The 57,671-nt window shown below is 60.6% G+C and carries 49 protein-coding genes and 1 tRNA gene (1 of these 50 running past the window's edge); 31 read left to right on the plus strand and 19 right to left on the minus strand.

Annotated elements, in window-relative coordinates; genetic code table 11:
* Window positions 1–223 precede the first annotated feature (223 nt).
* Both DWW03_RS16565 and DWW03_RS06050 read right to left on the minus strand, forming a co-directional pair.
* Complete coding sequence (locus tag DWW03_RS16565; RefSeq protein WP_153811584.1) at window positions 224–619, minus strand: hypothetical protein; 396 nt, start codon at window positions 617–619, stop codon at window positions 224–226.
* A 687-nt stretch (window positions 620–1,306) separates the two neighbouring features.
* Window positions 1,307–1,858 carry a hypothetical protein gene (locus tag DWW03_RS06050; protein ID WP_015545750.1) on the minus strand — a complete coding sequence of 184 codons (552 nt, stop codon included), beginning with the start codon at window positions 1,856–1,858 and terminating at the stop codon, window positions 1,307–1,309.
* 166 nt (window positions 1,859–2,024) lie between these two features.
* On the opposite strand from DWW03_RS06050, the gene DWW03_RS06055 reads away from it, so the two are divergent.
* On the plus strand, window positions 2,025–2,606 hold the full coding sequence (locus DWW03_RS06055) for a hypothetical protein (RefSeq protein WP_015545751.1): 582 nt from the start codon (window positions 2,025–2,027) through the stop codon (window positions 2,604–2,606).
* Window positions 2,546–2,719 (plus strand): LytTR family DNA-binding domain-containing protein, encoded by a 174-nt coding sequence (locus DWW03_RS17050; protein ID WP_083810157.1) that lies wholly within the window; start codon window positions 2,546–2,548, stop codon window positions 2,717–2,719. Before DWW03_RS06055 ends, DWW03_RS17050 begins: the two co-directional genes overlap by 61 nt.
* Window positions 2,720–2,915: 196 nt before the next feature.
* Here DWW03_RS17050 and DWW03_RS06065 read toward each other — a convergent pair whose 3' ends face one another.
* From DWW03_RS06065 to DWW03_RS06090, 6 genes are all read right to left on the minus strand, one after another.
* On the minus strand, window positions 2,916–4,232 hold the full coding sequence (locus DWW03_RS06065; protein ID WP_022061147.1) for an acetyl-CoA hydrolase/transferase family protein: 1,317 nt from the start codon (window positions 4,230–4,232) through the stop codon (window positions 2,916–2,918).
* A 39-nt stretch (window positions 4,233–4,271) separates the two neighbouring features.
* The gene (infB, locus tag DWW03_RS06070; RefSeq protein WP_118406497.1) at window positions 4,272–7,250 is read right to left on the minus strand and encodes a translation initiation factor IF-2; all 2,979 of its coding nucleotides are present in this window, start codon (window positions 7,248–7,250) and stop codon (window positions 4,272–4,274) included.
* Between the two features lie 34 nt (window positions 7,251–7,284).
* On the minus strand, window positions 7,285–8,514 hold the full coding sequence (nusA, locus tag DWW03_RS06075) for a transcription termination factor NusA (RefSeq protein WP_015545753.1): 1,230 nt from the start codon (window positions 8,512–8,514) through the stop codon (window positions 7,285–7,287).
* A gap of 26 nt (window positions 8,515–8,540) precedes the next feature.
* Window positions 8,541–9,008 (minus strand): ribosome assembly cofactor RimP, encoded by a 468-nt coding sequence (gene rimP, locus DWW03_RS06080; protein ID WP_015545754.1) that lies wholly within the window; start codon window positions 9,006–9,008, stop codon window positions 8,541–8,543.
* A 128-nt stretch (window positions 9,009–9,136) separates the two neighbouring features.
* Window positions 9,137–9,931: an acyl-ACP--UDP-N-acetylglucosamine O-acyltransferase gene (lpxA, locus tag DWW03_RS06085; RefSeq protein ID WP_015545755.1), complete on the minus strand. Its 795-nt coding sequence runs from the start codon at window positions 9,929–9,931 to the stop codon at window positions 9,137–9,139.
* Window positions 9,932–9,936: 5 nt separating this feature from the next.
* On the minus strand, window positions 9,937–11,328 hold the full coding sequence (locus DWW03_RS06090; RefSeq protein ID WP_015545756.1) for a bifunctional UDP-3-O-[3-hydroxymyristoyl] N-acetylglucosamine deacetylase/3-hydroxyacyl-ACP dehydratase: 1,392 nt from the start codon (window positions 11,326–11,328) through the stop codon (window positions 9,937–9,939).
* Between the two features lie 86 nt (window positions 11,329–11,414).
* Between DWW03_RS06090 and DWW03_RS06095 the strand changes: the two genes are divergently transcribed.
* The 10 genes from DWW03_RS06095 (at window position 11,415) to DWW03_RS06140 (ending at window position 21,870) form a co-directional block, all read left to right on the plus strand.
* Window positions 11,415–12,218 (plus strand): TonB family protein, encoded by an 804-nt coding sequence (locus DWW03_RS06095; protein WP_015545757.1) that lies wholly within the window; start codon window positions 11,415–11,417, stop codon window positions 12,216–12,218.
* Between the two features lie 257 nt (window positions 12,219–12,475).
* Window positions 12,476–12,871, plus strand: a complete 396-nt coding sequence (locus DWW03_RS06100) for a hypothetical protein (RefSeq protein ID WP_022061108.1) — start codon at window positions 12,476–12,478, stop codon at window positions 12,869–12,871.
* Between the two features lie 70 nt (window positions 12,872–12,941).
* Window positions 12,942–13,463, plus strand: coding sequence for a hypothetical protein (locus DWW03_RS06105; RefSeq protein WP_229028765.1), 522 nt, complete (start codon window positions 12,942–12,944; stop codon window positions 13,461–13,463).
* Between the two features lie 71 nt (window positions 13,464–13,534).
* Entirely contained in the window at window positions 13,535–15,031 is a 1,497-nt protein-coding gene (locus DWW03_RS06110; RefSeq protein ID WP_022061106.1) for a potassium/proton antiporter, read from the plus strand.
* 350 nt (window positions 15,032–15,381) lie between these two features.
* A complete protein-coding gene (locus DWW03_RS06115) occupies window positions 15,382–17,034 on the plus strand; it encodes a DUF6377 domain-containing protein (protein WP_118406537.1) in 1,653 nt (550 codons plus the stop codon).
* A 222-nt stretch (window positions 17,035–17,256) separates the two neighbouring features.
* Window positions 17,257–18,330, plus strand: a complete 1,074-nt coding sequence (locus DWW03_RS06120) for a Gfo/Idh/MocA family protein (protein WP_118406498.1) — start codon at window positions 17,257–17,259, stop codon at window positions 18,328–18,330.
* 30 nt (window positions 18,331–18,360) lie between these two features.
* Window positions 18,361–18,525, plus strand: coding sequence for a twin-arginine translocase TatA/TatE family subunit (locus DWW03_RS06125; RefSeq protein ID WP_015545763.1), 165 nt, complete (start codon window positions 18,361–18,363; stop codon window positions 18,523–18,525).
* Between the two features lie 33 nt (window positions 18,526–18,558).
* Complete coding sequence (locus DWW03_RS06130) at window positions 18,559–20,031, plus strand: Gfo/Idh/MocA family protein (RefSeq protein WP_171024694.1); 1,473 nt, start codon at window positions 18,559–18,561, stop codon at window positions 20,029–20,031.
* Window positions 20,032–20,073: 42 nt separating this feature from the next.
* On the plus strand, window positions 20,074–20,949 hold the full coding sequence (locus DWW03_RS06135) for a DUF1080 domain-containing protein (protein WP_015545765.1): 876 nt from the start codon (window positions 20,074–20,076) through the stop codon (window positions 20,947–20,949).
* 12 nt (window positions 20,950–20,961) lie between these two features.
* Window positions 20,962–21,870, plus strand: a complete 909-nt coding sequence (locus DWW03_RS06140; protein ID WP_022061103.1) for a sugar phosphate isomerase/epimerase family protein — start codon at window positions 20,962–20,964, stop codon at window positions 21,868–21,870.
* Window positions 21,871–22,100: 230 nt separating this feature from the next.
* On the opposite strand, the gene DWW03_RS06145 is transcribed toward DWW03_RS06140, so the two are convergent.
* The 4 genes from DWW03_RS06145 to DWW03_RS06165 form a co-directional block, all read right to left on the minus strand.
* A tRNA-Ala gene (locus tag DWW03_RS06145) sits at window positions 22,101–22,177 on the minus strand.
* Between the two features lie 532 nt (window positions 22,178–22,709).
* Window positions 22,710–23,741, minus strand: coding sequence for a 2-oxoacid:ferredoxin oxidoreductase subunit beta (locus tag DWW03_RS06155; protein WP_022061532.1), 1,032 nt, complete (start codon window positions 23,739–23,741; stop codon window positions 22,710–22,712).
* A 2-nt stretch (window positions 23,742–23,743) separates the two neighbouring features.
* A complete protein-coding gene (locus DWW03_RS06160) occupies window positions 23,744–25,588 on the minus strand; it encodes a 2-oxoacid:acceptor oxidoreductase subunit alpha (RefSeq protein WP_022061533.1) in 1,845 nt (614 codons plus the stop codon).
* Window positions 25,589–25,696: 108 nt separating this feature from the next.
* Complete coding sequence (locus DWW03_RS06165; RefSeq protein ID WP_118406500.1) at window positions 25,697–25,933, minus strand: hypothetical protein; 237 nt, start codon at window positions 25,931–25,933, stop codon at window positions 25,697–25,699.
* A 61-nt stretch (window positions 25,934–25,994) separates the two neighbouring features.
* Here DWW03_RS06165 and DWW03_RS06170 point away from each other — a divergent pair, with 61 nt between their 5' ends.
* Entirely contained in the window at window positions 25,995–27,608 is a 1,614-nt protein-coding gene (locus DWW03_RS06170; protein ID WP_015545769.1) for an ABC-F family ATP-binding cassette domain-containing protein, read from the plus strand.
* Window positions 27,609–27,691: 83 nt separating this feature from the next.
* Here DWW03_RS06170 and DWW03_RS06175 read toward each other — a convergent pair whose 3' ends face one another.
* The 3 genes from DWW03_RS06175 to DWW03_RS06185 form a co-directional block, all read right to left on the minus strand.
* On the minus strand, window positions 27,692–28,486 hold the full coding sequence (locus DWW03_RS06175) for a gluconate 5-dehydrogenase (RefSeq protein ID WP_015545770.1): 795 nt from the start codon (window positions 28,484–28,486) through the stop codon (window positions 27,692–27,694).
* A gap of 30 nt (window positions 28,487–28,516) precedes the next feature.
* The gene (gene kduI, locus DWW03_RS06180; RefSeq protein WP_022061534.1) at window positions 28,517–29,359 is read right to left on the minus strand and encodes a 5-dehydro-4-deoxy-D-glucuronate isomerase; all 843 of its coding nucleotides are present in this window, start codon (window positions 29,357–29,359) and stop codon (window positions 28,517–28,519) included.
* Between the two features lie 199 nt (window positions 29,360–29,558).
* Window positions 29,559–30,230: an XRE family transcriptional regulator gene (locus DWW03_RS06185; protein WP_015545772.1), complete on the minus strand. Its 672-nt coding sequence runs from the start codon at window positions 30,228–30,230 to the stop codon at window positions 29,559–29,561.
* A 141-nt stretch (window positions 30,231–30,371) separates the two neighbouring features.
* On the opposite strand from DWW03_RS06185, the gene DWW03_RS06190 reads away from it, so the two are divergent.
* The 3 genes from DWW03_RS06190 to DWW03_RS06200 all read left to right on the plus strand — a co-directional run bounded on the left by DWW03_RS06190 (window position 30,372) and on the right by DWW03_RS06200 (window position 33,589).
* On the plus strand, window positions 30,372–30,659 hold the full coding sequence (locus DWW03_RS06190) for a hypothetical protein (RefSeq protein WP_022061535.1): 288 nt from the start codon (window positions 30,372–30,374) through the stop codon (window positions 30,657–30,659).
* Window positions 30,660–30,776: 117 nt separating this feature from the next.
* Entirely contained in the window at window positions 30,777–32,366 is a 1,590-nt protein-coding gene (gene terL, locus DWW03_RS06195) for a phage terminase large subunit (RefSeq protein ID WP_259301980.1), read from the plus strand.
* Between the two features lie 107 nt (window positions 32,367–32,473).
* A complete protein-coding gene (locus DWW03_RS06200) occupies window positions 32,474–33,589 on the plus strand; it encodes an NAD(P)H-dependent flavin oxidoreductase (RefSeq protein ID WP_118406501.1) in 1,116 nt (371 codons plus the stop codon).
* A gap of 77 nt (window positions 33,590–33,666) precedes the next feature.
* On the opposite strand, the gene DWW03_RS06205 is transcribed toward DWW03_RS06200, so the two are convergent.
* Both DWW03_RS06205 and tsaD read right to left on the minus strand, forming a co-directional pair.
* A complete protein-coding gene (locus DWW03_RS06205; protein WP_147344291.1) occupies window positions 33,667–34,557 on the minus strand; it encodes a BACON domain-containing protein in 891 nt (296 codons plus the stop codon).
* Window positions 34,558–34,584: 27 nt separating this feature from the next.
* Window positions 34,585–35,607, minus strand: a complete 1,023-nt coding sequence (tsaD, locus tag DWW03_RS06210; RefSeq protein ID WP_015545777.1) for a tRNA (adenosine(37)-N6)-threonylcarbamoyltransferase complex transferase subunit TsaD — start codon at window positions 35,605–35,607, stop codon at window positions 34,585–34,587.
* Window positions 35,608–35,668: 61 nt separating this feature from the next.
* On the opposite strand from tsaD, the gene DWW03_RS06215 reads away from it, so the two are divergent.
* The 7 genes from DWW03_RS06215 (at window position 35,669) to tpx (ending at window position 44,919) form a co-directional block, all read left to right on the plus strand.
* Window positions 35,669–40,264 carry a translocation/assembly module TamB domain-containing protein gene (locus DWW03_RS06215; RefSeq protein ID WP_022061886.1) on the plus strand — a complete coding sequence of 1,532 codons (4,596 nt, stop codon included), beginning with the start codon at window positions 35,669–35,671 and terminating at the stop codon, window positions 40,262–40,264.
* 229 nt (window positions 40,265–40,493) lie between these two features.
* Complete coding sequence (locus tag DWW03_RS06220) at window positions 40,494–41,168, plus strand: MotA/TolQ/ExbB proton channel family protein (protein WP_022061887.1); 675 nt, start codon at window positions 40,494–40,496, stop codon at window positions 41,166–41,168.
* Between the two features lie 6 nt (window positions 41,169–41,174).
* Entirely contained in the window at window positions 41,175–41,582 is a 408-nt protein-coding gene (locus DWW03_RS06225) for an ExbD/TolR family protein (RefSeq protein WP_015545779.1), read from the plus strand.
* Window positions 41,583–41,686: 104 nt separating this feature from the next.
* Window positions 41,687–42,382: an energy transducer TonB gene (locus DWW03_RS06230; RefSeq protein ID WP_022061888.1), complete on the plus strand. Its 696-nt coding sequence runs from the start codon at window positions 41,687–41,689 to the stop codon at window positions 42,380–42,382.
* Between the two features lie 10 nt (window positions 42,383–42,392).
* Window positions 42,393–42,833, plus strand: coding sequence for a DUF1573 domain-containing protein (locus DWW03_RS06235; RefSeq protein WP_022061889.1), 441 nt, complete (start codon window positions 42,393–42,395; stop codon window positions 42,831–42,833).
* Window positions 42,834–42,990: 157 nt separating this feature from the next.
* Window positions 42,991–44,301 (plus strand): amidohydrolase, encoded by a 1,311-nt coding sequence (locus DWW03_RS06240; protein ID WP_118406502.1) that lies wholly within the window; start codon window positions 42,991–42,993, stop codon window positions 44,299–44,301.
* 108 nt (window positions 44,302–44,409) lie between these two features.
* The gene (gene tpx, locus DWW03_RS06245; protein ID WP_015545783.1) at window positions 44,410–44,919 is read left to right on the plus strand and encodes a thiol peroxidase; all 510 of its coding nucleotides are present in this window, start codon (window positions 44,410–44,412) and stop codon (window positions 44,917–44,919) included.
* Between the two features lie 70 nt (window positions 44,920–44,989).
* Here the strand turns inward: tpx and DWW03_RS06250 are convergent, their stop codons facing one another.
* Together DWW03_RS06250 and DWW03_RS06255 are read right to left on the minus strand one after the other, a co-directional pair.
* Window positions 44,990–45,601, minus strand: coding sequence for a hypothetical protein (locus tag DWW03_RS06250; RefSeq protein ID WP_022061891.1), 612 nt, complete (start codon window positions 45,599–45,601; stop codon window positions 44,990–44,992).
* Window positions 45,602–45,666: 65 nt separating this feature from the next.
* Window positions 45,667–47,703, minus strand: coding sequence for an alpha-amylase family glycosyl hydrolase (locus DWW03_RS06255; RefSeq protein ID WP_022061892.1), 2,037 nt, complete (start codon window positions 47,701–47,703; stop codon window positions 45,667–45,669).
* A gap of 182 nt (window positions 47,704–47,885) precedes the next feature.
* Between DWW03_RS06255 and DWW03_RS06260 the strand changes: the two genes are divergently transcribed.
* The 8 genes from DWW03_RS06260 to DWW03_RS06295 all read left to right on the plus strand — a co-directional run.
* On the plus strand, window positions 47,886–49,385 hold the full coding sequence (locus tag DWW03_RS06260; RefSeq protein WP_022061893.1) for a peptide MFS transporter: 1,500 nt from the start codon (window positions 47,886–47,888) through the stop codon (window positions 49,383–49,385).
* A 286-nt stretch (window positions 49,386–49,671) separates the two neighbouring features.
* Window positions 49,672–50,307 carry a TetR/AcrR family transcriptional regulator gene (locus DWW03_RS06265; protein WP_118406540.1) on the plus strand — a complete coding sequence of 212 codons (636 nt, stop codon included), beginning with the start codon at window positions 49,672–49,674 and terminating at the stop codon, window positions 50,305–50,307.
* 88 nt (window positions 50,308–50,395) lie between these two features.
* Window positions 50,396–51,718: a TolC family protein gene (locus DWW03_RS06270; RefSeq protein ID WP_171024692.1), complete on the plus strand. Its 1,323-nt coding sequence runs from the start codon at window positions 50,396–50,398 to the stop codon at window positions 51,716–51,718.
* A 19-nt stretch (window positions 51,719–51,737) separates the two neighbouring features.
* Entirely contained in the window at window positions 51,738–52,751 is a 1,014-nt protein-coding gene (locus DWW03_RS06275) for an efflux RND transporter periplasmic adaptor subunit (protein WP_015545787.1), read from the plus strand.
* 15 nt (window positions 52,752–52,766) lie between these two features.
* Window positions 52,767–55,907, plus strand: a complete 3,141-nt coding sequence (locus DWW03_RS06280) for an efflux RND transporter permease subunit (RefSeq protein WP_118406503.1) — start codon at window positions 52,767–52,769, stop codon at window positions 55,905–55,907.
* 33 nt (window positions 55,908–55,940) lie between these two features.
* Window positions 55,941–56,234 (plus strand): PG0541 family transporter-associated protein, encoded by a 294-nt coding sequence (locus DWW03_RS06285; RefSeq protein ID WP_118406504.1) that lies wholly within the window; start codon window positions 55,941–55,943, stop codon window positions 56,232–56,234.
* A gap of 256 nt (window positions 56,235–56,490) precedes the next feature.
* Complete coding sequence (locus DWW03_RS06290) at window positions 56,491–57,270, plus strand: MBL fold metallo-hydrolase (RefSeq protein ID WP_118406505.1); 780 nt, start codon at window positions 56,491–56,493, stop codon at window positions 57,268–57,270.
* Window positions 57,271–57,390: 120 nt separating this feature from the next.
* On the plus strand, window positions 57,391–57,671 hold the 5' portion of the coding sequence (locus DWW03_RS06295; RefSeq protein ID WP_118406541.1) for an SDR family oxidoreductase. It continues 535 nt past the right edge of the window; only the first 281 of its 816 coding nucleotides appear in the window; it begins with the start codon at window positions 57,391–57,393; its stop codon lies off the right edge, out of view.

Consider the following 57,671-nt stretch of genomic DNA (forward strand, 5'->3'; position numbering starts at 1 on the left):
TTTCCCGTTCTGCGAGGTATTCGTCGAGCGTGATCGGAGACGGGCGTTTGTGGCCGGTGCGAAGCTGAAGCTCACGGCCAAGACTTTCCTGGCCGCGGAGCGACGCATTCCAGGACTCGGGAACGGGGTGTTGCAGGGCATTCTATTTCAGGCGTGCATCTACCTCAAACGCATGTTCGCCGCGCTGGATGAAGGGGTAGCCGAACGGCTTTTCGGGACATCGTTAAGCTTCGTTCGAAAAATACCGCCATGTGCGCCACCGGCTGTGCAGGCCGCAATGCGGGCAGTAGAGTTTGTAAAGTCCTTTGCTGTACTTGCGCACGTGCAGGTTGCGCGTGTGGCATTGCGGGCAGCGCGAGGTGGTGAGCCGCTGCTCGTAATACTGGAAAATCACGAGGTTGAACAGGCTCAATAGGATGCAGGCGCATCCGACAGCCCCTGTGTCGCCGAGAAAGAGCGGGACGAGGCAGCCGATCAGGACGGAGATCATCACGACGAGACCGATGCCCTGTATCGCTTCGTTGGGGAGCTGGCGTATGCGCCACATCGGACGCGTAACGAGGATGCCCGCTACGGCAGGCAGGAAACTGATCGGGAGGAGCAGGAGATAGGCTTTCATGGGTGGGTATGTACGCCTGTCCCGCAGCGCATGGAATTAAGTTCGGATTCGGAAGGTGAAATAAAAAACGTGGGACAAAACTCTGATTTGCTTTCTGAGGCTCTGGAATAACCTGGCAACCAAATACAGAATGAAGCCCACGCTGGAAACGTGAGCGTCAAACTTCATTCCTTGGTTGCTCTTTAAATTTTCCAGATTTTCAGAAAGCAAGGTTAAAGCTAACGCTTTTTATATGTGCGCACCGCCGCTTTTCGTGCGGAACCGGCGCTTTTTAGTCGTGTTACTGCAACTTTGTGTGTTATTTCATTGGCGGTTTCGTATTAGTTAACGCACAAATATACGGAAATAAGCGTAAAAGCGGAAAAAACGGGTTGAATAAAATAACCGGTTTGTTTTTCAGGTCTGTGAATCCGCTCTGTTCGTGATTCTCCCATCGAGCGGAAAGGAGACAAGAAGAGGCGTCGCGCGAAAGAATCACTACCGATCCGTTGTCTTTTTCAGATGGGTGAATGCCGCGGGAAATGGTTCCGATAACACCTTTCGATTCGCAGCTACAGGGAGGTTTCGTTTTCCAAAGAATACCGTGCCGAAGGCGGTCATTTCTTGTTCGGCCGAAGCGGTGTCGCCTCCGATTATCCGCTCATAATCGGAACGGTTCCTGATTACCGGATAAGAGGCGATTTAAGTTCAGATTCTCGGTTTCACGGCAATGCGCAGGAGAAGCGAGATGCAATAGACGATCATGCCGTATGTCGGTGCGATTACGGTTACCCTCACTCCGCTGAAAAGTATTGCCAACTTGCTTTCGGATGATATGCCTGCGAGTTGACCGCTGCCGATAATCTCCGAAATGTCGTATAATCCGGTCATGAAATAGATCCAGCCCAGCATCAGTGCAGCCAAACCGGCTTCCTTTACCCAGCGGGGAGCTTTCCAGGCTGCGAACAGCATGGCGATCAGGCAAATAGTGATCATTGACATCCAAATGTAGCCACCTTCCATATAGAGATCGGCTATGGATTTCGGGGGAGGTGAATAGCTGTCTGCGGTAGTCGTTTCTCCTGTTTCCGCATTCGTTACGGTCATTTCGCCGGTTTTTATCATACCGGCTGGCGGCTGGTTTTTGTCAGCCGATTCAGTTGCTGCGCAGGAAGACTGGACACTGATCTGGTCTTGGGCAAAGGCTCCGGATGCAGCGAAGAGCAGTCCGGCAAGCAGAAGTTTGGTGAAGGTTTGCATGGGGCTTTGTTTTAAGTTAGATAATGAGTTGGCAGGAATTCCTTTTGCAAAGATAGACGCAAATGTGGTGACGATGCAAATTCAAATCCCCTGTTCCAGATGTCAAATCGGCCGGAACTCTCTGATTTGTTTCTGTGGATGGCGATTTTTATTAACTTTGTATTAAATGAAACACCTTGCGACTTTTCTCTATTGGCTGGCTGCCGTCTTTGCGCTGGCGCTTATTCTGGTGAGTTTCGATTACCGGTTCGGCCGGGCGTTGTTTCTTGCCACGTCTTTACTGCCGGGAATGTTCTGTGCGAAATTTTTCCTGCCGATGGCTCTTCGGGCAGAACGGCGCCGGGTTTTGGCTGTTATTTGTGTGGTTGCAAGCACTCTGATCATCGAATGGATGTCGCTTCTCCTTGCCAGTTTCCACACTACTCCGTCTGAGAATTTGATGCGAGCTCCTTTTCCCGGGTTATTTTCGAATCCCGTTTTTATTTTGATTCTGCTGGTGGCGATTGTCGTCCCGGGGGAGTTGCTGTCTCATTATCTGAAAAAGAAACTTTCAGAGGAGAGATATGTGACGTTTATTTCCGATCGCCGTAAGGTTGTGCTGCCGATCGAGGCGATTCTCTATGTGGAGTCTAACGATAAAGAAGTTCTTCTCCATACGCAGGAAGGTCTTACCGGACGCGGACCTGTATTTCGCAATGGGCTGAGCGGCTCGACGATCGGTTCGTCCGTATTCATCGGGCCTATCTGATCAATATTGGGCATGTGAGCTCCTGGACGCCGACGCAAGTAACCGTCCAGGATCGGGTATTGGACATATCGCGAACTTACAGGGGATCGGTTGCAGCCCGTTTTGTCGGGTAAAACGGTAAGTCGAAACTGTTCGGACCTCGCAAGCCCTTCCTTGCCGATCAGTCGTGCGCAGCCCGTTGCCGAGGTGCGTCCGGCTTGTATGTAGGCAGTCCGTCCGTCGGGATCAAGGGGCGGTTGGCCGGAAGATGCAAAAAACGGCGTTCATGCGAACGCCGTTTCTTGTTGCTGTTTCCGAGGTGCGGAAACGCTATTTCATATATCCCTTGATGTAGTGGTGATGCGATCCCCAGCGCTCGAAAGCGGCCCGGTCCAGCTCCTCCTGCGCCGAAGGATGCGCGATGGAGATCAGCAGGCGTGCACGCTCCTGCAAGGTCTTGCCGTAGAGGTCCACGGCTCCGAACTCGGTCACGAACCAGTGGATGTGGTTGCGGGTCGTCACCACGCCGGCGCCGTCCAACAGCGTCGGGCAGATTTTCGACACGCCCTTGTTGGTGATCGAAGGCATGGCGATGATCGCCTTGCCGCCCTTCGAGAGCGATGCGCCGTAGACGAAGTCGATCTGTCCGCCGACGCCCGACCAGAATTTCGTGCCCAGCGAGTCGGCGCACACCTGGCCCGTCAGGTCGACTTGCAGGGCCGAGTTGATGGCCACGAAGCGGTCGTTCTGCGAGATGATGTAGGGGTCGTTCGTGTATCCGACATCCATCATCAGCACGCCCGGGTTGTCGTCGATGAAGTCGTAAACGGCTTTCGAACCCATCAGGAAGGTCGAGACCATCTTGCCGGGGTCGGTTTTTTTGGCTTCGCCGTTGATCACGCCCTTCTCCACCAGAGGCAGCACGCCGTCGGCGAACATTTCGGTGTGGATGCCGAGGTTCTTATGGCCGCCCAGCTGGCTGAGAACCGCATTCGGAATGGCCCCGATGCCCATCTGGAGCGTTGCGCCGTCCTCGATCAGCGCGGCGCAGTGCTTGCCGATGGCCGTCTCGACCTCGTTCGGCTCGGAGAATTTCGCTTCGATCAGCGGGGTGTCGTCCTGCACGAAGAAGTCGATCTTCGAGGAGTGGATCATGGCCTGACCGAAGGCGCGCGGAACGTATTTGTTCACCACGGCGATCACATAATCGGCGCACTCCACGGCCGCCAGCGTGGCGTCGACGGAGGTTCCGAGCGATACGAAGCCGTGTTTGTCGGGCGGGCAGACCTGGATCATCGCCACGTTGCACGGAACGGCTCCGCAGCGGTACAGACGCTGTGTCTCGCTCAAGAAAATCGGAATGTAATCGGCATAGCCGCTCTGGGTTACCTTGCGGACGTTCGCACCCACGAAGAAGGAGTCGAGCTGGAATACGCCTTCGAATTTCGGATCGGCGTAGGGAGCGGGACCCTCCGTGTGCAGGTGATGGACGTGCACGTCCTTCAGTTCTCCGGCCTCGCCGCGTTTGCACATGGCGTTGATCAGGCACTGGGGAGCCGATGCCACCGAGCTGAGGTGGACATGGTCGCCCGATTTGATGACCTTGACGGCCTCTTCCGCAGTCGTAAAATGGATTGGGTTAGTCATTACTGCCAAAAAATTGTAAGTAGTTGTTAGTTTTATGGGTTACTTGCGTTTCACTTCCACCTGTTCGTATCCCTCGACGATGTCGCCGACGCGGATGTCGTTGAACGACTCGATGTTCAGACCGCAGTCCTGTCCGACCACGACCTCCTTGACGTCGTCCTTGAAACGTTTGAGCGAGCCGAGTTTGCCGGTGTAGATCACGATGCCGTCGCGGATGACGCGGATCGGGGTCGAGCGTTGCAGCTTGCCTTCGCGGACCATACATCCGGCGACGGTTCCGACCTTGGTGATCTTGAAGATTTCGAGCACTTCGACCGAAGCGACGATCTCCTCCTTCATCACCGGTTCGAGCATGCCCTCGATGGCGTCCTTGATGTCGTTGATGGCGTCGTAGATGATCGAGTAGAGGCGGATTTCGATCTCCTCCTTCTCGGCCAGCCTGCGGGCCGAAGCCGACGGACGCACCTGGAAGCCGACGATGATGGCGTTCGAGGCGGCGGCCAGCAGCACGTCGGACTCCGAAATCTGTCCTACGGCGGCGTGGATGACGTTGACCTGCACGGTCTCCTTCGAGAGCTTGATCAGCGATCCGGACATGGCCTCGACCGATCCGTCCACGTCGCCCTTGACGATGATGTTCAGCTCCTTGAACGAGCCGATGGCGATGCGGCGGCCGATCTCGTCGAGCGTCACGTGCTTCTGGGTCATAATGCCCTGCATGCGGGCCAGCTGTTCGCGTTTGTTGGCGATTTCGCGTGCCGAGCGGTCGTCGTCCATGACGTTGAACGTGTCGCCGGCCTGCGGCGCGCCGTTCAGTCCGAGCACCTGCACGGGCGTCGAGGGACCTGCCGCTTCGACCTTCTTGCCGTTCTCGTTGAACATGGCCTTCACGCGGCCGGTGTAGGTTCCCGAGAGGATCACGTCGCCGACGCGGAGCGTGCCGCTCTGCACCAGGATCGTCGACACGTAGCCGCGGCCCTTGTCGAGCGTCGACTCGATGACCGTTCCCTGCGCCTTTTTGTTGGGGTTGGCTTTCAGGTCGAGCATCTCGGCCTCCAGCAGCACCTTTTCGAGCAGCTTGTCGAGGTTCAGGCCCTTCTTGGCCGAAACCTCCTGGTCCTGGTATTTGCCGCCCCACGACTCCACGAGGTAGTTCATCTGCGAGAGCTGCTCCTTGATGTGGTCGGGGTTGGCGTTGGGTTTGTCGATCTTGTTGATGGCGAAAACCATCGGCACGCCTGCGGCCTGCGCGTGGTTGATCGCCTCGACGGTCTGCGGCATGACGCTGTCGTCGGCCGCGACGATGATGATGGCCACGTCCGTCACGGCGGCTCCGCGGGCGCGCATGGCCGTGAAGGCCTCGTGGCCCGGGGTGTCGAGGAAGGTGATCTTCTGCCCGTTCAGCACCACGCTGTAAGCGCCGATGTGCTGGGTGATGCCGCCGGCCTCGCCCTCGATGACGTTGGTTTTGCGGATGTTGTCCAGCAGCGAGGTCTTACCGTGGTCGACGTGTCCCATGACCGTTACGATCGGCGGACGCGGGACGAGGTCTTCCTCGCGGTCCTCGCTGTCGTCGGCGATGGCCTCCTGAATCTCCACCGAGACGAATTCGGTCTTGTAGCCGAACTCCTCGGCGACCACCACGAGCGCCTCGGCGTCGAGACGCTGGTTGATCGACACCATCAGACCCAGGTTCATGCAGGCCATGATGACCTCCGTCGGCGCGACGTTCATCATCGTGGCCAGCTCGCTGACGGTCACGAACTCCGTGACCTTGAGCGTCGAACGCTCCATTTCCTCGCGTTCGAACTCCTCGTTCATGCGCTCGGCGACGGCCTCGCGCTTGTCCTTGCGGTATTTCGAGCTTTTGCTCTTGGACCCCTTGGCCGTCAGACGCGCCAGGGTGTCCTTTACCTGCTTCGAAACCTCTTCGTCGCTCACTTCCGGGCGCACGATCGGTTTGGGGGCGTTCTTGCCCTTGTTGCGGCGTCCTTCGCCCGGACGGGGCTGGTTCTGACCTCCGCCGCGGTTCTGGCCCTGTCCTCCCGAACGGTTGCCGTTGTTGTTCTGACCGCCCTGGCCCTGACGGTTGCCGCCGCCCTGTGCATTGCCCTTCGGGGCTTTGCTGACGTCGACTTTCTCCTTCTGGAGGCGTTTGCGCTTATGCTTGCCGCCTGCGACGAAGCCCGACACGTCCATCGTGCCGAGCACCTGCGGACCGGTGAGGGTCACCGTCTCGGGGCGGAAGATGTTGTCCTTCGGGGCCTCGGGCTTCGGCTCCGCCGCGGGGGCGGGGGCCGGAGCCGCTTGTGCCGCGGGCGCTGCCGGGGCCGGAGCGGGTTTGGGTGCGGGAGTCTCTGCGGCTTTGGGCTGCGGAGCCGGGGCGGGCGTTTCCCTCTTCGGGGCCTCCTGCACGGGGGCTGCGGCCTTCGCGGGGGCCGGCGTTGCGGCCGCTGCGGGTTTCGGCGTTTCGGCCGGCTTCGGCTGGGGAGCCGGAGCGGGTGCGGGAGCCGGTTTCACGGCCTCCGGAGCCGGTTTCACGGCCTCCGGAGCTTTCGGGGCCTCCTCCGCTTTCGCGGCGGGAGCCGCCGGCTGGGGTGCGGGTTTCACGGCCTCGGGTGCGGGCTTGGGCTGGGGAGCCGGAGCCGCCTTGGGCTTGGGCGAGAGGTCGATCTTGCCGAGGAACTTCGGCTGCTGAATCTCGTCCTTGACGCTGATGACGTTGCTTTTGATGACAACCTCCTTCTCTTCCTCGCGCTCCTGCTTCCTGGCTTCTTCGAGGGTTACGGTCGTCTGCTTCAGGGAGATGCGTTCGCGGATCGAATCACGTGCGCTGGCGGCGCTGCGGTTCGCCCCGAACTCCTTCTCCAGAACGGCGTAAGTCTCGGCATCGACCAGCGTGTTGGGCGATCCGTCGCTCTTGATGCCCTTCTTCTGCAGGAAGTCGGTGACGGTGTTCAGCCCCACCTTGAACTCCTTTGCAACCTGAATGAGCCTTAATTTTCTTTCATTACCCATATCTTGTCTCTTTTCCTTTCTTGTCTTGCTTTGATTATTCGAATTCGGCCTTCAGGATCTCCACGACCTTCTGCGCCTGCTCCAGTTCAAGGTCGGCGCGTGCGGCGATCTCCTCGACGGGGAGTTCCAGCACGCTCTTGGCGGTGTCGCATCCGGCGGCTTTCAGGGCGTCGATCACCCATCCGTCGATCTCGTCGGCGAACTCCGTGAGGGCCACGTCCTCCTCCTCGACCTCGCGGTAAACGTCGATGTCATAGCCGGTGAGCATTTTCGAGAGGCGGATGTTGAGACCTCCCTTGCCGATGGCCAGCGACACCTGGTCGGGCTTGAGGTAGACCGAAGCGGTCATCTTCTCCTCGTCGATGGTGATCGACGACACCTTTGCGGGATTGAGCGAACGTTGGATCATCAGCGTCGGGTTTGCCGTGTAGTTCACCACGTCGATGTTCTCGTTGCGCAGCTCCTTGACGATCGAGTAGATGCGCGAACCCTTCATGCCGACGCAGGCGCCCACCGGGTCGATGCGCTCGTCGTAGGACTCCACGGCGACCTTGGCGCGCTCGCCGGGGATGCGGACGATCTTCTTGATGGTGATCAGACCGTCGAAAATCTCGGGAACCTCCTGCTCGAACAGCCGTTCGAGGAACTGGTTGGCCGTACGCGAGAGGATGATGCGCGGCTGGTTGTTGTTCATCTCGACCGACTTGACGATGGCCTTGATCGTGTCGCCCTTGCGGTAGAAGTCGTTGGGGATCTGCTCGGCCTTCGGGAGGATCAGCTCGTTCTCCTCGTCGTCGAGGATCAGCACCTCCTTTTTCCACACCTGGTAGACCTCGCCCGTGACGATGTCGCCGACCTTCTCCGAGTATTTTTCGTAGAGGCTGGCCTTCTCCAGATCGAGGATGCGCGAGGCGAGGTTCTGGCGCAGCGACAGCACGGCGCGACGGCCGAACGAGGAGAGTTTGATCTCGTCGGCGTATTCGTCTCCAATCTCGTAGGTGGGGTCGATGGCCTTGACCTCCGAGACGGAAATCTGTGCGTTGGGGTCTTCGACGGCGTCGTCCTCGACGACCGTGCGGTTGCGCCAGATTTCGAGGTCGCCTTTCTCGGGGTTGATGATGACGTCGAAATTCTCGTCCGTTTCATACTGTTTTTGCAGCGCGTGGCGGAAGACGTCCTCCAGCACGCCGATCATCGTCGACTTGTCGATGTTCTTCAGCTCTTTGAATTCGGCAAAGTTGCTGATGAGATTGAGATTGTCCATTGTGTGCTTTATCTGATTTTTAATTGTTACTTGAAATCCAGCCACTCCTTCGTGTACTTGATCTGATCGAAGGGGTAGCTGCGCGTGACTTTCACCAACTGTTTCTTCTTTTTGCCCTCGACGGCCTGCTTCTCCTCGTAGGAGAGGGTGATGCCTTCGTCGGTGACCTCCTCCAGCTTGGCCAGTATCTTCACGCCGCTGGTGAGCAGCACCTCGGCCGATTTGCCGGCGAGTTTGCGGTACTGGCGCAGGCTTTTCAGCTCCGAGCCGATGCCGGCCGACATGACCGTCAGCGAAAAATCCTCCTCGTCGCGGTCGAACTGCGCTTCGACGGCGCGGCTCAACTCCGCGCAGGCGTCGATGCCGACCGACGTGTCGCTGTCGATCGTCAGTTCGATTTCGTTGCCCGGGGTCGAGGTGCACTCCACCACGAACATATCGGAGCCTTCCAAATGACGTTCCGCCGCTTCGATTATCTTTTTCGTCTCTATCATAGTCGTTGAATTTCGGTCCGGTGTAAGTATGAAATAAGGGGACTGCCCGTCCCCTTACCCTTCACGCTGTCTTTCGACACCGCAAATATAGTGAAAAATTCCGATATACCAATATTTATACGCAAAATTTACTCCTCTTTGCAACGCGATTCGTAGGGTTTGATGATGCCGCGTTTCGAGGTGCGGATGAATTCGAGGAGCGTATCGCGCTCGGGACTTTGCGGAACCTGCTTTTCGACCTCGTCGCAACCGTTCAGGTAGTTCAGGCCGCTCTGGAAGAGGATGCGGCAGGCGTCGTGGATCTCGGCGATGCGTTCGTGCGAAAAGCCGCGGCGCGCAAGCCCGATCTTGTTGATGCCCGCGAAACGGAGCGTGTCGTTGCGCACGATGACGTAGGGCGGGAGGTCCTGCCCCAGCAGCGCGCCGCCCTGCACCATGGCGTGCGCCCCGATGTGGGTCCACTGGTGGACGGCGGCGTGGCCGCCGATGACCACCCAGTCGCCGACGTGCACTTCGCCGGCGAGCGACACGCGGTTGGCGATCACGCAGTTGCTGCCGATGATGCAGTCGTGCCCGATGTGGACGTAGGCCATCAGCAGGTTTTTCGAGCCGATGCGCGTGGTTCCGGTCGAGGCGGTTCCGCGGCTGATGGTCACGTACTCGCGGATGTCGTTGTCGTCGCCGATTTCGCAGGTGGTGATTTCTCCGGCGAATTTCAGGTCCTGCGGAAGGCATGCGACCGAAGCGGCGGTGTGGATGCGGCATCGCCTGCCGATGCGCGCCCCGTCGTGGATCACGGCTCCGGGACCGATCCAGCAGTCGTCGCCGATCACCGTGTCGCCCGCGATATAGGCAAATGGTTCCACCGTGACGTTGGCTCCGAGTTTGGCGTCGGGGTGGATATAGGCCAGGTTGCTGATCATTTCCTCTATTTTTTGTTTTTGACTACCTGCGCCATCATCACGGCCTCGCAGGCGAGCGTCTCGCCGACGAAAGCCTTGGCCTCCACGAGGGCGACGCCCCGGCGGATGGGTTCCAGCAGGTGGATTTCGAATTGCAGCGTGTCGCCCGGAACGACCTTGCGCTTGAATTTCACGCCGTCGATCTTCATAAAGTAGGTCGAGTAGTTCTCCGGGTCGGGGACGTTGCTCAGGACCATGATGCCGCTGCACTGCGCCATGGCCTCGACGATCAGCACGCCCGGCATCACCGGCTCCTCGGGGAAGTGGCCCACGAAGAACGGTTCGTTCATCGTCACGTTCTTGATGCCCGCCACGGACGAGGAATCGCAGTGGAAAATGCGGTCCACCAGCAGGAACGGCGGACGGTGGGGCAGCATGCGGCGGATGTCGTTGATGTCGTAGAGCGGCGGCTTACGGCAGTCGTAGGTGTAGCGGGGTTTCTCGCCTCCGCGGCGGATGGTCTGCTTGAGCTGCTTCATAAACTCCGTGTTGGCGAAGTGTCCCGGGCGGGTGGCCCAGACGCGGCCCTTGATCCGTACGCCCAGCAGCGCGAAGTCGCCCAGCAGGTCGAGCAGCTTGTGGCGCGCCAGCTCGTTGTTGCAGCGCAGTTCGAGGTTATTGAGGTAGCCCGCCTTGATCTCGATGTCGGGCTTGTTGAAGACCTTCTTGAGCTTGTCCAGCTGTTCGTCGGGCACGGGGTTTTCCACCACCACGATGGCGTTGTCCAGGTCGCCGCCCTTGATCAGGTTCATGTTGATCAGCGGCTCCAGCTCGTGCAGGAAGACGAACGTGCGGCAGGGCGAAATTTTTCGGGCGAAGTCGTCGCCGGGGTTGAAGGTGGCGTACTGGTTGCCGATGACCTTCGAATTGTAGTCCACGTGCACCGAGACGGAGAATTCGTCGTCGGGGTAGAGGATGATCGCCACGCCCTTCTCGGGGATCGTGTAGACCATCTTTTCGGTCACGTGGTAGAACTGCCGCTCGGCGTCCTGGTCCGCCAGTCCGGTCTCGGTGATGGCCCGGGCGTATTCGCGGGCCGAGCCGTCCATGATGGGGGTCTCGGGGGCGTCGATGTCGATCACGGCGTTATCCACGCCGAGGGTCCAGAGCGCCGACATGATGTGCTCGATGGTGTGCACGCGGTGGCCGCCGGCTTCGACGGTCGTGCCGCGCGAAGTGTCTACGACGTTGTCGCACAGGGCGGGAATTATGGGTTGTCCTTCGAGGTCGGTGCGGCGGAATACGATTCCGGTTCCGGCCTCGGCGGGATTCACGGTCATGGTAACTTTGACGCCCGTATGCAGGCCCTTTCCCGAAAATGAGATCGGCGCCTTCAGCGTTTGTTGTTTGGTTGACATAAGCGGTGTTTCTATATATTTGCGCGCAAAGATAGGAAATTTTCGGTAAAAAACGCTACTTTTGCTCAAAATTCCGATACACCGCAATGACTGAAACACCCCGTGACGACAAACCGAAACCCGCCCGCAGGCCGCGTATCAAACTGCCCTTCGACAACCGCAGGGAGGATATGGGGTCGTGGACCTACGACCATCGTATCGGCCTGTGCGTCACGTTGATCGCCTATCTGGCGCTGATGATCGTCTTCGTCTCGTCGAAGATCGTCGTGGGCCGGCGCACGCACCAGCAGGGCATGTATATCGACCTTCAGACGCTGGCCGAAATGGAGCAGGAGCGCGACCGCCTGGAGCGCGAGGTGCGCGAGCGCCAGCGGCAGGAGGAGATCGACTGGCGGAGCATCCGCAACCAGGCGTCGAACGAAAACGCCCTGAACGAGAAGCTCCGCGACGACCGCGGGACCAACGCTGCGGCGCTGAACGAGGCGGCGGCCGAGGCCGAGGCGCGGATGCGCGCCAACCGCGAGGCCTACGAGCAGGGGCTTGCCGAGGAGCGGGCCATCCGCGAACGCCGCGGGAAGGAGGACGGCGCGGAACGTCAGGACCGCAAGGTCAAGGGGCGCGTCACGGTGTCGTTTTCGATTACCGATCCCGTGCGTACGTCGCGTTATCTGGAGGTCCCGGCCTATCTGTGCGAGGGCGGGGGCGACGTGACGGTTTCGGTCACGGTGGACCGTGCGGGCAAGGTGACCGGCGCGCGCGTCACCGAGGGCGGCGACGACTGCATGCGCGAGTCGGCTCTGCGCGCCGCCCGCAATTCGTTGTTCAACATCGACAACTCGGCGCCCGCCCGTCAGACGGGAACCATCACTTATATCTTCATTCCCCAATGATTTCGGATGATTGCGGCCTGCCTGCCGCACATCCTGGGGCATCTCGAGCGTTGTCCGTTCGGAATTTTGCCGCTTGTTGGCCGGCAGTCAACCGCGGGCGGAAGCCGCGGAAGACGTTTCCCGGCAAAAAGAAGGCCTTTTTGGGGCGGCTCTGTGTCGGGAAAATCGGCTTTTTTTATGGATAATTTCGGCTTCGGCCGCGGATTTGTCCGAAAAAAACGTAACTTTGTAGCCGACGTAATTTTCCGAACCGTTAGATGCGTAAACTGCTTTTCATCGTGCTGGCCTTCACGGCGTGCCTGCTCTTTCCGGAGGGCGGCGACGGTGCGTGCATCCGGCAGCAGGCGCCCTCTGCAGCCTTCTCGGCGGGCGATATGCACGCCGACGAGTGGCAGTGCGAGCGTACGTACAATTCGGACCTGAACCACCAACCCCGTGTGCTCCGGGAGGCGGAATCCTGCCCGGCGCAGCCTTCGTTCCGTTACGGCGACCGGCAAGTTCCGGCCGAACGCGCCGTCGTGCGCGGCGCCGTTTCGTGGGGCTGCGGTACGGGAGTTGCCAAGTTAACCGCTGCGTTCCGAACCTCCGATCTCTCCGCCGGACCGCATGCCGTGGATTACTATGTCTACCGGCTGCGGCGGCTCATTATTTAGCGTACGGTATTTCCCGAACGGTTCGCCGTTCTGTTTGCCTGAAATACGAACGTCTGATAATGAAAGAGATATGGATAAGATTAAAATTTGCGAGGCGATGTACGCCTTGCCCGGGGAGGTTGTGGTGCGCCGCCGCAAATCTCTCGTACTGCCTGCCGCGCTGCTTGCGGCCGGCGTGGCGATACTGGTTCTGAATCACGTTTACGGAGCCTCGATGACCAACAACCTCCGCTCGTCGGCGGTGTTCATCGGCGGTTCGCTGGCCCTGGCGGGGATGATCACGCTCGCGGCGCGCTTTTTCAGCGCCGAGGGCGCGCCCTACTACCGTGCCGGACGCAGTTACCTGCGCTACGACGAACTTTACTTCGAGCGCTCCCAGAGCCGCGATGTGGTGGCCCTCGTGGCGGAAGGCAATGTGGAGCGGCTGCTGGCAATGCCCCATGCGCGGGTTCCGGCGGTCTCCGTGGCCATGTACCGTACGCCCGACAACCGCTTCGCCGCCATGCAGGCCTTCGAGTACGCGGACCTGGAATACCGGCCGCTGACCCGGTTGCAGATCAGCCCGCAGAAAGAGGGGGCTTGCGAGGCGTAGGGTTCGTCGCTGCGCTCCGGGACCGGAACTGCGCCCGCTGAATTTTGGATACGAAAAAACAGATTGGACAGATGATAGACATCAGTGGTGAAAATGTAGTATTGGTCGGTGCGTTGCTGCTCTTCGTGGCGGTGATGGCCGGCAAGGTCGCTTACCGCTTCGGCGCCCCCGCGTTGCTGCTCTTTCTGGGGGTCGGCATGTTGTTCGGGCTGAATTTCATTTCGTTCCGCTCGGTCGAAATGACGCAGTTTGTCGGTATGATCGCGCTGTGCATCATCCTCTTCACGGGCGGTATGGACACCTCCTTTCAGGAGATAAAGCCGATCATCGGGCCGGGCGTCGTGCTGGCCACGGTGGGAGTGGTCATGACGGCCATGGTGCTGGCGGGCTTCGTCTGGCTCGTCGCTCCGTGGCTCGATCTGGAGATCTCCTTCGCGCTGGCGCTGCTGCTGGCCGCCACGATGTCCTCGACCGATTCGGCGTCGGTCTTCTCGATCCTGCGAAGCAAGAAGCAGGGCCTCAAACAGCATCTCCGTCCGCTGCTGGAGCTGGAGAGCGGCTCGAACGACCCGATGGCCTACATGCTTACGATCCTGCTGATCGGCGTGGTCACCAACTCCCAGGGCGGGGGCGGTCTGGGCATGAGCGCCCTCTATTTCGTGGTGCAGCTGGTCGTCGGCACGCTTTCGGGTTACCTGATCGGGCGGCTGGCCGTGTGGACGATCAACAAGATCAACCTGGCCAACCACTCGCTCTACTCGGTGCTGCTGCTGGCCTTCATCTTCTTCGCCTTCGCCTTCACGGACCTCGTCAAGGGCAACGGCTACCTGGCGGTTTACCTCGCGGGTCTGGTCGTGGGCAACCATAAGCTGGCGCAGAAACGCTCGCTGACGGTCTTCTTCGACGGTTTCACGTGGCTCATGCAGATCGTGATGTTCCTCACGCTGGGGCTTTTCGTCAACAGCGACGAACTGCTGCGTCCCGAGGTGCTGATCCTCGGCGGTGCGGTCGGCGCGTTTATGATCCTCGTGGCGCGTCCCGTCACGGTTTTCGCCTGCCTGCTGCCGTTCCGGCGCTTCACGACCAAGGCGCGTCTCTACGTTTCGTGGGTGGGTTTGCGCGGCGCCGTGCCGATCCTGTTCGCCATCTACCCGATGATGGCGGGCGTCGAGCACGCCGAGCTGCTGTTCAACGTGGTCTTCCTCTCGACGATTATCTCGCTTCTGGTGCAGGGCACGACCGTGAGCGGCATGGCCAATCTGCTGGGGCTGGCCTACGAGGAGCGCGAATCGGCCTTCAACGTCGAGATGCACGAGGAGATGAAGTCGGCGCTGACGGAGGTCGAGGTCAACGAGAACCTGCTCGCCAGCGGCCATACGCTCAAGGACATCACCCTGCCCGAGAATACGCTGGTGATGATGGTCTGCCGCGACGGGGAGTACTTCGTGCCGCAGGGGAAGACGGAACTCAAGCTGGGCGACAAGCTGCTGGTTATTTCGGACCGCAGCGAGGAGCTGGCAAGCACCTATAAGGATATGGGCATCGACGACGTGATGAAGCTCGGGTAGCTTTCAACGCTCATTGCCTGCGAATTACAGCTCGGGACGCATCCTGTGCCGTGCCTCCCTCCGGCGGATTTCCGCCCGAATCTCCGGCGATTCTGTCGCCGGGGATTCTTTTTTTTTGCCCGTTCTGTTCCGTATGTCGGCGATTTTTTGTACCTTGAACCGTGAAAAGGAGATTTTCGCTCTGAAATCCGAACCGGAATCCGGAGCGTCTCTTCGTTTCGGTTTACGACGCGTGATATGTCTTTGCGGCGTCAAACAAATAGGAAAGATTAAAAAGAAAGCCGGCATTCGGCAAAAAGTTGTACTTTTGCCCTGTTCGCGGACGCTTCCTGCGGCGGCCGGCCCCGACCATGAAACTGCTGAAACCCACATACCTGCTGCGAACCCTGCTGCTGCTCTGCGCCGTAGCGGTCGTGTCGTCCGCCTGCGAGCGGAACGAAACGCAGTCGCTGTCGGACAAACTGGACCACATGATCGCCAACCGGCAGGTTTACGACTGCCAGAAGGAGCAGCGTATCGCCGAACTGCGGCATCTGTTGAGCGTGAGCTGCCTGACTCCCGCCCAGGAGTACGAGATCAACGACAGGCTGTTCGGCGAATTCCACAAGTACAAACTCGACTCGGCCATCCGCTACATGGAGCGCAACGTCCTGCTGGCGCGTCGTCTGGGCGACCGCCGCAAGGGCTGTCTTTCGGGAATCCGCCTGGCGGAACTCTACTCGTCGACGGGCATGTCCATCGAGGCGAAGCGGATGCTGGACTCGATCGACCGCCGGTCGGTGCCCCGCGACATGCTGGCGACCTATTACAAGGCTTACAACCGTTTCTACCAGCAATACGTGGCTTTCAGCGGACAGAGACACTTCCGCGAGCTGGAGGAACGCTATCAGGATTCGGTGATCATGTTTGCCGACACGGTTTCGGTGCGTTACAAGCTCGACCGGCTCTACCAGATGAGCCGCCGCAACCAGTCGCACGAAATGGAGGTCCGGCTGCTCGGGTTTCTGAACAGTCTCGAACCCGATTCGCAGCTCTACGCCGAGTGCGCCTATTCGGTGGGCAGTTTCTACCGCCGCCGCGGGGACGACTGGCTGGCGCGGAAGTACTACATGCTGTCGGCGATGACCGACATCCGGAACTCCACGAAGGAGAACGCCGCCTTCCAGGCGCTCGCGACGCTTTATTACCGTCACGACGATCTTTTCCGTGCGTTCCGCTACACGCAGGCGGCCGTCGAGGACGCGCTTTTCTCCAACGTGCAGTTCCGCACGGTCCAGATGTCGGAACTTTACTCGATCATCATTGCCTCGCACCAGGCCAAAGAGTCCCGCACCAAGCACAAGCTGCAATACTATCTGGTGTTGATCAGCGTGCTGTCGGCGGTGCTGGTGCTGCTGTTCGTCTACCTGTACAAGCAGCTTCGCAGGGTCTACCGCATCAAGGAGGAGCTTTCGCAGACCAATGCGAAGCTGGCTCGGCTCAACGAGGAGCTGGGCGAGAAGAACGAGCAGCTGTCGGACTCCAATGCCGTCAAGGTGCAGTACATCGCGCGGTTCTTCGACCTTTGCTCCATGTACATCGACAAAATGGACGATTACCGCAAGTCGCTCAAGAAGCTGGCCCAGGACCGGAAGTTCGACGAACTCAACAGACGGCTCAAATCGACCTCGATGCTCGAGGACGAGCAGGACGAACTCTACAAGAATTTCGACGCCATCTTCCTGAACCTCTATCCGTCGTTCGTCGAGGACTTCAACGCCCTGCTGACCGAGGACGAGCGGATCGTGCTCAAGCAGGAGGACCTGCTGAACAAGGAGCTGCGGATTTACGCCCTGCTGCGTCTGGGCATCACCGACAGCGTGAAGATCGCTTCGTTCCTGCGCTGTTCGCTTTCGACCGTCTATAACTACCGGACCAAGGTGCGCAACAAGGCGGCCATCTCGCGCGAGGAGTTCGAAAAGATGGTCATGAAGATCGGAACGGCCCATAAAACGGACGTCTGACCATTCCAGATCGTCTACATTTTTCGGGTTGTTTCAGAATGTAATAAATTGTTAATTAGAGATATGGTTCGAATTGGGTTCTACATTTTCCGCTTCAGTTTTCAAACCGAAGGTTATTCGGGCTAATTTTGTAATCGAGGTGGTGCGCCTGCCGGTATTTTCCTTCGGAAACGGGAGGCGCGGCGCTGAACCTAACTTTTAACCGACCTTATTGACTACACGATGAATCCTGTAAAAGTTGGCCTTATCGGCTTCGGCAGAATGGGAGGTTTCTACCTCGACGAGATGCAGAAAAGCGGCAGGTGGGACGTTGCGTACATCTGCGACGTCTGCGCCGAATCGCGGGACCTGGCGCGCAAACTGGCCCCCGGGGCGAAGGTTGTGGATGACGAACAGGTTATTTTCGACGATCCCGAAGTGCAGGTCGTGGGGCTGTTCGCTCTGGCCGACTCGCGCAAATCGCAGATCGAGCGGGCTTTCGCCGCGGGCAAGCACGTCATCGCTGAAAAACCCATTTCCGACAGTATCGAAAACGAATGGCAGGCCGTCGAGCTGGCCGAGAACACGCCCTTGTTCTCGACGGTGAACCTCTACCTGCGCAACTCCTGGTATCACAATACGATCAAAGATTTCATCGCCCAGGGCGAGATCGGCGAACTGGCCATCATCCGGGTCTGCCACATGACTCCGGGACTGGCTCCGGGCGAGGGCCACGAATACGAAGGTCCCGCGTTCCACGACTGCGGCATGCACTACGTGGACATCGCACGCTGGTATGCCCAGTCGGAATTCAAGACCTGGAATGCCCAGGCCGTGCGGATGTGGAACTACAAGGACCCCTGGTGGCTGCAATGCCACGGCACGTTCGAGAACGGCGTGGTGTTCGACATCACCCAGGGGCATGTCTACGGCCAGCTGGCCCAGACCCAGACCCACAATTCCTATGTGGACATCATCGGCACGAAGGGCATTGCACGCATGACGCACGATTTCAAGACGGCGATCGTTGAGCTGCACGGCGTGACGCAGACCCACCGCCTCATCCAGCCCTACGGGGGCAAGAACATCGACACCCTTTGCAAGCTCTTCGCCGAGTCGATCGAGACGGGCCGCCGCAGCGAGGCGCTCCCGGAGTTCCGCGACGCGGCGCTGGCCTCGGAGTACGCCTGGCGGTTCCTGCGCGACGCGCGGGAGCACGACCTCCCGGCCATCGGGGAACAGGAGACCCTGCGGCAGATCCGCGAACGCCGCCGCACGATGAAGGACGGCTACGGCCTGTTGCGCAAACACGCATGACAATCGCATAACCCTAAAACTACCTGAACTATGAATCATCTGTTATTTATCGGCGTGGGACAAATCGTCATCATCGCGCTTGTCGTGCTGCTGCTGTTCGGCGGCACGAAGATCCCGGAATTGATGAAGGGCCTCGGCAAAGGCTACAAGATCTTCAAGGACGAGGTCGACAACATCGAAAAGAACATCAAATAACCCCAATACTAACTCAAATTAAACCTCGAAACGATGGCAAAAGAAATGTCAAGAAGAACGTTCCTGAAGCAGGGAGCGGCTGCCGCGATCGGTTTAGCGGTCGTACCCAGCACGGTTCTGGGTAAGAAGTTCGGCTACACGGCCCCCAGTGACAAACTCAACATCCTGGGCGTCGGCGTCGGCGGACGCGGCGCTTCGGTGCTGAAGGGCCTGGAGAGCCAGAACATCATCGGCCTGTGCGATGTCGACTGGAAATACGCCGACCACATTTTCAAACGTTATCCTGCGGCCAAGAAGTTCAACGACTACCGCAAGATGTACGACGAGATGCTCAAGTCGGCCGATGCCGTGATGGTCGCTACGGCGGACCACACGCACGCCATCATCGCCGCCGACGCCATCACCGCCGGCAAGCACGTATATTGCGAAAAACCGCTGACCCACACCGTCTACGAGTCGCGCCTGCTGACCAAGCTGGCCGACAAGTACAAGGTGGCCACGCAGATGGGCAACCAGGGCGCATCGGCCGAAGGCGTGCGCAAGGTCTGCGAATGGATCTGGAACGGCGAGATCGGCGAGGTGCGCCGCGTGGACACCTTCACCGACCGTCCCATCTGGCCGCAGGGCCTGGCGCGTCCCGAGGAGGATATGCGCATCCCCAAGACGATGAACTGGGACGCCTTCATCGGTCCGGCTCCCTATCGTCCCTACAACGCCGCCTATACGCCGTGGAACTTCCGCGGATGGTGGGATTTCGGTACGGGTGCGCTGGGCGACATGGCCTGCCATATCCTGCACCCCGTGTTCAAGGGGCTGAAACTGGGCTATCCGACCAAGGTGGAGGGCAGCTCGACGCTGCTGCTGAACGAGTCCGCTCCCTCGGCACAGCGCGTGAAGTTCATCTTCCCGGCCCGCGACAACATGCCGAAGGTGGCCATGCCCGAAGTCGAGGTGCACTGGTACGACGGCGGCCTGATGCCGGAGCGTCCCGCAGGGCTTCCCGCCGGCAAGAACCTGAACGTGAGCGGCGGCGCCGCCATCTTCTACGGTACGAAGGACACGCTGATCTGCGGCTGCTACGGCAAGGACCCCTATCTGGTTTCGGGCCGTGTTCCCGAGGCTCCGAAGGTGCTGCGCGAGATCACCGAGTCGCACCAGATGGACTGGGTGCGCGCCTGCAAGGAGGACGCCGACGACCGCGTGCTTTCGGCATCGGACTTCAGCGAAGCCGGACCGTTCAACGAAATGGTCGTTATGGGCGTGCTGGCAGTCCGCCTCCAGGGCCTCAATCAGGTGTTGGAGTGGGACGGTCCGAACATGCGTTTCACGAACATCCCGGACGACGCCATGATCAAGACGGTCATCAAGGACGGCTTCCACATCAAGGACGGACACCCGACCTTCGACAAGACCTGGACCGATCCCGTGAACGCACAGCAGTTCGCCCAGGAGCTGATCAAACACACCTACCGCGACGGCTGGGCGCTTCCCGCCATGCCGCGCTGATTAACTAACCTGTCCGTAAAACTTTAAAAAAACAGAAAGAATATGAAAAAGACCCTTTTATTCTCGGTATGCGCGGCTCTGACCGCATCGCTGGTTTCGTGCGGCGGCCCCGGCGGCAAGGCCAAGACGGCTGAAACGGCCGATGCCAAAACCGCCAAGAAAGCCGTTCCCGAATACACCGTTGTCGACAACGCACAGGTGGACCTCGCCTCGTTCCCGCAGGACAAGGACGGTTACTACGTGATTTTCGACGGCAAGACGCTCAACGGCTGGCGCGGCTACGGCAAGGACAAGGCTCCTTCGCGCTGGACGGTGGAGGATGGCGCCATCAAGTTCAACGGCTCGGGCGGCGGCGAGGCCCAGACGGGCGAGGGCGGCGACCTGATCTTCGCCAAGAAGTTCAAGAACTTCGAGCTGGAGATGGAGTGGAAGGTTTCGAAGGGCGGCAACTCGGGCATCTTCTACCTGGCCCAGGAGGTTACGACCCAGAAGGACGGCAAGACCAAGTACGAGCCGATCTACATCTCGTGCCCCGAGTATCAGGTGCTCGACAACACCAACCATCCCGATGCCAAGCTGGGTGTCGACGGCAACCGCCAGTCGGCGTCGCTCTACGACATGATCCCCGCCGTTCCGCAGAACCAGAATCCCTTCGGCGAGTGGAACAAGGCCAAGATCATGGTTTACAAAGGCACGGTCGTACACGGCCAGAACGACAAGAACGTCGTGGAGTACCACCTGTGGACTCCCCAGTGGACCGAGATGCTGGAGAACAGCAAGTTCAGCTCCGAGAAGTGGCCCCTGGCGTTCGAGTTGCTGAACAACTGCGGCGGTGAGAACCACGAAGGCTACATCGGCCTTCAGGACCACGGCGACGACGTCTGGTTCCGCAATATCCGTGTCAAGATTCTCGATTAAGGGCTTCTTACGATGAGAAACAGGCTATTCGCAGTCATCTGCGTCCTCCTCGCTCTGGCGATGCTCCCCGGCGGAGCATCCGCCAAAGCGAAGAAGGCCCCGAAGAAGGACATCGGTATCCAGCTCTATTCGGTGCGCAGCCTGATCGGGGTTTTCGGCAAGAGCCAGGGCGATTACAAACCCGTCCTGAAACAGCTCGCCGACATGGGCTACACTTCGGTCGAGGCCGCCAGCTACAAGGACGGAATGCTCTACGGGCAGACTCCCGAGCAATTCCGCAAGGATGTCGAGGATGCCGGTATGCGGGTGATTTCCACGCACTGCACGCTCAACCTCTCCGACGAGGAGCTGGCGAGCGGCGATTTCTCGAAGGCCCTCGCTTGGTGGGACGAGTGCATCGCGGCGCACAAGGCCGCCGGTGCGGAATATATCGTGGTCCCCTCGATGCGTAAGATTTCGACGCTCAAGGATTTGCAGACCTACTGCCGCTATTTCAACGAGGTGGGTGCGCGCTGTGCGGCCGCCGGCATGAAGTTCGGCTACCACAACCACTCGCGCGAGTTCGAGAAGATCGAGGATAAGGTCATGCTGGACTACATGCTCGAAAACACCGATCCCGACAAGGTGCTGTTCGAAATGGACGTCTACTGGACTGTGATGGGCAAGGCCAGCCCGGTGGACTACTTCAAGAAGTATCCGGGGCGTTTCCGGCTCCTGCACATCAAGGATCGTCGTGAGATCGGCCAGAGCGGCATGGTGGGCTTCGACGCCATCTTCGCCAACGCGCGGGAAGCCGGCGTGGAGAACATCATCGTCGAGATCGAAGGTTCGAGCTACAACGACATCGTGCGCAGCGTCCGCGAATGCGCCGATTACCTGCTCGAAGCGCCTTTCGTCACGGCTTTTTTCCGGGACAAATAACGCCTTCCGGCAGCGTTGCGCATATCCGGCCGTCCGCAAGGACGGCCGGATATTTCGTTTTGTCGTTTTTGGCTGCTGCCGTGGTTTTTCCGCTGAATTATCGCTAATGTTGCGGGTGGAGGCCGGCACGGATGCTTTTGTGCCGTTTGTGCCGTTTGTGCCGGGTGCGGCCGATACGGCCGGAAACATACACTGAAAAACGGGACCATCTTTCGATGGTCCCGTTTTTATGGTGGAGAATACGAGATTCGAACTCGTGACCTCTTGCATGCCATGCAAGCGCTCTAGCCAGCTGAGCTAATCCCCCTTGTTGTGGGTGCAAAGATAATCGGATTTTTTTATTTCCACAATTTTCGGCCCGAAAAATCGGCTCCGAAATTGAACTTTTTTCGAAAAAACCTCCCGAAGCTCTTCGGAACGCTTCCGGAAGCCCGTCGCTGAAGGGTTTCTCCGACATCTGGGCCTCGGCCGAGAACATCAGCCATTGGGACATCAGGCTGGCTGGCGGGGTGCTGATTGCCAAACCCGGGAACCGGGCGATGATCTATGCCGCCACGACGCTCGACAACGGACGCAGATGAAGCGGCAGGGTGCGGCATACGGCATGGCTGGCAGTCCGGTGATCGCCAATATGCAGCGCCTGCTGGAGAATATCGTCCGCAAATCGGCCAATGTCTATTGATTCCCGGTTGCGGGGGGCCTCCACCTGCCGAAACCCCTCCCTCCTGCCGAAACCCCTCTCTCCTGCCGAAACCCCTCTCTCCTGCCGAAACGAACGGCGGACCCCGGGAAAGGGTCCGCCGTTTCGTTGTCCGGATGCCGGCTTCCCGGCTGCGGGACTATTCCACCTCCCAGGTGGCTCCCGAGCGGAGCAGGTCGTCCACGCAGTGAATTTTGCTCGTGGCTTTGACCTCCTCGACCTGCTTCTCCACGGCGCGGTCGTAGACCGAGTCGTCCTCGACCGAGCGGATTACGCCCAGCGCTACCGGGTAGTCGGGGTATTTCATCGCCGCCAGCATCGAGTGCAGCGTGGTGTCGCGCTCGTGGGCGTCGTGCGTCAGCACATCGTCCAGCGTGTAGCCGTCCTGGCCCACGGTCACCACCTTGAGTTTCATGTTCTCGAACACGATGCCCTTTTCGTTGTTGGCGCCGAAGAGCATTTTCTCTCCGTGGCGCAGCGTCACCGTGCGTTCGGCGCGCGTGGCCTTGTCGGCTGCGAAGTCGGCGTGGGTCTTATCGTTGAAAATCACGCAGTTCTGCAACGCTTCGATCACCGACATGCCCGTATGTCTGGCCGCGGCGATCATGCACTCCTTCGAGAGGGCGACCTCCATGTCGATCGTGCGGGCGAAGAACGTGCCCTTGGCGCCGATGACCAGTTCGCCGGGGTTGAACGGCTTCTCGACCGTTCCGTAGGGCGAGGTCTTGGTGATCTTGCCCAGCTTCGAAGTGGGGGAGTACTGGCCCTTCGTGAGGCCGTAAATCTCGTTGTTGAACAGGATGACGTTGAGGTCCACGTTGCGGCGGATGGCGTGGATGAAGTGGTTGCCGCCGATGGCCAGCGAGTCGCCGTCGCCGGTGGTGACCCACACCGAGAGGCGCGGGTTGGCCGTCTTGACGCCCGTCGCCACGGCGTTGGCGCGCCCGTGCACGGAGTGGAACCCGTAGGTCTTCATGTAGTAGATGAACCGCGACGAGCATCCGATGCCCGACACGAACGTGAACAGGTTGTGGGGCGTGTCGAGCGCGTCGGCGATTTCGGGCAGCGCGCGCTGCACGGCGCTCAAAATCGCGTGGTCGCCGCATCCGGGACACCAGCGTACCTCCTGGTCGCTCTTGAAATCCGCAGGGGTGTATTTGTAGTCTGCCATGGTTACTTCAGTAAGGATTCGAATTTCTGTTTAAGTTCTGCGACCGTGAAGGGCAGTCCCTCGCACTTGTTGTACTGTTCGTAGGGGAACTCCTGGAAGTTCTGGCGCAGATAGGCCGCGAACTGTCCTTCGTTCAGCTCGCAGACGACGATCCTGCGGAACTTCGCGAAGATGTCGCGCACCCCCTTCGGCAGCGGGTTGATGTAGTTGAAATGGCACAGCGAGACCTTTTTGTCCTCGCGGCGCATTTCGTTCACGGCGTTTTGCAGGTGGCCGCGCGTGCCGCCCCAGCCTACGACCAGCAGGTCGCCTTCCGCATCGCCCCAGACGGCCTGTGCGGGAATGTCGTCGGCGACTTTGGCCACCTTCGCCGCGCGGGTGTCGGTCATCTTCTGGTGGTTGGCCGGGTCGTGCGAGATGCAGCCCTTCACGCAGTCCTTCTCCAGTCCGCCCACGCGGTGCTCCAGACCCACTTTGCCGGGGAACGCCCAGCCGCGGGCCAGTTTTTCGTTGCGTACATAGGGCATGAACCCTCCTTCGGGAGCCTTGTCCACGATCGGGGGCTGAATGGCGGGGTAGTCCTTCATCTCGGGAATCCGCCACGGCTCGGAGCCGTTGGCGATGAATCCGTCGGTCAGCAGGATCACGGGCGTCATGTGCTCCATGGCCAGGCGTCCGGCTTCGAAGGCGTAGTGGAAGCAGTCGCTGGGCGACGATGCCGCCACGACGATCACCGGGCACTCGCCGTTACGGCCGTAAAGCGCCTGCTGGAGGTCGCTCTGCTCGGTTTTCGTCGGCAGGCCCGTCGAGGGTCCTCCGCGCTGTACGTCCACCACGACCAGCGGCAGTTCGGTCATCACCGCCAGTCCCAGCGCTTCGCTCTTGAGCGACAGTCCGGGGCCCGAGGTGGTCGTCACGGCGAAATTGCCCGCGAAGGCCGCGCCGATGGCCGTGCAGATGCCGGCTATCTCGTCCTCGGCCTGCACGGTCTTCACCCCGAGGTCCTTGCGTTTGGCCAGTTCTTCGAGGATCACCGTGGCCGGGGTGATCGGGTACGAACCGCAGAAGAGCGGCAGGCCCGCCTTCTCGGCCGCGGCGCAGAGTCCCCACGCCGTGGCGACGTTGCCGTTGATCGACCGGTAGGTGCCCTTTTCGCGGGGAGCCGGGGCCACGGTGTAGTTGTTGGCGAACTGGTGGGTGTTTGCGGCGTAGTTATAGCCTGCCGCTATGGCCAGCTTGTTGGCCTGGGCCACGGCGGGATTTTTCTTGGCGAATTTCCCGTCGAGGTATTTGAGTGCGTAATCCTCCGGACGGTCGAACAGCCAGAAGCAGATGCCCAGTGCGAACATGTTCTTGCACTTGACGACGGCCTTGTTGTCGAGTCCGGTTTCTTTCAGCGCCTCGCGCGTCATGGAGGTGATGTCGGGAACGACGACGTTGTATTCGTCGAGCTTGAGTTCTGCCAGCGGATCGAGGGTTGCGAATCCCGCCTTCTTGAGATGTTCTTCGGTGATCGAATCGCCGTCGAGGATGACCGTCGCGCCCGGCTTGAGCCACTTTCGGTTGGCCTTGAGCGCCGCGGGGTTCATCGCCACCAGCACATCGCAGTAGTCACCGGGATTCAGCTCGCGGTGGTCGCCGAAATGGACCTGGAAGCCCGAAACGCCCGCAACGGTTCCCTGCGGGGCGCGGATTTCGGCGGGGTAGTCGGGGAAGGTCGAGATGCCGTTTCCCAACAGCGCCGAAGTGTCGGAAAAGAGCGTGCCCGTGAGCTGCATGCCGTCGCCCGAATCGCCCGAAAAGCGGATCACGACGTCCTGCAACTCCCGCACTTTTGATTGTTCCATGATTTTGGTTTCAGATTATGGGTTAACAACGATTTCGCAAATATACAGTGACTGATTGGGGCAAAACGGCGAATTTGTTCGCAGTCCATGCCGAACCGATCCTGTCCGTTATGCAAATATATTAAATAAATTGTCATATCGGACTTTTTCGGGCGATTTTTTAGCTTTCCGTTCCGTGTCTGTCGGTTTTTTGCGCCCCGGATCGCTAATTCGCTGTAATTCAAAAGATAACTTTTTGTTGCGATCGTCGCTGAAAAACCTTTTCGGACTCCGTTCTTTCGGATGCGCTCCGCATGCCGCCGGAATTTCGGGCCGAAAAGCGGCGATCCGGACGATTTTTTTCATTCCGGTGCGGTTTCCTCGTTCTTTTGGGCTACTTTTGCAGTTTCAAATTCAGATTTTAAGGATGATTACAGTTTCGAATTTAGAGGTGCAATACGGAAAACGGGTTCTTTTCAAGGATATCAATCTCAAATTCACCCCGGGCAACTGCTACGGTGTGATCGGGGCCAACGGGGCGGGGAAGTCCACGTTCCTCAAAGTGCTCAGCGGCGAGGTGACCCCGTCGCGGGGCAACGTGGCCTTCGGCCCGGGCGAACGCCTGTCGGTGCTCAAGCAGGACCACTTCGCCTATGACGGGTTTACGGTCCTCGACACGGTTCTGATGGGGCATCAGCCGCTGTGGGAGACGATGAAGGAGAAGGAGGCGTTGTACGCCAAGCCCGACTTTTCGGAGGAGGACGGTCTCCGGGCCGGGGAGCTGGAGGAGCGGTTCGCGGAGATGCAGGGCTGGAACGCCGAGAGCGACGCCGCCAACCTGTTGAGCAGCCTCGGGGTCCGGGAAGCCCTGCACGGCCAGCTGATGCGCGATTTGAGCGCCAAGGAGAAGGTGCGCGTGCTGCTGGCGCAGGCCCTGTTCGGCAAACCCGACAACCTGCTGCTCGACGAGCCGACCAACGACCTCGACCGGACGACGATCGCGTGGCTGGAGAATTACCTGTCGAATTACGAAAACACGGTGCTGGTCGTCTCGCACGACCGCCACTTCCTCGATTCGGTGTGCACGCATACGGTCGATATTGATTACAGCGACATCAACCTTTTCTCGGGCAATTACAGCTTCTGGTACGAATCGAGCCAGCTCGCCCTGCGCCAGCAGCAGAACCAGAACAAGAAGGCCGAGGAGAAGAAAAAGGAATTGCTGGAATTCATCCAGCGGTTCAGCGCCAACGTCGCCAAGTCGAAGCAGACGACTTCGCGCCGGAAGATGCTCGAACGGCTCAACATCGAGGAGATCAAGCCCTCGATGCGCAAATACCCGGGCATCATCTTCCAGCCCGAACGCGAGGCGGGCACGAAGATCCTCGGGGTCGACGAGTTGAGCAAGACGGTGAACGGCGAACGGCTTTTCAGCGACGTCAGCTTCACGGTCGAGAAGGGCGACAAGATCGCCTTCCTGGCGCGCGATCCGCGTGCCGTGTCGGCGCTGTTCGACATTCTGGTCGGCGACGACAAGGCCGATTCGGGCGTCGTCGAGTGGGGCACGACGATCAATTACGCCTACCTTCCGCTCAACAACGCCCCCTGGTTCGAGAGCCAGCTCTCGATCGTCGACTGGCTGGCGCAGTTCTCGTCCGACACCTCGGAACTCTATTTGAGGGGGTATCTGGGCAAGATGCTCTTCAGCGGCGAGGAGATTTACAAGAAGGTCAGCGTCCTCTCCGGCGGCGAGAAGGTGCGCTGCATGGTGGCGAAGATGATGATCCAGCAGCCCAATACGCTCGTGCTGGACTCTCCGACCAACCACCTCGACCTCGAATCCATCCAGGCGTTCAACAACTCGCTGATCAATTTCAAGGGCAACGTGCTGATGAGTTCGCACGACCACGAATTCGTCAATACGGTCGCCAACCGCATCATCGAACTCACGCCCAACGGCATGGTCGACCGTTATATGGAGTACGACGACTACATCACCGACGAGGTCGTCGCCCGGCGTCTGGAGGCCCTCTGGGCCTGAAACGCGCGGCATGCCGGCCCTGAAAACGGAAACAGCCCCCGCTTCGGTGAGCGGGGGCTGTTTCATGCGGAGGTGTGCGGAACCTACTGCGGCTGCTTGCCGATGTAGGCCAGAATGCCGCCGTCGACGTAGAGGATGTGTCCGTTGACGAAATCCGAAGCGTCCGATGCGAGGAACACGGCGGGTCCCATCAGGTCTTCGGGCGTGCCCCAGCGTGCCGCGGGGGTCTTGGCCACGATGAACGAATCGAACGGGTGGCGCGATCCGTCGGCCTGACGCTCGCGCAGCGGTGCGGTCTGGGGCGTCGCGATGTAACCCGGGCCGATGCCGTTGCACTGGATGTTGTATTCGCCGTACTCCGAAGCGATGTTGCGGGTCAGCATCTTCAGTCCGCCTTTGGCTGCGGCGTAGGCCGAGACGGTCTCGCGGCCCAGCTCCGACATCATCGAGCAGATGTTGATGATCTTGCCCTTGCCCTTCTTGATCATCGAGGGGATGACGGCCTTCGAGACGATGAACGGGCCGTTGAGGTCGATGTCGATCACCTGGCGGAACTCCGCGGCGGTCATCTCGACCATCGGGATGCGCTTGATGATGCCGGCGTTGTTGACGAGGATGTCCACGATGCCGACCTCTTTTTCGATCTGCGCCACCATGGCGTTCACCTGCTCCTCGCTGGTCACGTCGCAGACGTAGCCTTTGGCCTCGATGCCCTCGGCCTTGTAGGCGGCCAGGCCTTTGTCCACCAGCTCCTGTTTGATGTCGTTGAAGACGATTTTTGCGCCCTGACGTGCGAAAGCCGTTGCCAGTGCGAATCCGATGCCGTAAGAGGCGCCCGTCACGAGCGCGACCTTACCTTCCAGTGAAAAGTTTACCATAATTTTGAATTATGAATTTTGAATTATGAATTATTTCAGGTCCGTTATTTTCGAAAAATCCTGGTCGCCGTAGTCGAGGTTCTCGCCGCCCATGCCCCAGATGAAGGTGTAGTTGTGCGTGGCTGCGGCGCTGTGGATCGACCATTCGGGCGAGAGCACGGCCTGATCGCCCTTCATCCAGATGTGGCGCGTCTCGTCGACTTCGCCCATGAAGTGGCACACGGCCTGGTCCTCGGGCACTTCGAAATAGAAATAGGCCTCCATGCGGCGCGAGTGCACGTGTGCGGGCATCGTGTTCCACACGCTTCCGGGCAGCAGCTCGGTCATGCCCATCTGCAACTGGCAGGTCGGCAGCACCTGGTTCACGAGCATCTTGTTGATGTTGCGGTCGTTCGACCCTTCGAGCGAACCCATGTGGGCCACCACGGCGTCGGCTTTGGTGACCTTCTTGTCGGGGTAGTTGCGGTGTGCGGTCAGCGAGTTGAAATAGAATTTGGCGGGATTCCCGGCGTCCTTGCTCGCGAAGGTCACCTCGCGGTCGCCCGAACCGAGGTAGAGGGCCTCCTTGTAGCCGAGTTCGAACACGGCGTCGCCGGCCTTCACCACGCCGGGGCCTCCGACGTTGTAGATGCCCATTTCGCGGCGCGTGAGGAAGAACGGAGCCTTCAGCGGGTCGATGGCTTCGAGGCGGAGCGTCTCGGCGACAGGCATGGCGCCTCCGACGACCATGCGGTCGTACATCGAGTAGACCATGTTGACCTCGTCGGCCGTGAATACCTTTTCGATCAGGAAATCGCGGCGCAGACGCGCCGTGTCGTAGCTTTTCGCATCCTCGGGATGCGCCGCATAGCGGATTTCGTAATTGGTTTTCATAGTTATAATTGTTGCATTCGTTGTATTCCGGAACGGCGGGCCGCAGCCCGGAGTTTGACACGGTCGAAATTGGCGAACCAATTCGACCTTTGCAAAGATAATAAAAAATCCGGAATTGGTTACCCAAAACCGGATTTTATTTGCGCAGCTTTGTCCGATTGCGTTTTTTCGCCCCTTCGGTCTGCCTCCGCTGTTTCTGCTAACGGATCGAGTTCATCCTGATGCTCGCCTTCACGAGCGCGATGGCGCGGATGCGCGAGATCTCCACGTCCTTGTCGGCGTGGTGCTGGTTCTGGCTCACGAGTTTCACGTAGCCTGCGCGGTCTGATTTCTGAATGTACTTCACCGTCACGTACTCCTCGCCGTCGATGTCGATCGACAGCAGGTACATGTCGCCCCAGAAGATGTCGTTTATGTCGCGCAGCTGCTTGTACAGCACGATGTCGCCGCTCTTGAGCAGCGGGTACATCGAGTCGCCGACGATATAGATCGCCCCGTCGCATTTCGGGAGGTTGGGAATGTGGATGAAGTTGACGGGCTTGCTCTGCGCCTGGTCGGTGAACAGCGGGACCAGGCCCGCCGTGCCCTCGATCGAGTAGAGGGGGACGCTTTGCAGCGGCAGCGAGTTGTCCGTGCGGTGCATGTAGGCCGTCAGATCGGGTTCGGCGTTGAACATGTTGCCCTTGCCGGTTTCGAGCCAGTCGGGATTGACGTTCAATTCCTGAACCAATATGTTGCGGTTGCGCGCCGAAAGCCCCGCCTTGCCGGTTTCGATCATCGACAGCGCCGCTTTGCCGATTCCAAGTCGTTGTGCCAGTTGCTCTTGTGTCATGCCGAGCTGCTTGCGTATCAGTTTTACCCGTTCGTTCATCGCTTTGTTATCGGAATTATTTATATAAAATATTTGAACTTTATTGCAGAAAATTCAAATTTTGAACTTATCTTTGTTCTGCAAAGTTAAACAATTTATTTTCTTCTGCAAACTCTTTTGCGAAAAAACGATTAATTATCAATGATGTATTCGGTTTCATCGGAACTTTACCTTGAAGTGGCCGCGCGTCTTGCGGAGGCCATCGGCGGGGGAAGTTACTTTTCAGGCTCGCTCACGTTTCCTTTCGGCGATATGGAGTGCCGGCTCACGGCCTCGGTGATCGTCTACCGGCGGCGCGAGCAGCTCCCCGAGGGCGACCGGGACGCGATTGCGGACCTGGTTCCCGTCTGGTGGGAGTTTCACACCGTCGGCAGCGACGGCGAAGCGCTGAACGACTTCTCGTTTTCCGAGGTGCGCGCGCTCCTCTGACCTGCCGCCGCGCTCCGGCCCTCCTTCCCCGGCACGGCGCTGCCGCCGGAGCGCACCCCGACAAAAAACCTGCCCGCCGCGGCGCCGCGCATGGGTTTTTCAAAAAAATTCAGTAAAATGCTCAAACCAACCGAACCGACCTCTGCGGAGCGCTCCTCCGCAGAGGTTTTCGTAACCGGCGGGAACGCCTCTCCGGATGCTCCCGCGTGCGATGCCGTATTTGCGGGCTTTCCGCTGTTTTCCGGCGGCTCGCCGTTTCCCGAGGGGCTGGTGCTTCCGGACGACGCGCCGCCGGCCGCGCCCCCGTCCTTCGCCGATTTCGCCCTCGGGGTCTATCCCTTTCTCGAGCTCGAACCCTTCCACCGGGCCTATTACCGGGTGCTGGAGGCCTTTGCCGCGGGGCGCGTCCGGCGGCTGATCGTCACCATGCCGCCCCAGCACGGTAAGAGCGTCGGGGCCACGACCCTGCTCCCGGCCTACGTGCTGGGGCTCGACCCCGACTGCCGGGTGGCGATCGCCTCCTACTCGGGGACGCTGGCCTCGAAGTTCAACCGCCGCGTGCAGCGCATCCTCGAATCGCAGGAATACGCGGCCTTTTTTCCGGACACCTCCATCAAGCGGGGGGCGAAACCGCCCGGCTACATCCGCACGGCCGACGAGGTCGAGATCATCGGCCGCCGGGGCGGGCTGCTCTCCGTCGGCCGCGAAGGGTCGCTGACGGGTAACCGCGTGGATTGCTTTGTTTTGGACGATTTATATAAAGACGCGCTTGAAGCCAATTCGCCGCTCGTCCGCGCCAACTGCTGGGAGTGGTACACCTCCGTCGTGCGGACCCGCATGCACAACGCCTCGCGCGAGCTGGTGGTCTTCACCCGCTGGCACGAGGAGGACCTGATCGGCGCCCTCGCGGTCCGCGAGCCGGTCGAGGAGCTGCGCGCGTGGTCGCAGCTCGACACGCTGCCTGCCGACCGGTGGCTGCACCTCAATTTCGAGGCTCTGAAAACCGCGCCGCCCACGGAGGTCGACCCCCGCCAGCCGGGCGAGGCGTTGTGGGAGCGGCAGCACGGCGCTGCGCTGCTGGAGGCCAAGCGGCGGCTGGACCCGCTGCAATTCGAGGCGATGTATCAGGGGCGTCCGTCGGCCCGCGAGGGGCTGTTGTACGGGCTGAATTTCGCCGAGTACGACTGTCTGCCACACGAGATCGTCCGCCGCGCCAACTACACCGACACCGCCGACACGGGCGACGACTACCTCTGTTCGCTCTCCTATGCGGTCGATGCCAACGGGGTGATTTACATTACCGACGCGGTCTATTCGCGCGAGCCGATGGAGGCGACCGAGCCGCTGGTGGGGGAGATGCTCGTGCGCTCGGACACGCGGCAGGCCGCCATCGAGAGCAACAACGGCGGCCGCGGTTTCGCCCGGGCCGTGCAGGCACTTGCGCCGGGCGTGCGCGTCGAGTGGTTCCACCAGAGCGGCAACAAGGAGGCGCGCATCCTCTCCAATTCGGCCACGGCGCTCCACCTCGTGCGTTTTCCCCGCGGCTGGAACCTCCGCTGGCCCGAACTCTACGCCCATCTGACGACCTACCGCCGGAAGTTTCGCGCCAACCGATGGCACGACGCGGCGGATGTCGTGACGGGCATCGTCGAGCGCGAGGCCGCCGGCCGGGGGCAGAAACGGGTCCGCGGCATCCGGTTTTTGTGAGCGGACAATGTGAAGTCTGCGTTAAATATGTTCCCGCGCGGAACCAAACGCTCCGATTTTCCGTACCTTGTACCCCGTTACGTCACTTATTCTTTTAAGTAAACAGCATGAAATCATTGAAAATCGGAAATTTATGCGCCTCCATGCCCATCGTTCAGGGCGGTATGGGCGTAGGCGTCTCCCTTGCGGGCCTGGCATCGGCCGTGGCCAATCAGGGCGGTGTCGGCGTCATCTCGTCGGCCGGTCTCGGGGCGATCTATAACAACTATTCGAAGGACTATCGCGCCGCCTCGATCTGGGGGCTGAAGGAGGAGCTTCGCAAGGCCCGCGAAGCGACGAAGGGCATCATCGGCGTCAACGTCATGGTCGCCATGTCCAACTTCGCCGACATGGTGAAGACCGCCATCGCCGAGAAGGCCGACATCATCTTCTCGGGTGCGGGGCTTCCGTTGAACCTGCCGTCGTTCCTCACGGAAGACGCCAAGACCAAACTGGCTCCGATCGTTTCGTCGGCGCGCGCCGCGAAGGTACTGTGCCAGAAATGGTTCTCGGAATATAAGTACATCCCCGACGCCATCGTGGTCGAGGGTCCCAAGGCGGGCGGCCACCTGGGTTACAAGGCCGACCAGATCGCCGACGAGCACTATTCGCTCGAAGCCATCGTTCCGCAGATCGTGGCCGAGGTCCGTGCCTTCGAGGCCGAGCACAACTGCCGCATTCCGGTGATCGCCGGCGGCGGCATCTATACGGGCGAGGACATCTACCGCATCATGGCGCTGGGCGCCGACGGCGTGCAGATGGGGACGCGCTTCGTCACCACCGACGAGTGCGACGCCGATCCGGCTTTCAAGCAGAGCTACATCGAGGCGCACGAGGAGGACATCGAGATCATCCAAAGCCCCGTCGGCATGCCGGGTCGGGCCATTCGCAACTCGTTCCTCGACCGCGTGAAGGAGGGCCTGAAGGTCCCCAAGGCGTGCCCGTTCGACTGCATCAAGACGTGCGACGTGACGCACAGCCCCTACTGCATCATGCTGGCCCTCTATAACGCTTTCAAGGGCAAGCTCCGCAACGGCTACGCCTTCTGCGGCTCGAACGCCTGGCGTGCCGAGAAGATTCAGTCGGTCCGGGAGCTGATGACATCGCTCCGCACCGAGTACGACAGCTTCGCCGCGAAATGCGAAGGCTTCTCGCTCCGGGAAAAACTCTTCGGCGCGAAGTGATCCGCCGCCTCCCAATAAAGACAAACCCCTCCCGGCCAAATGGCCGGGAGGGGTTTGTCTTTGCCGGATGTCGTGCGTCATTTCGCCGCGGCGTAGACGAGTTTGAGTTTGGCGAGCTGCGCGTTTTTCTTGTTGGTGATCTCGATGCGGTAACGCAGGTTCTCTCGGGCGTCGATCAGTGTGTAGGACCATGTGCCGTCGTCGCCGTAATCGAGCGTATACTGCGGTTCCGAATTGTCGGCGCCGAACAGGTCGAGGCTGACGTCGTTCTGCTGGCTCGTGGGCAGGTAGTGAACCTCCGAAAGAACTTTGCCGGCGATGGCCGGGAATTCGACGTATGCGCCTAATTTGCTGAAAAACAGTCCTTGGGCCGGATCCGGAATGGAGGGGCTGAACTGTTTGTTGTCGAGCCAGTAGAATTTGCCGCCCTCGTCCGGATCGACGAAAATGGCAAATGTGTAGCCGCCGATCGTGTACTCATGGCGCCCGGTCGTGAAGTTATCCGTCGAATAGGGCGGCAGCTCGGGGGTGGCGACCGAAGCTCCCAGCGTAAAATCGGCCACCAGGGTTACCTCGGACGGCAGCACCGGGGTGATTTCGTCCTGGCTGACGCTGACGGTTTTCACTCCGTCGACGTTCGTGGCCGCGATCTCGATGCTGCCCAGCTGCTTCACATAGCCGTCCCAGTTGCCCGCGGCGGCGGTTACGCGGACGGTAGCGTCACCCGTGCCCTCGGTCTTGTCGAGCGTGAAGCCTTCGCCCGAGGGGACGGCCTTCCACGCGGCGGTCGTAGTGATGGTGAAGGTTTCGGACTCCCCGGCCTCGCCGCCCAGTACGAGGGCGTCTGTGCTGACGGTCAGCGTCGCGGTGTTCTTGTCGTTGTCGTCGTTGCAGGCGGTTGGGCCGGTGACGGCGAAAACTGACAGCAGCAGCCCCGAAAGGACCCGCATGAATCTGGATGTTTGCATAAATTATTTTTTTTGTGAGTGAGTAGCTTACAACTCCTCGAGCCGCGCCACGGGCGAGACGTCGAGCGACGAGAAGTCGCCCCGCAGGTAGCGGTAGTAGCCCGCCATGGCGATCATCGCCGCGTTGTCGGTCGTGAACTTGAACTCCGGAAGGAACGTTCGCCAGCCGCGCCGGCGGCCCGCTTCGGCGATGCCGTCGCGCAGGCCCGAGTTGGCCGAGACGCCGCCCGCGATGGCGATGTCGCGGATGCCCGTCTCCTTCGAGGCGCGGATGAGTTTGTCGAGCAGAATCTCGACGATGGTCCCTTGCAGCGAGGCGCAGAGGTCGGCCTTGTGCGTCTCGATGAAGTCGGGGTCTGCGGCCACGGCGTCGCGCAGCGTGTAGAGGAACGAGGTTTTCAGGCCCGAGAACGAATAGTCGTAGCCCTCGACGCGGGGATGCGCGAAGCGGAATGCCTTCGGATCGCCCTCCTTGGCCAGACGGTCGATCACCGGGCCGCCCGGGTAGGGCAGTCCCATCACCTTGGCGCACTTGTCGAAGGCCTCGCCCGCGGCGTCGTCGATCGTCGTGCCGATGATCTCCATTTCGAGCGGGGAGTCCACGCGCACGATCTGCGTGTGGCCGCCGCTCACCAGAAGACACAGGAACGGAAAGTCCGGATGGGGCAGCGTGCGGTCCCGAAGGTCGATGAAGTGTGAGAGAATGTGCCCCTGAAGGTGGTTGACCTCGACCATCGGGATGTTGCGGGCGATCGAAAGCCCCTTGGTGAACGACACGCCCACGAGCAGCGATCCGACCAGCCCCGGGCCGCGGGTGAAGGCGATGGCGTCGATCCGGTCGGCGGCGACGCCCGCCTCCTTGAGCGCCGTGTCCACGACGGGGATGATGTTCTGCTGGTGGGCCCGCGAGGCCAGTTCGGGGATCACGCCGCCGTATTTGACGTGAACCGCCTGCGAGGCGATGACGTTCGACAGCAGGACGTTGTTGCGGAGCACGGCGGCAGAGGTGTCGTCACACGAGGATTCGATGCCGAGAATTGTAATATCCATCCGGAATTATAATTGTTTTTTAACTATTTTCGCTAAATTTGCAGGTTATATAGGAGTCCTGATGCGCAAAGGTATAAAAATATTGGGAAAGGTGTTCTCGGCGGCGGTTTTGTTGCTGATAATTGTTCCCGTGGCGCTCTCGCTGCTGCTCGACATTCCCGCCGTGCAGAACTACGCGGTGCACAGGGCCGCGTGCTTCGTCTCGCGCAAGCTGGAGACCACCGTGTCGATCGACCGCGTGGACATCGGCATCTTCTCGAAGGTCAGGGTCAAGGGCTTCTATGTCGAGGACTACCAGCGCGACACGCTGCTTTACGTCGGGAAGCTCGACGCCTTCATCACGAGTTTCGGCATCTTCGGCGGCGGGCTGGAGCTGAGCCGCGGCGAGATCGCCGACGCGAGGCTTTACCTGCGGCAGACGCCCGGCGGGGAGATGAACATCAAACAGATCGTCGACCGCATTTCCGACCCCGACAAACCCAAGAAGGGCAATTTCCGCCTCTCGCTGAAGAAGGCCTCGATCGAGAACATGGACCTCTGCCTCGAACGGCTCGACCATCGCGATCCGGAGCACGGCATCGACTTCTCGCACATGCACCTCTACGGCATCACGGCCCGCGTGGACGATTTCACGATCGACGGGCAGGCCATTTACACCTCCATTGCGGCCTTTTCGGCCCGCGAACGCAGCGGCTTCGTGCTGAACCACCTGGCCGGGCGGTTCTACATGACGCAGGGCTGTCTGGGCTTCGAGAACGCCTCGATCATCACGCCGCGTTCGAACGTCAACTTTCCGTTCGTCTCGCTGGCGGGCGACTCGTGGGCGCAGTACAAGGATTTCATCGGCGAGGTGCGCATCGACGCCTCGATGCGCAATACGACCGTTTCGACCGACGACATCGCCTTTTTCGCCCCGAAGCTGCGCGACTGGCATGTGGATTTCACCGACGTAAACGTCGAGGTCGCCGGCGTGGTGTCCGATTTCACGGGCCGGATCAGGAGCATGCAGATCGGCGAGGGGACGACGCTCGTGGCCGACGCCTCGGTGAAGGGGCTTCCCGACATCCGGAAGACCCGTTTCGACCTGTCGGTTCCCCGCCTGCGCTCCACGGCCCGGGCCGTGGACGAGCTGGTCCTCGGCATCGCGGGCCGCAAACTCTCGGACAAGCTGGTCGGCGTGCTGGGCAATTCCGGGCAGATCGACCTCAATGCCCGTTTCCGGGGACTGCTCTCGTCGTTCGACATGCAGCTGGGCGCCGCGACGGGCGTGGGCAACGTCTCCTGCAACCTGAAAATGGCCCCGGTCAAAGGGGGGTTGAGCAGCGTGCGGGGCGATGTCGAGACGCGCAACCTGCGTCTGGGCGAGCTGCTCGACCGCCGCGATCTGCTGGGCAACGCCACCCTCACGGCCTATGTCGACGGCGTGATCGGCAGGGGCGTGGCCGACGCCAACGTCGTGGGCAACGTCACGCAGCTGGGATTCAACGGCTATGTCTACGACTCGCTGCGGCTCGACGGCCGCCTGCGCAACCGCGAGTTCGACGGACGCATCACGGCCCGCGATCCCAACCTCGACTTCGACTTCTTCGGCACGGTCGACCTGAACGACTCCGTGCCGCGCTACGACTTCACGATGGACCTGCGGCACGCCGATCTGGCCCGGCTGCACGTCAACCGCCGCGACTCGGTGTCGCAGCTCTCGGGCCGCATCGTCGCTGCCGCCGGAGGGCGTTCGCTCGACGATCTGAACGGCCGCATTCAGGTGACCGACGCCCGCTACCGCTACAACGACAAGGAGATCGCGGCCGCCAGCATGACCGTCACGGGCGAGAACTCCGAGCGGAGCAAGTTCGTGGAACTGCGCTCGGACTTCGCCGACGTCACGTTCCGGTCGAAAACCAGCTACCGCACCGTCTTCGAATACCTGCGCCGGAGCGCGTGGAAATACCTGCCGATGCTGGGCGGCGAAAAGTGGGAGGAGACGCCTTCGGAACGCAAGGCCGCCGTGGCCAACGACTTCTCGCTGCTGTCGGTCAACATCCGCAATTTCAACCCCGTGGCCGACGCCGTGTCGACGGGACTTCAGATCGCCGACGGCTCGTCGCTGCAACTGTTGTTCAATCCGGCCAGCGACCAGTTGTCGCTCAAGGCAGCGTCGGAATACATCGAGCGCCGGCGCATGCTTGCCACGCGCCTTTCGGTCAACGCCTCGAACCGCGGCGACTCGCTGGCGGTCTACGCCTCGGCCGAGGATCTCTATGCAGGGGTGCTGCACCTTCCGCGCCTCTCGCTGACGGGCGGCGCGCGGCAGAACCGCGTGCAGCTCTCGGCAGGCTTCGACGACACCCTGCGCCGCGTCTCGGGACTCGTCGGGTTCCGCGCCGCGGTGGCCGACGAGCACGGACCCAACGGCCGCGTCGTCGATTTGCGGATTCTTCCCTCGCACATCACCCGCGGCGACAAGACGTGGCAGATTTTCGCCCGCAAAATCCTGCTCGACACCGCGCAGGTCGTGATCGACAAGTTCTACGTGATGAACCGCGAGCAGGAGCTGCTGCTCGACGGCGTCGCCTCGCGCAGCCGCGAGGATTCGGTGACGCTCTCGCTGCACAATTTCGACCTGGCGCCCTTCGCGCAGGTCGCCGAGCGCATGGGCTATTACATCGAGGGGCGCACGAACGGTTCGGCGGCGATGAAGTCGGTGCTGCGCGGCGGCGAGATCACGGCCGACATCCTGCTCGACAGCGTGGAGGTCAACGACATTCCCGCGCCGCCGATGCGCCTCGCCTCGCGCTGGGACTTCGCCCGCAGCCGCGCCGGAGTGACGGTCTCCGACCGTATCAGGCGCGACACGCTGATCCGCGGTTTCTACGCCCCCGACCGCAACCGCTATTTCGCCCGGCTGGACGTCGACAGTCTCGACATGGCGCTGCTGGACCCGATCCTCGCGGGTGTCGTCTCCTCGACCGAGGGCATGGCCTCGGCCGGCCTCACGTTGCAGGGCCAGGGCCGCAAGGCCGATCTCGAAGGCGAAATCCGGGTCGCGGGGCTGAAAACCACGGTCGATTTCACGCAGGTGACCTACTCGATGCCCGAGGCCGTGCTGAACGTGAAGAACAACCGGTTCAGGGCTTCGAACGTCCCGATTTTCGACCCACGGGGCAACCGGGGGCGGTTCGATTTCGACATGAGCCTCCAGCACCTTTCGAATATCTCCTACGACGTGCGCGTGGCCCCGCAGCAGATGCTGGTGCTCGACACCGACTCCGACGACAACGACATGTTCTACGGCAGGGTCTTCGCCACGGGCACGGCCCGCATCTCGGGCGACAAGGGGGCGGTGAACATGGATATAACGGCCTCGACCGACGGCAACTCCTCGTTCGTGATGCCGCTGTCGAGCAAGTCGAACATTTCGAACGCCGATTTCGTGGTCTTCGAGCAGCCCGAGCAGGCCGATACGCTCGACGACGTGGCGCGCAAGAAACTCTCCTTCGAGCGCAAGCACCGCCAGAAATCCGACGCCGGGAGCCAGATGAAGATCACCCTCGCGCTCGACGTGCGGCCCGACGCCGAAGTCGAACTCGAAGTGGCGGGCAACACGGTCAAGGGGCGCGGCGCGGGCGCGCTGAACCTCCAGATCAACCCCAAGGCCAATATTTTCGAGATCTACGGCGACTATACGATCGCGGAGGGCAGTTTCATGCTGTCGCTCCAGCAGATCATCAACAAACGCTTCACCATCGAGAGCGGTTCGTCGATCCAGTGGACCGGGTCGCCGATGAACGCGATGCTCGACATCGACGCCGTGTACAAGGTCAAGGCGTCGCTGCAACCCCTCCTGCAGGGCACGGCCGACCTCGGGGGCGACCGTTCGGTTCCCGTGGAGTGCGTCATTCACCTCGGCGAGCGGCTTTCGAACCCCACGATCACCTTCGACGTGCGGGTTCCCGGCTCCGATCCCGAGACGCAGAGCCTGATCGCCAATGCTCTCTCGACCCCCGAGACGGTCGACACGCAGTTCCTCTACCTGCTGCTGTTCAACAGCTTCATGTCCGAGAACTCGTCGCAGGCCTCGTCGAACATCGGCAGCTCGGTGTCGGCGGCCACGGGACTGGAGTTCGTGTCGAACATGGTCAGCAACTGGCTTTCGTCGTCCGACTACAACGTGGTGATCCGCTACCGGCCCAAATCGGAACTGACGAGCGACGAGGTCGATTTCGGGCTGTCGAAGAGCCTGATCAACAACCGGCTGTTCGTCGAGGTCGAGGGCAACTACCTGATCGACAACAAGCAGGCCGTGAACAGTTCGATGTCCAACTTCATGGGCGAGGCCTACATCACCTACCTGATCGACCGGGCCGGGACGCTCAAGCTGAAAGCCTTCACGCAGACCATCGACCGCTTCGACGAGAACCAGGGTTTGCAGGAGACCGGCATCGGCGTCTACTTCAAGGAGGATTTCGACAACCTGCGCGACCTGCGGCAGCGGATCAAGGAGCGTTTTACGAACAAGAAGCGCAAGGCGCGGCGCATCGCCCGCCGTACGGCCCGCGCGGCCGAAAAGGCGGCCGAAGATGCGGACCGGAGCCGTCTGCGCGAACCGGCGGATACGCTTTCGCCGTTCGGATACGTTAAAGAGGAAGAGGATGAATAGAAGGTGAACTTTGCGGTTAAGCGAGAGCAGAGACTGCTTGAAAAGTGAAAGATGTCCCTGCGGTGATTGAATCCGACTTGATGCCGGAGCCGTGAAACAACGACCCGACTAAAAGCGCGGGCGGAGGGGCCGGGGCGCGTGCGCCCCCGCGGGCGCAGACTGCAAAACCGGCGCTCGGAAACGAAATTGGAAGGATAAAATTTGTAAACTTAAATATTTCTAAACCATTATGACAACATTTTTGCAGGCTGCCGAGGCGGTGGCCGTAAGTGAGGAGACCCGTATGGGCTTGTGGACCCTGTTTACCAAAGGCGGCTGGCTGATGTGGCCGCTGCTGGCGCTGGGGGGCGTGACGATCTTTATCTTCGTGGAGCGTTTCATGGCCATCCGCAAGGCTTCGGTGCTGGACATGAACTTTATGAACCGCATCCGCGACTACATCTCCGACGGCAAGATCTCGACGGCCGTGAACCTCTGCAAGAAGACCGACACGCCCATCGCACGCATGATCGAGAAGGGCATCGAGCGCATCGGACGCCCGATGAGCGACGTGCAGACCGCCATCGAGAACGTCGCCAACCTCGAAGTCTCGAAACTCGAAAACGGCCTTCCGTTCCTGGCCACGATCGCCGGCGGCGCGCCGATGATCGGTTTCCTCGGCACGGTGTTAGGTATGGTGCAGACCTTCATGGACATGTCCGCCGCGGGCGGCACGGTCGACCTGGGGCTGCTGTCGAGCGGCATGTACGTGGCGATGGTGACCACCGTGATGGGTCTGATCGTCGGCATTCCGGCCTACTTCGGCTACAACTACCTCGTGGCGCGCATCGAGAAGCTGGTGTTCCAGATGGAGGCCAACTCGATCGCGTTTATGGACATTCTGAATCAACCCGTTCAAAAATAGCGCGTTATGGCAATCAAACACGGATCGAAAGTCGATAAATCGTTCTCGGCCTCGTCGATGACCGACCTGATGTTCCTGCTGCTGCTGTTCCTCTTGATCGCCACGACGCTGATCAACCCCAACGCCCTGAAACTGATGCTTCCGAAGAGTTCGAACCAGTTGAAGGACAAGGCGATGACCACGGTGTCGGTTCAGGATGCGGGTCACGGCAAGTATCGTTACTATGTCGAATTGCAGGACGTGGGTTCGATCGGCGGCGTGGAGCGGGCGCTCAAGGCGCGGCTCGACGGGCAGAAGGACGCTACCGTCTCGCTCCACTGCGACAAGACCGTTGCGGTGGATGAGGTGGTGAAGGTTATGAACATCGCCAAGGACAATAATTATAAACTTATTTTGGCGACTTCGCCGAAATAAGTTCAATGAAAAATGAAAAATTAAGAATTAAAAATGAAATCCGTGCCACCCTGGCGCAGGGGCAATTTTTAATTTTTCATTCTTAATTTTTAATTGGGAAACCAATGTATTACTACGATCCCGATAATAAATCCCCGCGACGGTGGGCGATGATCGCGACGGCGGTCTACGGCGTGCTGCTGGCCGGCTCGTTCGCGCTGGTGTCGTTCGATTTCTCGCCGGTGACGGACAAGCCGGGCGACACGATTCTCGTCGACTTCACCGAGCCGCCCGTTCCCGAGCCGCCCAGACCGCCCGTGAAGGTGGCCAACGAGCCGCGCGTGCACGATGTCGCGGCACCCGTGGAGCAGACGGCGCAGGTTGCGGGCAAGGACCCTGTGACGCAGACGCCCAACCCCAAGGCGCTGTTCAAGATGAACAAGGGCGGGGCCGACGAACCCGACAATGCGGGCAATCCCCGCGCTCCCGAGGGCGAGGACAAGGCCAGCGGCACGGGTCCGGGACTGAACCCCGACGGACTGGACCAGCTGGACCAGGATCTGAAAAAGCGCGGACTGGTAGGGGTGCTGCCTCTGCCGGAACAGCCTGAAAATAAGAGCGGTGTGGTGCTTATTCGTGTGACGGTTGATGCTTCGGGGCGGGTTACAAGTGCAGCTTATGAGCCGAAAGGATCTACAACATCCGATGTAGAGTTAGTGGCCGAAGCGCGAAAAGCTGCGCTTAGAACGCGATTTACCGAAAGTCGAACTGTGATTGAAGGCGGCGTGATAACATATATTTTTAAGTTAACTGCGGAATAGAATTTGAACGATGAAAATACTACTGCTGACAATCCTCGCCTGCCTGGCGTTCGCTGCGGGCTATGCCGAAAAACCCGTAAAGGGGGCGCACCTCCGGCTGGAGAACGCGACCTATAATTTCGGCGACGTGCCCCGTAAGGGCGGCGACCTGGTCCGCGAATTCCGGTTCGTCAACGACGGTACGGCCCCGCTGGTGCTGGTGCGGGTCATCACTTCGTGTTCGTGCCTCAAGGCGTCGTTCTCGAAGCGTCCCGTGGAGCCGGCCGATTCGGGGGTGATCCGCATCATCTACGAACCCCACAAGAGCGAGCCGGGAGCCTTCAACAAGGTGATCCAGGTCTACTCCAATTCGGTCGACGGCCGCGACGTGATCACCGTGCAGGGCAACTCGATCGAGGGGCAGCCCCGCGGAAAGGTCAAGACCGAAAAGGTGAAAGTGAAGTATAAGTAAGAATATGAACGAGTCATCGGCATCCCGCAGTGCTGTCGACTGCCGCTTTCGCCGCCTTTGGCGTCGTTGGCAAGTCTGACCCACCCCCAAACCCCCGCCTCGGCGGGGGCTTATGGCAGGGCGCTGTCCGGGACCGAATGACATAATGAACCGAAATATGGCAATTCTTTTTTCAAACGCGACGGTGCTGCCGATGACGGCCGCCGGGAACGCCCCCCGCACCTTTGCGGGCTGGGTAGGCGTCGACGGCAACCGCATCGCGCTGGTCACGGAGTCGGAAACGGCCGCCGCGGAGTTCCGCGCGGCGCACCCCGGGCTTCGGGAGTTCGACTGCCGGGGCAAACTCGTGATGCCGGGGCTGGTGAACACCCACTGCCATGCGGCCATGACCCTGCAACGCAGCCTTGCCGACGACATCGCCCTGATGGAGTGGCTCCACGACTATATCTGGCCCTTCGAGGCGCGTCAGACAGCCGACGATGTGGCGCTGGGCATGACGCTCGGCGTGGTCGAGATGCTGCTGGGCGGCGTGACGTCGTTCGTCGACATGTACTATTTCGAAAACCGCTGCGTGGAGACGGTCGAACGGCTGGGCATCCGCGCCATGCTGGGCTGCAACTACTTCGATTCGAATGTCGACGAGGTGATGCCCCAGGTGGAGGAGGCCGTGCGGCTGGCCGCCGGATGCGACCGGGTGCAGATCGCCCTGGCGCCCCATTCGCCCTATACCGTGTCGCCCGAGAACCTCCTGCGCGGCAAGCGGCTGGCGGATAAATACGGCCTGCATCTGATGATCCATATCTCGGAGACGCAGGACGAGGTGCGCATCGTGCGCGAAAAGTACGGGAAAACCTCGGTCGAACACCTCGACGGGTTGGGACTGCTGGGGCCGAAGACCATCGGCGCGCACTGCATCCACGTGACCGACAGCGACATCGAGACACTCGCCGCGCGGGGCGTCGCCGTGTCGCACAACCCGCAGAGCAACATGAAAATATCGAGCGGCGTGGCGCCCGTCGAGCGGATGCGCGCCGCGGGTGCGCTGGTGACGGTCGGCACGGACGGAACCTGCTCGAACAACGATCTCGACATGTTCGAGGAGGTGCGCACGGCGGCCTTCCTGCAAAAATCCGCGACGGGCGATCCCGTGGCCCTTCCGGCCTGGGAGGCGCTGCGGCTGGCGACGGCGAACGGCGCGCGGGCGATGGGCTATGCCGACGGCGAACTGGGCGTCGTCCGCGAGGGCGCGCTGGCCGACCTGATCGTCGTGGACCTTCAGAAACCCCATTTGCAGCCCGTCAACGACGTGGTGTCGAATCTGGTCTACTGCGGCAAGGCCTCGGATGTCGATACGGTGGTCGTCGACGGACGGATCGTCGTCGAGAACCGCTGCGTGGCGGGCGTCGACCTGCCGGCGCTCTATGCCGGGGTTGCGGCGGCCGTCGCGCGAATTAAAGCCGGCCGATGACCAGATGCGGAGGGGCGCGGTGCGGGGCGTCCCGTCCCGCAGATCCGGCTCGCAGCCGGGTGGCATCGGAATTGCGTTGAACCACCTGATTATAAAAACTATCGAATTATGGATCACAAGGTAACTTTCGGCGGCAAGCCCGTGACGCTTGTCGGCAATCGCTGCAAAGTGGGGGAGACGGCCCCCGTATTTACGGTCACCGATGCGGGTCTGCAACCCGTGTCGTCGGACGTTTTCCACGGCAAGGTGCGCATTTACAGCGTCTTTCCGTCGGTCGACACCCCGGTCTGCTCGTTGCAGAACATCCGCTTCAACCGCGAGGCGTCGAAACTGGGCGACGACGTGGTCGTCGTGTCGCTGTCGGTCGACCTGCCCTTTGCGCAGAAACGCTTCTGCGCCGCCGAGGGCATCGACCGCGTGCATGTCTTCTCGGATTACAGGGAGCTGGATTTCGGCATGAAGTACGGCTTCGTGATCGACTCCCTGCGCCTGCTGGCGCGCGGCGTGGTGGTCGTGGACCGCGACGACGTGGTGCGCTACGTGGAGTACGTGCCCGAGGTCACCCACGAGCCCGACTACGAAAAGGCGCTGGCCGTGGCGCGCGAACTGGCGAAGTAAGCCGCCGGGACGGCCGAAAAAAAGCGGACCCTTTCTCGGGTCCGCTTTTGTCATTTCCGGAAATCCGGGGTCAGGGCTTCACCAGCGACCGGCTCCGGCCCCACATGTTGCGAGCCGCCGTGACGAGAACGGCGAGGAACGAGGCGGGGATGAGCGCGAGGATCAGCGGCTGCCAGCAGAGGGCAGGGCCTTCGGCGTAAAGGATGACACTGGCGGCATAGTGGATGAGTCCGACGGTCAGCCAGGCCGTCAGCGTCACCGACCCGATCGTGATGTTGAGCCGCGAGGGGGAGTAGCGGCCCGCCTTCTTCGAAAAGAGGTTGCCGTTCATCTCCCAGGGGCGGCACAAGGCTCCCAGCCGATAGCGCTCCGGAATTTTCAGTCCTTCGGCTTCCTCCTGTTCGATCTCGAATATGTAGCGTTCGTAGACCTCGTACCAGGCTTTCGACCCCTTGGCCATCATGATCCAGATCAGGGCGAACGACGTTCCGAGCAGCGCCACCGCGCAGGCGGCTTCGTTCAGCGCCAGGAAATTGGCCGCTCCGGGTCCGGCGGTCAGGATTTCGGACGCCAGCGCTCCGTAGACGGCGAAACAAAAGACCAGAAAAATGGAAAGAAGGAACGATCTCCGCCACAGGTTCGTGGCTTCGAACCGCCGGCATTGGTAGAATCCTTCTCTCAACTCCTTTAAAGAAATATGGTAAATCTGTTTTGGTGAATAAAAAGGAAAATATAGTCGTTGCGTAACTACTTTTTTCGCAGGTAGACCGTCGCCGTGCGCGAGGTGTTGTAGATGCGGATATGGGGCTGCCGCTGTCCGTCGCCCTCCCCGGCGTCGAACGAGAAGTGTTCGGCCGCCATCGACTGCCGCTCCTGTCCGCCGAAGCGGTTTTCGTCGGTCGAGAGCACCGGGACGTACTTGCCCGGGGCCTGCACCGGAAGTTCGTAGTCGGGGATCGAGGCCGAAGGATGCCAGTTGAAGACGAACAGCAGGTCGCCGTGCGAGAAGGCCATCGTCTTGTTGCGCTCGTCCATCAGCAGATTCCACGGGTAACCGTCGGCAAGAACCTTGTATTTTTTCACCAGCCGGATCATCGCACGGTCGAAATCGCCCAGCCACGCATAGCGCAGGAATCCGTTTTTTGCGAGCGACCACTGCCGCCGGGCGTGGGCGTAGCTCCAGCCGTTGCCCTCGCGCGGGAAGTCGATCCACTCGGGATGCCCGAACTCGTTGCCCATGAAGTTGAGGTAGGCCTGACCGCCCGTGGAGATGGTCATCAGGCGGATCATCTTGTGCAGGGCCATGCCGCGGTCGATGACGATGTTCTCCGAAGCGCGGTCCATGTGGAAATACATCTCCTTGTCCATCAGCCGGAAGGCGATGGTCTTGTCGCCGACGAGCGCCTGGTCGTGCGACTCGGCGTAGGCCACGGTCTTGACTTCGGGCAGGCGGTCGGTCATCACCGACCACATCTCCCGGATGTCCCACTGCTCGTCGGGCACCTCCTTCAGCTGCTTGATCCAGAAGTCGGGGATGGCCATGCCCAGGCGGTAGTCGAATCCGATGCCGCCGTCGGCGATCGGGATGCACATCCCCGGCATGCCGCTCACGTCCTCGGCGATGGTCACGGCCGAAGGCCGGAAATCGTGCGCGAGGCGGTTGGCCAGGGTGAGGTAGGTGAGAGCGTCCCCGTTGACCCCCTCGTCGAAGAAACGGTCGCGCGAATCGAACGTGACGTAGCCGTGGTGGCGGTAGATCATCGACGTCACGCCGTCGAAGCGGTAGCCGTCGAAATGGAACTCGTCGAGCCAGTATTTGACGTTCGACAGCAGGAAGTGCTGCACCTCCTCCTTGCCGTAGTCGAAGAGTTTCGAATCCCAGTACTGCTGGTAGCCCGCGTCGCCCGGCGGCGAGTAGAGATGGTCGGTGCCGTCGAGGGAGTTGATCCCCTCGTTGAGGTTCTTGACGTAGTGGGCGTGCACGAGGTCCATGATCACCGCCAGCCCCAGTTCATGGGCGCGGCGGATCAGCTCCTTCAGCTCCTCGGGCGTGCCGCAGCGCGACGAGGGGGCGAAGAAACTCGACACGTGGTAACCGAACGACCCGTAGTAGGGGTGCTCGGCCACGGCCATCAGCTGCACGGCGTTGTAGCCGTCCTTTTTGATGATCGGGAGTATCTTTTCGGTGAATTCGCGGTAGGTTCCCACGCCTTCGCGCTCCTGGGCCATGCCCACATGGGCTTCGTAGATCAGCAGACTGCCGATCTTCGAGGCGTCGAACGCGTCGCCCCGCCAGTCGAACGGTTCCGCGGGGTTCCAGAACTGCGCCGTGTAGTTTTTGGTCTCGTCGTCCTGCACGACGCGCCGGGCGTAGGCCGGGATGCGGTCCAGCCAGCCGTTGTCGCCGTGGACGTGGATCTTGTAGAGCGAGCCGTGCCGCAGCCGGTCGCGGTACATCGCCGCGGGGAAAAAGGCGCTCCAGACCCCCGCGGCATCCTTGTGCATGCGGATTTCGGTGCGCTGCCAGTTGTTGAAGTCGCCGAAGACGTAGACGTCGTGCGCCCCCGGCAGCCACTCGCGCAGCCACCAGCCGTCCAGCACGTCGTCCCACTGCCAGCCGAAATAGCGGTAGCCGTTGGCGTAGTCGACGAGCGATCCCGCCGAGCGTCCGATGTCGGCCATTTTCCGCTCGTAACGCTCGTGGCGCAGGTTCATCTGCGCCTCGACGGGCTGTAACCATTCGTCGCGTTCGACGATCGGAAGTCTTCGGGTCGTTTTTTCCATAGGGGAGTCGATTTTCTACAAAGGTAATAAAAAGTCGGATGGGAGCAAAACCGAATCGCACCCGGGTCCGGTTATGCGTTCCGACTGATAAAAGTGCCGTTGCGACACTAAATATATGAAAAATTTTTCTATCTTTGTCCACGAACAAAAAAACGTATCCATTACTAATACCCAATTCTACTATGCTCAAGCAACCTAAAGGTTTGATTGCCGCGGCTCTCGCCAATACGGGCGAACGTTTCGGTTTCTACACCATGATGGCCATTCTGACGCTGTTCCTGATGTCGAAATTCGGTATCGACGGCGAGCAGGCCGGGAAAATCTATTCGTTTTTTTATACCTCGATCTACATCCTGGCGCTCGTCGGCGGCCTGATCGCCGACCGGCTGCGCAACTATAAGGGGACGATCATCGCGGGTATTCTGGTGATGACGGCGGGGTATGCCGCGCTGATGGTTCCCACCGTTACGTCGAAGACCGTGGTGATCGGCGCACTGATGGTGATCGCCTTCGGCAACGGTCTGTTCAAAGGCAACCTCCAGGCGCTCGTGGGGCAGCTTTACGACAACGAACAGTATGCCAAACTGCGCGACACGGGCTTCCAGATTTTCTACATGTTCATCAACATCGGCGCGATGTTCGCACCGTTCGCCGCCGTGGGCGTGCGCAACTGGTGGCTCCGCACGCAGGGATTCCTCTACAATTCCGACCTTTCGGCCCTCTGCCACCAGTATATCGGCGGCACGATGAGTCCCGAAGTGGCCCAGGGCCGTTTCAGCGAGCTGGCTGCCGAAGTGAGCCTCGGCGGCGTCCCGGCGGACATGGGCGTTTTCGCGCAGAGCTATCTCAACGCCTTCAACACCGGATTCCACTATGCGTTCGGCGTGGCTATCGTGGCGCTGGTCTTCTCGCTGGTGGTTTTCCTTGCCAACAAGAAGAAGCTGCCCGATCCCAAGGTTGCGGCCGCTTCCAGGACGACGCCTTCGAAGGCCGAAATCCAGCAGGATGCGCGTGAGATCAAACAGCGTCTCTATGCGCTGTTCGCCGTGTTCGCCATCGTGATCTTCTTCTGGTTCTCGTTCCATCAGAACGGTCTGACGCTGACGCTCTTCGCGCAGGATTACACCCGTCTCGAAATTTTCGGCATGCCCATCACGGCCGAGATTTTCCAGTCGGCCAACCCCTTCTGCGTGGTGTTCCTCACGCCGGTCATCATCGCCGTGTTCGCCTGGCTGCGCAACCGCGGCAAGGAGCCTTCGACCCCGATGAAGATCGCGATCGGAATGGGCATTGCCGCATTCGCCTACGTGCTGATGGTCTTCGGGTCGCTGGGCCTTCCCAAACTCGCCGAAGTGCAGGCGCAGGGCGGTCTCTCGTTCGCCGAGCGCGTCACGCCGTGGCTGCTGGTGGCCACCTACCTGATCCTGACCATCGCCGAACTGTTCATCTCGCCGCTGGGCCTGTCGTTCGTGTCGAAGGTCGCTCCGCAGAAACTCCAGGGCCTGATGCAGGGCTGCTGGCTGGGCGCCACGGCGCTGGGCAACGGCCTGCTGTTCATCGGCCCGATCCTCTACAAGCGCATCTCGATCTCCGCGACGTGGAGCATCTTCGTCATCGTCTGCGCCATCTCGATGTTCGCCATGCTGGCCATGGTCAAATGGCTCGAACGGGTCACGAAATAGACGGGGCGTTCCCGTTTTGGACAAAGCCGCCGCAGAATTTCTGCGGCGGCTTTTTTGCTCCGGTCTGCGCTGGCATGCTCGTTATGCGGACGGCCGCCGCATGATCCCCGAAGCGCCGTGCGGTCTGCCCGCCGAAGGGCGATTTCCCGCGTCCGGTTTTGCATGAAGGAGTCCTGATAGGCTCCTTTTTTGTTGTTTTCGTCAGAAAACCGGGAAAAACAGAAAACTTTTTTTGTTTTATAAGTTTTGGCACGTATATTTGCATCCGTATCAATCGGATTGGATCATGGATCAGAAGGAACGAATCATAGAACAGGCGATGCACATGTTCGTCTCGCAGGGCATCAAGTCGGTGCGCATGGACGACATCGCGCAGCAGCTGGGGGTCTCGAAACGGACGCTCTACGAATTGTTCGGCGACAAGGAGGGGCTGCTCTACCTGGCGATGGACCGCTATTTCGAAAAGAAACGCATCGAGCGCGCCGCGGTGTGCGCCCATGCGCGCAACGTGCTCGAAGCGATGTTCATGGTGCTGGGCGGCGTGATGGACAACGCCGAAGTCATCCAGCGGCTGCTGAACAACCTGCGCAAGTTTTACCCGGCGGTGCACGACAAGATGACGCGCGAAGGCACCGCCAAGAGCCGCCGCGACCTGCAGGAGATGCTGGAAAAGGGGATTGCCGACGGGCTGTTCGTCGACACGATCAATCTCGATCTGGCCATTTCGGTGCTTTACTACACGGCTTCGGCCATCACCGTGCGCAAGGACCTCATTCTGCCCGCGGGCATGACCGAGCGCGAGGCGTTCGTGCAGATCATCAGCAATTTTTTCCGCGGCATCTCCACGACCAAGGGGCTGCTGCTCGTCGACGACTACCTGAAACGCTACGAGCCTGCCAAAGCCGTTCACCGGATGCAATAGCCGGCGCGAAGGGGGCGGGGACTGAAATATCCGTCCGTTCCGTTCGTCCGCATAAATGATAATGACAACATAATTTTACCGAATAATGATGAAACGACTTTTTTTGATCATCGCCTTTTGGGCGGCGGGCGTCGCCGGCGCTTCGGCGCAGATGCGGCTGACGCTTCCCCAGGCGCTGGATCTCGCCTTGAGCGAAAACCCGACCGTCAAGGTCGCGGAGATGGAGGTGCAGCGTTACGACTACGTGAAGCGCCAGACGTGGGGCAACCTGCTGCCGCAGATTTCGGCGTCGGGCAGCTACACCCGTTCGATCGTGAAGTCCGAGATGCGCGGCGGCATTTCGTTCGGAGCCGATAACACCTTCGCCGTGCAGGGCGACCTGTCGCTGCCGCTCTTCGCGCCGTCGGTCTACCGCACGCTGAAGATGAACGACGCGCAGATGGCCACGGCCGTGGAGGCCGCACGCGCCTCGCGCATCGACCTGACGGCCGAGGTGAAGAAGGCCTTTTACAACATCCTGCTCGCCGAGCAGTCGCTCGCGGTGCTCCGCGAGTCGGAGGCCACGGTGCAGCGCACGGTCGACGATACGCAGGTGCAGTACAAGCACGGGCTGGCCTCGGAATACGACCTGCTGACCGCGCAGGTGCAGTTGAGCAACCTCAAGCCCACGATCCTCCAGACCGAGAATTCGATCAAGCTGGCCAAGCTGATGCTCAAGATGTACCTCTCGATTCCCGAGGACGTGGAGATCGAGGTGGTGGGCGAGCTGGACGCCCTGCGCGACGACGTGCTGGCCGGGACGGACGGGCTGACCACCGACGTGACGGACAACTCCGACCTGCGTTCGCTCGAATTGCAGGAGGAGGTTCTCCGGCGTTCGCTCAAGGCGGCCAATGCGGGACGCATGCCGACGCTCGCAGCCTTCGGGTCGGCCTCCTATACGGGTAACGACATGGAGCCTTTCAATTTCGGCGGCGCCGCCGCGACGGACGATTCCCGGTATTTCTGGACCCATCCGATTTCGGTCGGCCTGCAACTGTCGGTCCCCATCTTTTCGGGCCTGACGAAGATGAACAGGTCGCGCGAGCTGAAAAACCAGATTTCGCAGCTGTCGCTCCAGCGCAGCTACGCCCGGCAGCAGATCGACGTACAGGTGCGCTCGGCGCTGAACGACCTGCTGACCGCCCGCGAGACGATGTACGCCCAGGAGCTGACCGTCGAGCAGGCCCGCAAGGCCTACAAGATCTCCGACACCCGTTACCGGGCGGGCGCGGGGACGATCCTCGAACTCAACAGCGCGCAGCTCTCGCAGACGCAGGCGCAGCTGAACTTCTCGCAGGCGATCTACGATTACCTTTCGGCCAAGGCCGAGTACGACCGCATCGTCGGCCGCGAACACGGAAATAAATAAAAAACAGGATAAAGAACGTATGAAAAAAATCGTGATTTTGTGCATCGCCGCCGTCTCTTTCGCCGGCTGCACGGGTAAGAAAGGCGTGACCGCCGTTGCGGAAGACAAAGGCGTGCTGACCAAAAGCGCCGTTGCCGAAGAGGCTTCGGTGCAGCTTACGGAGGTCTTCACCTCCGAGATCGAGCCTTACAAGGAGAACGACATCACTCCGGCGGCTTCGGGCGTGCACATCGACAGGATTTACGTCGAGGTGGGCGATCCGGTGCGCGAGGGGCAGCTCGTCGTGACGCTCGATCCCACGCAGTACACCCAGCAGCTGGTGCAGCTGAAGACCGTCGAGGACGACTACAACCGCCTGCTGCCGGTCTACGAGGCCGGAGGCATTTCGACCCAGCAGATCGAGCAGGCCAAGGCCCAGCTGGACGTGCAGCGCGAGGTGGTCGCCAACCTCAAGAAGAACATCGAGGTGCGTTCGCCCATTTCGGGCGTCGTCACGGCCCGCAACTACGAGTCCGGCGACCTGTTCGCCCAGCAGCCGATCCTGCACATCATGCAGATCGACCCGCTGAAGGTCATCGCCAACATTTCGGAGCAGTACTTCCCCAACGTGAAGGTGGGCATGCCGGTGAAGCTGGCCGTCGACATCTTCCCCGACGAGGAGTTCACGGGCACGGTGTCGCTGATCTATCCGGCGCTCGACCCCACGACCCGCACCTTCAAGGTCGAGGTCAAGGTCCCCAACGCCAAACGCACGCTGCGCCCGGGCATGTACGCCCGCACGACCTTCGACATGGGCAGCAAGGAGGGCGTGATGGTTCCCGACGTGGCCGTGCAGAAGCAGGTCGGCTCGGCCGAGCGTTATCTCTACGTCATCGTCGGCGACTCGGTTGCCGAGCGTCGCTCGGTCAAGGTGGGACGCCAGGTCGGCGACCGCGTGGACATCCTCTCGGGGATCGAAGCGGGCGAGCCGGTGGCCGTCACGGCGTTGTCGAAACTTTTCGACGGGGCCAAAGTGGATATTAAAAAAGACTAAAACAGCCCCTTTCCAATGAAAATTTACGAAAGCGCGGTCCGCAAACCGATCTCAACGATCCTGCTGTTCGTCGGCGTGATGGTCTTCGGACTCTTCTCGCTGATGAACCTGGCCGTAGACCAGTATCCCGAGATCGAGATACCCCAGATCTCGGTGATCACGATGTATCCGGGCGCCAACGCCGCCGACATCGAGACCAACATCACCCGTGTGCTGGAGGACAACCTCAACACGGTGAGCAACCTCAAGAAACTGACCTCCAAGTCGCAGGACAACGTCTCGATGATCACCGTCGAGTTCGAATACGGCTCCGACCTGAACGAAGGGGCCAACGAAATCCGCGACGTGGTGTCGCGCGTGCAGTCGCAGCTGCCCGACGACATCGACTATCCGACGATCTTCAAGTTCTCGACCTCGATGATCCCCGTGATGATGCTTGCCGTCACGGCCGAGGAGAGCTATCCGGCGCTGAACAAGATTCTCGACGACAAGTTGGTCAACGTGCTCAACCGCGTCGACGGCGTGGGCGCCGTGTCGATCATCGGCGCACCCGAACGCGAGGTGCAGGTCAACGTCGACCCCGCCAAACTGGAGGCCTACAACCTCACGGTCGAGCAGCTGGGGCAGATCATCGCCGCCGAGAACGTCAACATCCCCAGCGGCACGATCGACGTGGGCAACAACACCTTCAACATCAAGGCCGACGGCGAGTTCAAACTCTCGGACGAGATGCGCAAGGTCGTGGTGTCGAACGCCGGGGGCCGCACGGTGAGACTTTCGGACGTGGCCCAGATCCGCGATACGCTCGAAAAAGCCACGATGGACGAGCGCGTCAACGGCCAGCGGGGCGTGCGCGTGATGTTCCAGAAACAGTCGGGCGCCAACACCGTGAATATCGTCCACGAAATCCAGTCGCGCCTGCCGGAGATTCAGAAAACCCTCCCGAAGGATGTCAAGATGGAGCTGATTTTCGAAGGCTCGCAGGAGATCACCGACGCCATCGGGTCGCTCTCGGAAACCATTCTCTACGCCTTCATCTTCGTCGTGCTGGTGGTGATGGCCTTCCTCGGACGCTGGCGCGCGACGCTGATCATCTGTATGACGATCCCCGTGTCGCTGATCTGTTCGTTCATCTACCTCTTCGCCACCGGCTCCACGCTGAACATCATCTCGCTCTCGTCGCTCTCCATCGCCATCGGTATGGTGGTCGACGACGCCATCGTGGTTCTGGAGAACATTACGACGCATATCGAGCGCGGCTCGAACCCGAAGGAGGCCGCCATCTACGCCACCAACGAGGTGTGGCTGTCGGTCATCGCCACGACATTGGTGGTCGTCGCGGTGTTCCTGCCGCTGACGATGGTCCCGGGCATGGCGGGCATCCTGTTCCGCGAGCTGGGCTGGATCGTGACGATCGTGGTCTGCGTTTCGACTACGGCGGCCATTTCGCTGACCCCGATGATGTCGGCTTACCTCTTGAAACTCGAAGGCGGCCAGCACGACTACAAGGGCCTCGGCGTGATCTACAAGCCGATCGACCGGGCGCTCGAATGGCTCGATGACGCCTACGCCCGTTCGCTCGACTGGGTCGTACGCCACCGCCGGATCACCTTCTTCTCGATGATGTCGGTCTTCGTCGTGTCGCTGGGGCTGCTGACGCGGGTTCCCACCGAGTTCTTCCCGCCCTCGGACAACGGCCGCATTTCGGCCATGGTCGAGCTGGAGCAGAACGTCGGCGTCGACTACACGGCGCGCATCGCCCGGCAGATCGACAGCATCATCTATGCGAAATACCCCGAGATCGTGCTCGTCTCGGCGTCGGCCGGCGCCAACTCGTCGGACAACGCCTTCGCGGCGATGCAGACCACCGGTTCGCACATCATCAACTACAACGTGCGCCTGACCGGCGTGGAGGAGCGCGATCGGTCGATCTACGTCATCTCCGACCTGCTGCGCGGTGATCTCGACCGGATTCCCGAGATCCGCCAGTACACGGTCACTCCCGGCGGACAGTCGGGCAGCATGAGCGGTTCGGCGACGGTCAACGTCAAGGTCTTCGGTTATGACATGGACGTGACGAACGCCGTTGCCAACGACCTGAAGGAGAAGATGCGCCGTCTGGAGGGCGTTCGCGACGTGAAACTTTCGCGCGACGACCTGCGTCCCGAGTACAACGTGGTCTTCGACCGCGACCGGCTGTCGTACTACGGCATCAGCAGCGCCACGGCGTCGCAGGCCGTGCGCAACCGCATCGACGGCCTCGTGGCCTCGAAATACCGCGAGGACGGCGACGAGTACGACATCATCGTGCGTTATGCCGAGCCGTTCCGCAACCGCATCGAGGATGTCGAGAACATCACGCTCTACAACGCGCAGGGCCGCCCCGTGAAGCTCAAGGAGGTGGGAACCGTCGAGGAGGAGTACGCCGCGCCGATGATCGAGCGCGAGAACCGCCAGCGCGTCATTTCGGTCCAGTCGACCCTCGGGGCCGGCGTCGCGCTGGGCGACGTGGTGGCCGAGGTCGAAAAGCTCCTCGCCGACTATCCCGCGCCCGACGGCGTGGACCTCGAAGTGGGCGGTACGGTCGAGGATCAGGGCGACGCCTTCGGCGACCTGGGAACGCTGCTCATCCTGATCGTCATTCTGGTGTATATCGTGATGGCCACGCAGTTCGAGTCGCTCAAATTCCCGTTCATCATCATGTTCACCATTCCGTTCGCCTTCACGGGCGTGTTCCTCGCGCTGTGGATGACCTCCACGCCGCTGTCGCTGATCGCCCTGATCGGCGCCATCATGCTGGTGGGCATCGTGACGAAGAACGGTATCGTGATGGTCGACTACATGAACCTCCTGATCGAGCGCGGCTCGGGCGTCTTCGACGCGGTGATCGCCGGCGGCAAGAGCCGTCTGCGTCCGGTGCTGATGACCTCGTTCACGACCATTCTGGGCATGCTGCCGCTGGCGATCGGCACGGGAGCGGGTTCGGAGACGTGGCAGCCGATGGGCATTGCCGTGATCGGCGGTCTGACGTTCTCGACCATCCTCACGCTGTTCATCGTTCCGGTGCTCTACTCGATCCTCGTGAACCGTTCGCAGCGCAAGGAGCGTGAGAAACTGGCGCGCCTCTCGGCCGAACACCAGGCAAGCAAGCATTGAAAGTGAAAAGCTGAATTAAAATTGATCGGTACTATGAAAGCAGTATTTTTGTCATACAACCAGGCGCTGACCGACCGGGTGAACGCCATCCTCGACAAGCAGGGTATCCGCGGCTTCACCAAATGGGCCTTGACCGAGGGCCGCGGCTCGGTCGACGGCGAACCCCACTATGGCACGCATGCGTGGCCTTCGATGAACGCCTCGATCCTGGCCATCGTCGACGACGAGAAGGTGGCTCCGCTGATGGACGCCTTCCGCGAAATGGACGCTGCGACCAGGATGCAGGGGGCCCGGGCGTTTGTCTGGAATATCGAAAGCGGATTCTGATTCCGCTGCTTGCGGCGCACCTGCCGCACATCCTTCCGGCGGGGCGGACGGATCGTACTCGGGTACGATCCGTTCGCCCCGTTTTTCACGACGCCCGGCATCTGCCCCGCACGGACCGGAATCCCGGTTTCGTCGGTTCCGCGATATTCGGAGACCGGAAGCCGTATTTGAAACGTATGCGGCAATGCGGTGCGAAAAATGAAGCAATGCATCACAAAGTGCCGGGAATTGCGCTATTTTTTCTACATTTGCATCCATGAAACTCACCTTTCTGGGAACCGGTACTTCGCAGGGCGTACCCGTCATCGGCTGCCGCTGCAAGGTATGCACGTCGGCGGACCGGCGCGACAACCGTCTGCGCACCTCGGCGATGGTCGAGACGCGGGGCGTGCGCATCGTCATCGACGCCGGACCCGATTTCCGCTACCAGATGCTCCGCACGGGCGTGCGGCATCTCGACGCCATTCTGCTGACTCACGAGCACAAGGACCATATCGGCGGTCTGGACGACGTGCGGGCTTTCAATTTCGTCGATTACCCGCCGACCGTCCACAAGGTCCATATCTGGGCCGCCCCGCGGGCGCTGGAGTGCGTGCGCAAGGATTTCGACTATGCCTTCGCGCAGGACAAATACCGCGGCGTGCCGGAGATCGAACTGCACGAAATCGACACCGCAAGGCCGTTTCGTGTCGGCGATGTGGAGATCGTGTCCGTGTCGGGCCACCATTCCGAACGCTTCGAGGTCACGGGCTTCCGCATCGGGACGCTGGCCTACCTGACGGACTTCAAGACCATCGAGGACGCCGAGGCCGAAAAACTGCGCGGTACGGAGGTGCTGGCGGTCAATGCGCTGCGTTTCGCCCCGCATCCGTCGCATTTCAACCTCGCGGAGGCGCTGGCGCTGATCCGCCGCGTCGGGCCGCGCGAGGCCTATATCACGCATATGTCCCACGAAATAGGCCTGCATGCCGAGACGGAGGCGACGCTCCCGCCGGGCGTGCACCTGGCTTACGACGGGTTGGAGGTGGAAATTTAGGCTCGCATTCCGGCCGCATGCGGTAAGTTCCCGTCAAGGCGGGGGCGGGGCCGGACTTGTAGATGCGGCGGAACGCCGCGAAAACGGCGGGCGGAGATGCAAAACATGAATAAAAAAGATATGAAGACATTGGCAAATAAGGTAATCGTCATTACGGGCGCATCGTCGGGTATCGGCGAGGCGATGGCGAAGGTATACGCCGCGCAGGGCGCAAAAGTGGTGCTCGGAGCGCGCAACGTGCAGAAATTGCAGTTTCTTGCGGGCGACATTCGCGCCCGGGGCGGGCAGGCGGCCTACTGCGGGGTGGACGTGACGAAGCCCGAGGAGTGCCGGGAGCTGATCGAAACCGCCGTGCGGGAGTTCGGCGGCATAGACGTGCTGATCTGCAATGCGGGTATTTC

Origin of the sequence: Alistipes sp. AF14-19 (genome assembly GCF_003461645.1) — a bacterium.
GTDB lineage: Bacteria > Bacteroidota > Bacteroidia > Bacteroidales > Rikenellaceae > Alistipes > Alistipes shahii.

Excerpts from the sequence above, each read along its gene's own strand:
- DWW03_RS16565 (WP_153811584.1), bottom strand. The coding sequence starts at position 619 with ATGAAAGCCTATCTCCTGCTCCTCCCGATCAGTTTCCTGCCTGCCGTA.
- DWW03_RS06050 (WP_015545750.1), bottom strand. The coding sequence starts at position 1,858 with ATGCAAACCTTCACCAAACTTCTGCTTGCCGGACTGCTCTTCGCTGCA.
- DWW03_RS06055 (WP_015545751.1), top strand. The coding sequence starts at position 2,025 with ATGAAACACCTTGCGACTTTTCTCTATTGGCTGGCTGCCGTCTTTGCG.
- DWW03_RS06065 (WP_022061147.1), bottom strand. The coding sequence starts at position 4,232 with ATGACTAACCCAATCCATTTTACGACTGCGGAAGAGGCCGTCAAGGTC.
- infB (WP_118406497.1), bottom strand. The coding sequence starts at position 7,250 with ATGGGTAATGAAAGAAAATTAAGGCTCATTCAGGTTGCAAAGGAGTTC.
- nusA (WP_015545753.1), bottom strand. The coding sequence starts at position 8,514 with ATGGACAATCTCAATCTCATCAGCAACTTTGCCGAATTCAAAGAGCTG.
- rimP (WP_015545754.1), bottom strand. The coding sequence starts at position 9,008 with ATGATAGAGACGAAAAAGATAATCGAAGCGGCGGAACGTCATTTGGAA.
- lpxA (WP_015545755.1), bottom strand. The coding sequence starts at position 9,931 with ATGATCAGCAACCTGGCCTATATCCACCCCGACGCCAAACTCGGAGCC.
- DWW03_RS06090 (WP_015545756.1), bottom strand. The coding sequence starts at position 11,328 with ATGTCAACCAAACAACAAACGCTGAAGGCGCCGATCTCATTTTCGGGA.
- DWW03_RS06095 (WP_015545757.1), top strand. The coding sequence starts at position 11,415 with ATGACTGAAACACCCCGTGACGACAAACCGAAACCCGCCCGCAGGCCG.
- DWW03_RS06100 (WP_022061108.1), top strand. The coding sequence starts at position 12,476 with ATGCGTAAACTGCTTTTCATCGTGCTGGCCTTCACGGCGTGCCTGCTC.
- DWW03_RS06105 (WP_229028765.1), top strand. The coding sequence starts at position 12,942 with ATGGATAAGATTAAAATTTGCGAGGCGATGTACGCCTTGCCCGGGGAG.
- DWW03_RS06110 (WP_022061106.1), top strand. The coding sequence starts at position 13,535 with ATGATAGACATCAGTGGTGAAAATGTAGTATTGGTCGGTGCGTTGCTG.
- DWW03_RS06115 (WP_118406537.1), top strand. The coding sequence starts at position 15,382 with ATGAAACTGCTGAAACCCACATACCTGCTGCGAACCCTGCTGCTGCTC.
- DWW03_RS06120 (WP_118406498.1), top strand. The coding sequence starts at position 17,257 with ATGAATCCTGTAAAAGTTGGCCTTATCGGCTTCGGCAGAATGGGAGGT.
- DWW03_RS06125 (WP_015545763.1), top strand. The coding sequence starts at position 18,361 with ATGAATCATCTGTTATTTATCGGCGTGGGACAAATCGTCATCATCGCG.
- DWW03_RS06130 (WP_171024694.1), top strand. The coding sequence starts at position 18,559 with ATGGCAAAAGAAATGTCAAGAAGAACGTTCCTGAAGCAGGGAGCGGCT.
- DWW03_RS06135 (WP_015545765.1), top strand. The coding sequence starts at position 20,074 with ATGAAAAAGACCCTTTTATTCTCGGTATGCGCGGCTCTGACCGCATCG.
- DWW03_RS06140 (WP_022061103.1), top strand. The coding sequence starts at position 20,962 with ATGAGAAACAGGCTATTCGCAGTCATCTGCGTCCTCCTCGCTCTGGCG.
- DWW03_RS06155 (WP_022061532.1), bottom strand. The coding sequence starts at position 23,741 with ATGGCAGACTACAAATACACCCCTGCGGATTTCAAGAGCGACCAGGAG.
- DWW03_RS06160 (WP_022061533.1), bottom strand. The coding sequence starts at position 25,588 with ATGGAACAATCAAAAGTGCGGGAGTTGCAGGACGTCGTGATCCGCTTT.
- DWW03_RS06165 (WP_118406500.1), bottom strand. The coding sequence starts at position 25,933 with ATGAAAAAAATCGTCCGGATCGCCGCTTTTCGGCCCGAAATTCCGGCG.
- DWW03_RS06170 (WP_015545769.1), top strand. The coding sequence starts at position 25,995 with ATGATTACAGTTTCGAATTTAGAGGTGCAATACGGAAAACGGGTTCTT.
- DWW03_RS06175 (WP_015545770.1), bottom strand. The coding sequence starts at position 28,486 with ATGGTAAACTTTTCACTGGAAGGTAAGGTCGCGCTCGTGACGGGCGCC.
- kduI (WP_022061534.1), bottom strand. The coding sequence starts at position 29,359 with ATGAAAACCAATTACGAAATCCGCTATGCGGCGCATCCCGAGGATGCG.
- DWW03_RS06185 (WP_015545772.1), bottom strand. The coding sequence starts at position 30,230 with ATGAACGAACGGGTAAAACTGATACGCAAGCAGCTCGGCATGACACAA.
- DWW03_RS06190 (WP_022061535.1), top strand. The coding sequence starts at position 30,372 with ATGATGTATTCGGTTTCATCGGAACTTTACCTTGAAGTGGCCGCGCGT.
- terL (WP_259301980.1), top strand. The coding sequence starts at position 30,777 with ATGCTCAAACCAACCGAACCGACCTCTGCGGAGCGCTCCTCCGCAGAG.
- DWW03_RS06200 (WP_118406501.1), top strand. The coding sequence starts at position 32,474 with ATGAAATCATTGAAAATCGGAAATTTATGCGCCTCCATGCCCATCGTT.
- DWW03_RS06205 (WP_147344291.1), bottom strand. The coding sequence starts at position 34,557 with ATGCAAACATCCAGATTCATGCGGGTCCTTTCGGGGCTGCTGCTGTCA.
- tsaD (WP_015545777.1), bottom strand. The coding sequence starts at position 35,607 with ATGGATATTACAATTCTCGGCATCGAATCCTCGTGTGACGACACCTCT.
- DWW03_RS06215 (WP_022061886.1), top strand. The coding sequence starts at position 35,669 with ATGCGCAAAGGTATAAAAATATTGGGAAAGGTGTTCTCGGCGGCGGTT.
- DWW03_RS06220 (WP_022061887.1), top strand. The coding sequence starts at position 40,494 with ATGACAACATTTTTGCAGGCTGCCGAGGCGGTGGCCGTAAGTGAGGAG.
- DWW03_RS06225 (WP_015545779.1), top strand. The coding sequence starts at position 41,175 with ATGGCAATCAAACACGGATCGAAAGTCGATAAATCGTTCTCGGCCTCG.
- DWW03_RS06230 (WP_022061888.1), top strand. The coding sequence starts at position 41,687 with ATGTATTACTACGATCCCGATAATAAATCCCCGCGACGGTGGGCGATG.
- DWW03_RS06235 (WP_022061889.1), top strand. The coding sequence starts at position 42,393 with ATGAAAATACTACTGCTGACAATCCTCGCCTGCCTGGCGTTCGCTGCG.
- DWW03_RS06240 (WP_118406502.1), top strand. The coding sequence starts at position 42,991 with ATGGCAATTCTTTTTTCAAACGCGACGGTGCTGCCGATGACGGCCGCC.
- tpx (WP_015545783.1), top strand. The coding sequence starts at position 44,410 with ATGGATCACAAGGTAACTTTCGGCGGCAAGCCCGTGACGCTTGTCGGC.
- DWW03_RS06255 (WP_022061892.1), bottom strand. The coding sequence starts at position 47,703 with ATGGAAAAAACGACCCGAAGACTTCCGATCGTCGAACGCGACGAATGG.
- DWW03_RS06260 (WP_022061893.1), top strand. The coding sequence starts at position 47,886 with ATGCTCAAGCAACCTAAAGGTTTGATTGCCGCGGCTCTCGCCAATACG.
- DWW03_RS06265 (WP_118406540.1), top strand. The coding sequence starts at position 49,672 with ATGGATCAGAAGGAACGAATCATAGAACAGGCGATGCACATGTTCGTC.
- DWW03_RS06270 (WP_171024692.1), top strand. The coding sequence starts at position 50,396 with ATGAAACGACTTTTTTTGATCATCGCCTTTTGGGCGGCGGGCGTCGCC.
- DWW03_RS06275 (WP_015545787.1), top strand. The coding sequence starts at position 51,738 with ATGAAAAAAATCGTGATTTTGTGCATCGCCGCCGTCTCTTTCGCCGGC.
- DWW03_RS06280 (WP_118406503.1), top strand. The coding sequence starts at position 52,767 with ATGAAAATTTACGAAAGCGCGGTCCGCAAACCGATCTCAACGATCCTG.
- DWW03_RS06285 (WP_118406504.1), top strand. The coding sequence starts at position 55,941 with ATGAAAGCAGTATTTTTGTCATACAACCAGGCGCTGACCGACCGGGTG.
- DWW03_RS06290 (WP_118406505.1), top strand. The coding sequence starts at position 56,491 with ATGAAACTCACCTTTCTGGGAACCGGTACTTCGCAGGGCGTACCCGTC.